Origin of the sequence: Moraxella catarrhalis (assembly GCF_001656295.1) — a bacterium.
GTDB classification, from domain to species: Bacteria; Pseudomonadota; Gammaproteobacteria; order Pseudomonadales; family Moraxellaceae; genus Moraxella; species Moraxella veridica.
The window spans coordinates 110,332-168,002 of sequence record NZ_LXHE01000014.1 but is presented as its reverse complement, the minus strand read 5'-3'; the positions used below and the strand labels follow the sequence as shown (position 1 = coordinate 168,002).

The window sequence follows — 57,671 nt, the reverse complement described above, 5'->3', positions numbered from 1 at the left end:
TCAAACAGGCTATGTACCCTATGGTTGGCAACACAAGGATGAAAACATCAGCATTTCTGTGCAACGGGGTAAAGATATTAACTGTTTTGGTCTACTCTCAAGAACCATGCAGTTTCATTACCAACTAAGCGAAACGAATATGACGGCTAATGATATACTTACCTTTATTGATGAGATATCATTAAAAATTAACAAATACACGGTACTTGTATTAGATAATGCCAGAGTCCATACTGCCAAAGTGATTCAAAAGCGGTTAAAGATTTGGCAACAGCGTGGTTTGTTTATCTTTTATTTACCGCCTTACAGTCCACAGCTTAATATTATTGAGCGTTTATGGAAAGAGGTAAAACAAGGCTGGCTTAGACCGTGTGATTATGTCGATTTCGATTCACTGCGTTACGGTGTAAATCGTGTTTTTGCTAATATCGGTTCAACGTTAAACTTGAACTTTAAACAGTTTATTAATGTAATTATTTAATTTTGTCGGATTACTTATTATCAATTATCCTAAAAATTTGGGCATCTATTCATCAAGATAAAAGCGAAAATCTTGATTCAGACCAAGTGGATGCCAGCAATATACTTAAATTTATTGAACACCATCTTACAGAACAAACCAACACACAAAAAAAGACTGCTGTTATTCATGAAGAGTTGTTACAAGCATTGACCACGCATCATGAATATGTCAAACAAAATAACCAGCAATTTGCTTCTACTTTGTGGGATAAACTTGAAGAAACTGCCCAAATTCTGACCAAATCTGCCACCGAAGAGGTGATTTTGGCACTCAATCAGCTTATCAAAGACTTTAATCATCAGCTAACCGAACAGTTTGGTGAAAACTTTAAGCAGCTTAATCATGCCGTCTTTGAGTTGATTCAATGGCAAGAAAATTATAAACAACAGCTTGAACAAATGCAGATTCAGTATCAAAATCATACAAATGCTGTTGCAGCAACACAACAAGCCATTGAAAATATTCATGATAATTTATCACATATTGCACATCACACCCAGAGCATTCCAGATTCTATGGAAAGGCTCACCGATGCTATTGAGTTGAACCATACGCAAATTGATACTTTGTATGATCACTTGGCTACTTTTGCTGATATGAAAGATAAGGCAGTTGCTGCTCTACCAGCTTTAAGCAAGCAAATCGATGTCATGCTTCAGGGCATGGATGATGCCAGCCAAAAGCTGACCGAACAGTTTCATCAGATTCGTCAATCTATCGAAGCACAGCCTAGCATCATGCAAAGCACCACTCAAGAGCTAAAAAACACACTGGAGCGGCTGGTTGGTCAACTTGAGATTGATATCAAAAATATCACAGAAAAGCACGCCAGTAATATCCAAGAACAGATGAATCAGTTATCAAATATTGCTGCTCAAACCTTAGAAGATGTTAGTGGCAGTATAGAGGGTCAAATTAATAATTTTAATACCGCTGAAGCCAAAAAAATTGAGTCAGATTTGCAGCAAATGGGCAGTGCCTTGATTAGTATGACAAGCCAATTTACCAAAGATTATAAAGAATTGGTCAATCATATGAATAATACCATTCGTCACGGAAGACCAATGCGATGACAATAATAAACAAGATGAGATTAAGTGTGCTATCTTCAAGACAATCATCAGAAGAGAGTACTCAGTGGTTGCCCATATCAGATTTGATGAGTGGATTAATGGTGTTGTTTTTGTTCATTGCCATCAGCTTAATTTTACAAGTACGGCAAATCGCTGAAGAATATCAGGATACCCAAGAGCAAATTTATAAAGCATTGTTACACGAATTTGCAGATGATTTGCCCAAATGGGGAGCAAAGATAGATAAAGATACATTAACCATCTCATTTTTATCTCCTGATATTTTATTTAAAACAGGGCAATCTGATTTGCAGGATAATTATAAAGAAATTTTATCTGATTTTTCCCCACGCTATATCAAAGTCATCGACCGCTATAAAGATAGCATTAGCGAAATCCGTATCGAGGGTCATACCAGCAGCGAATGGGCGGTGGGCGTGGATGCTGATACTGCTTACTTTGAGAACATGCGGTTATCACAAGACCGTACCCGTACTGTTTTACAATTTGCTTATGCCATACCTGAAGTCAGTCAGTATCGTCCATGGATAAAGACACATTTGGCAGCAGTGGGCTTATCTTCTGCCAAAACCATCAAAAATGAGTCTGGGCTAGAGAATGCTGGTGCATCAAAAAGAGTGACTTTTCGTATTTTGACCAATGCCGATGAACAAATGCAAAAAATAGGCAAGAGTTCTTATGAAGAAAATTAATGTATTTGATGAGCTGATAAATAATACCAAAAGGATGGTTGATCATCTTGTTGAATTTCAGCTTCAGCCAAGAGTTTCCCTTGATTTACAGTTAGATACGAAGCTTGCCACACCAGAGGGCGTGCAGATTGATAGCTTGTCTGAGCTGACAACTGATGAAACAGGCGTGTTTGCCTATCTTGGCAGAAAAGTCGTGTTATTTATTCCTGACCATGGCTATGGAAATAGTTTTGATCAAGTTAAAAATGGTGATTTGAATGCAGGTAAAAAAGTACATTTTACCCAATGTAAGACACTTGATGATATGGCTAGCAACAGTCGGTTGAATCGCTATCACATTAATAAAAATCAAAATGGCTTATTTGAGATTGTTAATAATGTTGGCGATACACATACAACTAAGCTGATGCCATGTCATCATTGTTTAAAACTTCTTAATTATAATGGTTATTTATCAATCGAAACACAAGCAATTTTTAGGCAAAACTTTGATTTTTTGGCATTTTTTAATGGTGATTATCAGACCAAATTTACCAAATTGCCTGAATATGTGGGACAAAATAAGGGTGGTTATGCAGAAGATTGGTCGATAATAAGTCGTAACTTTAAAAAAAGCAAAGGCTATCTTTGTCAAGTCTGTGGCGTTAACTTATCTGGGTATCAGCATTTGACCGATGTGCATCATATTGATGGTGTAAAGCAGAATAATAGCCAGCATAATTTAATGTGCCTGTGTAAATTATGCCATGCTAATCAGCCAAATCATGCCCATATGAGTATCAATGATGAGATCAAAAAACAGATACAACAACTAAGATGGCAGCAGCGACTGCTGTGAGTATGACTGCGGTGGTGGCTGATGATTGATAGTATTAGTGAGGATAGTTATTAATGAAAAAACAATAAAAAGTGGCCAATTAAGCTAAGGCCACTTTTTGTATGATAAACGATATTGTCAGGCTTGGTTATTTTAATAGTTTACTTAATAATGGAACTCGGCTGATGATGAGCCAATCTAAAATGACGATAACCAAGATGGCAAACAACCCCATGGGAAAGAGTGCTGAAATTAATAATAACACCCCACCAAAACCCCACCAAATGGGAATGTCTTTTTGACTGGCTGGGGGGGGATTAAGCCCATCGGTAAAGCGGATTTGTTATTCTTATGAATATTGGTGGCGGGCCTGCGTTGCCACCACATCACAAGACCACTGATACAAATGGCAATGACGCTTAAGCAAAATAAGAGATTTGCCAAAATACTAAAAATCCCCGCTGTCCCCATATGTAGTGCAATACCAACCGCCATAAACTTACCAAATGCTGAATAGTCATGGTAGCGAATGTCTGCCAATATCTCACCAGAATAACGGTCAATATGTACTGTGCGGTCAGCGGTTGGATTGGGGCTGTCATAGCTCATCGAATCTTGGCTAATGCTCCAAACGCCTGTTGGAGTTTTGGGGTAGTTGATTTGATATCGTCCCACAAAGCCCATGTTTTTAGCCATGTTATCAATAAAATCAATGTCTGGTTGCGTCATTTGCCATGCGTTTGATGTGGGCGTGGAGCTTGGCATGGGGGTTTTTTCAAGTACCCAAGGCACTTGTTTTGTGCCGTCATTAAGAGCGTCGCCGTGTGTGGGTGCTGAGATATCTGTGGCATGATGGGGTGTATCTGCTGTATTTTGTTGCTGGTATGATGCGTCATCATGGGCAGTATCAACGGGTAAACTGGAGGTAGGCACAGGTTCTACGCCCCATTTGCCAGCAGGAAATTGATTCCATGCTTGCACGATTTTTTCTCCCCAAATCCCAGCCCAAGCCAAGCCTGTGATACAAAAAAATAACAACACAATGGCAGTCCAGCTGCCTAAAACTGCGTGTATTTCACGCCATAAGTTGCGTTTTGTTTTGGTGTCTTGTACGGTCAACATTTTTATGACACTTTTGCGTTTTTGCCACCAAAGATAGATGCCAGTGATGATTAATAAAATGGTTAAAGAAGCCGCTGTTTCAAGCAATAAATCTCCTGTTTTACCCATCAATAAATCACCATGAATGCTGTCTAATGTGTGATATAAGCCAGATTTTTGCGGTTGTGTGCCAACGATTTGAGCGGTGTAGGGGTCTATGGCGACCCAGTTGGCAACTTGCGTATCGTGATTTTTAACCAAAAAAGCGGCAGCATGGTGATCATCTTTTGGAGCGATGTATTGTGTCACTTGTCCGCCAGCGATGTTTGATGTGGCGATGTGAGCTTGATGAGACACTGCCATACTGGTGTTTTGTGGCGATACGCTGATAAGCTCACCTTGTTTGCCAACCGTATTGGATAATATAATCATGCCAAGCCCTGTGCCGGCCAAAATCACCAAAAATGGTATGACAAATAACCCTGCATAAAAATGCCACCGCCAAATGCGTAAATAATGCTACGGTGTTGTTGATTGACTGTGTTTTGATGAAAGATTGGATTTGATGCTTTTGCTCATAACTATTCTCAATAAAATCGTGTCTCAATAAAATCGTGTGAATTGGTTTTATAGGCCAAAATAAATCTGCTTTTGTCAATGTCATGATTGACAAATTTTGATGAATTTTGATGAATTTTGGAGTGATTTGATTAAGAATAATAAGGAGAAGCACGGCTTGGCGGGCGTAAGAAAAATAAAAACTGCAAACGCAACTGACGATAAAAAGCGCCTAATTGTCTGTTGAATTGTAAAATATGACCAGACAAACTCAAAGCACCCGCTGGCAATGCAAAAGACATGGCACTTAGACAAATATCACAGTCATGTTTATGGGGAGTTTGGTTATCTTTTTTTGAAAAATGCGTGTGTGTTTGGTGCGTGTGTGCTTGGTGAAAGTGAGCATGGGTTTGGTGCGACTGATTGATATGATTGATAATGGGGGCAAGCTTAATACAAATATTATAACCAATCTTTGGTTTTTCCACCCATAGTGAAGATGTCATGGGCATCAGTAGCATCAACCAAGCCAAAACCGCCAATACCCAGCCAAACCACAATCGGTGAAGCTTAGACAATTGATGAAGCTTGGCGTTTGGATAAAACTTAGTGTTTAAAAGGTGATAAGAACGATGCCACATAATCAGCCTTATAATACCATCAGACAATCACTTAACACACACCAATTCAGTTAATGTACGGTTGGTATGATGCTGATATGCTATTATACAGCAGTTGGTATGATGATGAAATCAGTCATTGATATGACATTATACCATCAATTAACAGCACTGATAACTAAAAATCAACGATCATTAAAATCAAAGTGCGACACTTGAGACTGTTTAAGTCATCAGACCGACGATGTTGATTAATAAAGCCACAAAATCAGCGGTATTTTGGGTTGATCAGTTTTATTTTGTGTGCTGCTTATTGATGTAATGTGCCACAAAACTACAACTTGGTATGATGGTTTTGTTATTTTGATTGGCATATTGAACAGCGTATTTCACCAATGCCGTACCAACACCACGACCGCCTAACTGTGGCGGAACAAAAGTATGATGATAATTTAGCGTATTATCATCAATAATGGCATAGCTTAGATACGCAGTATGCCCATCAATGGTAGTTTCAAAACGCTGTATGTCGGGGCTGTGGGTGATAGTTGGGTTTGTCATGATGATTACTCCTTGGACTTGTTTTATCTGTGTTAATCTGATTGTATCAGATCATACTAGCATAAAATCAATATGATTAAAATAATCTGTTAATTTTTATACAAAAATGCCATGTTAATCAAATGAAGTGCGATGTAAATATCTTGCCCCACTTTCTAAAGCATGCGATAATAAAGCATTGACTTGTTTTACTTTTTATCTTAACTATTTTTAGTAATCATTGAACTCAATCCAATCAAAATAAACTAACTAAGGCTTATTATGGCTCAATACATCTACACCATGAACAAAGTGTCAAAACTTGTTCCGCCAAAGCGTGAAATTTTAAAAGACATTTCATTGTCCTTTTTCCCAGGTGCCAAAATTGGCGTGCTGGGTCTAAATGGTGCTGGCAAATCCACGCTGCTGCGTATCATGGCGGGTGTGGATACAGAATTTAGCGGTGAAGCACGAGCAGCAACAGGCATTAAAATTGGCTATCTGCCCCAAGAACCACAGCTTGACCCTGCCAAAGATGTGCGTGGCAATGTGGAAGATGGTGTGCGTGAGGCTTTAGATGCCCTAGAACGCCTAAACCAAATCTATGCTGAATATGCCGAGCCTGATGCTGATTTTGACAAATTGGCAGCCGAACAAGGCAAAATGGAAGACATCATTCAAGCGTGGGACGCTCATAACCTAAACACTCAGCTAGAAAAAGCCGCCGATGCCCTTCGCCTGCCGCCGTGGGATGCTGATGTGTCTAAGCTGTCAGGCGGTGAAAAACGCCGTGTTGCTTTGTGTCGTTTGCTGTTGTCCAAGCCTGACATGCTACTTTTGGATGAACCGACCAACCATTTGGATGCAGAGTCTGTGGCATGGCTTGAACGCTTCTTAAAAGATTATTCTGGCACGATTGTGGCGATTACGCACGACCGCTATTTTCTTGACAATGTCGCTGAGTGGATTTTGGAGCTAGACCGTGGTTATGGCTATCCTTACCAAGGCAACTACACCGAGTGGCTAGAACAAAAAAATAAACGCCTAGAACAAGAACAAAAACAAGAAGAGGCCTTTGCCAAGGCACTAAAACAAGAGCTAGAATGGGTGCGTAAAAACCAAAAAGGTCAGCAAGCCAAATCCAAATCTCGCCTAGAACGCTTTGAGGAGATGAACTCACGAGAGTTTCAGCAGCGTAACGAAACGGCGGAGATTTATATTCCGCCAGGACCACGCCTTGGCAATAAAGTCATTGAGGTGAATAACATCTCAAAATCTTTTGATGGACGCTTGTTGTACGAAAACTTATCATTTACTGTGCCACCCATGGCAATTGTCGGCATTGTGGGCCCAAATGGTGCTGGCAAAACCACACTTTTTAACATGATTACAGGTAAAGACACGCCAGATACAGGCACAGTAGAGGTTGGCGAGAGCGTGAAAGTTGCCTATGTGGGGCAGGTCAGAGATGAGCTGGATGATAAAAAAACCGTGTGGGAGGAGGTCTCAGATGGGCTTGACATGATTACTGTGGGTGAGTATACCACACCAAGCCGTGCCTATATCGGACGCTTTAACTTTAAAGGGCAAGACCAACAAAAACTCGTTGGTAACTTATCAGGCGGTGAGCGTAACCGCTTGCAACTTGCCAAGACCCTAAAACAAGGGGCAAATGTCATCTTACTGGATGAACCATCCAACGACCTTGATGTGGAGACCTTGCGTGCCTTAGAAGATGCGGTGCAGGTATTCCCTGGTACGGTCATGGTGGTGTCGCATGACCGTTGGTTCTTGGACCGTATTTGTACGCACATTTTGTCATTTGAGAACGAAGTGCCAGAGTTTTTTGATGGTAATTATAGCGAATATGAAAAATGGCGTAAAGAGCGACTTGGGGCAGATGCCACGCCTAAGCGGATGAAGTATAAGAAGATTGGTGGGTAGGGCTTGATGACTATATAGGTGATTTAAAGTTACTTTGTCGTAGCCCTAACAAAAAACCTGTCTAAAGTCTTAGGCAGGTTTTTTGTTACTATGATGACTGTCTTAATACCCAAAAGCAATACTGTCATTAAAAATTTGCACAGATGGATAAATTGGGCAAGATAGGAAAAAATCTTTTTTTGAAATGATACCGCTTAGCCCAAGAGATTAAATGGTTGTGGGCGTGTTTTATCAGAAGCCATAAGTAAGAATATTCACAAGAACGATACAAGATTTTTATCAAATCTGCTTCAAAAACCTTACTTAAGGCATGGTAAACGATGGTAATTTTTGGTATGATTAGCCAACTTTATTCATACCACACTTTTTTATATTACATCACTTTTTATATTACATAGAAATCATACAGAGACCATTTATGAAAAAACATGCATTGGTTGCCACCATGGCAGCAACATTGATTTTGGTAGGCTGTCAAAAAGACACTTCAGCTTCGCTGCCTAAAGCAGGCGAAAAGTCAACCGTCGTTAGCGATAAAAGCACAGAGATTGAACAAGTCAGCTATGTGTTTGGCTATGACGCAGGCGAGTCTATGAAAAAAATTGAAGAAAATTTAGACATTGATATTTATATCAAAGCGTTTAAAGATGGCTATGCGGGTGTTGAGAGTGCGTTAACCAAAAAGCAGATTCAAACATTGGGTCAAGCATATGAAAAGCGTAAAACCGAAGAAGCTATTCAAAAACAACAACAAGCTGCCGTTACCAATAAGGCTGACGGTGAAAAGTTTTTGGCTGAAAACGCTAAAAAAGATGGCGTAAAGACAACACCATCAGGTCTTCAATATAAAGTCATTACTGAGGGTACGGGTAAATCTCCCACGGCCAAAGATGGTGTTTATGCAGCTTATGAAGGCAGATTGATTGATGGTACGGTGTTTGATTCATCTGAAGGTGAGGCCGTACCATTCATGCTAAGTCAGGTCATTGAAGGCTGGTCTGAAGGCTTGCAACTGATGAAAGAAGGTGGCAAATATGAGCTGTATGTTCCAAGCCAAATGGCATACGGTGAACACGGTATGCACAATGCTGGCATTGGTCCAAACAGCGTTTTGGTCTTTGTGATTGACCTAAAAAAAGTTTCTGATGAAAAAGCCATAGCTGCCGAACAGCAGGCAATCATTGATGCTCAAATGCAAGCCATTCAAGAATCGCAAGGTCAACGATAGCCTTTAGTCGTATTGGCATTGACTCAAAAATTGCAAAAAATTGCAATCGCCCCAAAAGTTAGATAATTTTTGGGGTATTTTTATGACTAAAATTTACGAAATAATTGCAAGTAAAAAATAAATTCGCTATAGTGGGCAAATTTTGATAAGCTGTTAATACGGATGAGTAATGTTCGGTACAATCAATTTATTGACTTATTTTTTGGCGGTGGTTGTGGTCATCATTTTGCCGGGTCCGAACAGTTTGTATTGCCTATCAGTGTCGGCATCGCATGGCCATACAGCAGGTTTGCGAGCAATCGCAGGCGTTTTACTTGGCGATCTCATACTGATTATGGCAACAGTTTTTGGTGTGGGTGCCATGCTGAAGCAATATCCACAAGTTTTTGATGTCATCAAACTGATTGGTGGTACTTATTTGGCTTATATCGGTACTCGCTTGATTATCGGAGCTTACCATACCTTTAAAAATCGCCAAGCTATCATGAGGTCAAAGTTATCAATCAAGCCACCAAAAAAACAAAATTATTTTTATCGTTCGCTCAGTCTTAGCGTAACCAACCCTAAAGCGATTTTATTTTTTCTGTCGTTTTTTGTACAATTTGTTGACCCAAATTATGATAAACCATGGCTAAGCTTTTTGGTGTTGGCGGTGATTTTACAGATGGTAAGTGTTAGCTATTTGACTTTATTGGTGTATGCTGGCAAGGCGTTGGCTGAAAAATTTTCAAAACGCCCCGTCTTGAGTAGCCTTGCGATGTTTAGTGCTGCGATGTTATTTATTGGGTTTGGGGTGAATATGTGGACAAGTCAGTTGTAACTTTGCCAATCAATTGGCGGCTGATGGATGAGAATGTAGGGGTTTTGATGCGATTTAAATATGTTATGATTTACGCGCTGATGATGAGCGCGGCGCCGATCGCCTTGGCAAATGAGTCAAATACTCAAGCCAATGACACTCCGCTGCAGACCGAAACGGAGGATCAGACTCCTGATCAAGACCAGGCAGGGTGGGTTGATGAAAATCATCAGAACTTCAAAGACTGGCTTCAAGACAGTGCGGATAATATTGATGGTTGGTTTGGTGAAAAAAGATCAAAACAATCTGCCAGAGCCAGTTTACGCGTGATGGTAGATACGACCTGGAATGAGTATGATGGCACCAAAATCAAGCCGCGCGTGCGAGGTCGAATCAAGCTGCCAACCCTTGAAAATCGCCTTAGTTTGGTTTTTGGTGATGATTCATTGGATTATGAAACCCGTGATGGTGCATTGAGTGATGATCGTACAGTTATGCCAAATGCTAATGATCGCCGATACGATCGCCGTGAAACACGAGAGAATAACTCTTCTTTGGCACTCAGATGGTCTAAATTTCGTCGTAATAAAGATATTGATATAGATTTGGGCGTCAGGTCAAATGATGTCTATATCCGTGCCAAAGCCGAAAAAAAATGGGAAATGTCGCATGATATTACGATGCGTTTTGAGCAAATGTATCGTTATGGCTCACATACAGAACATACCGCTGTTTCAACGCTTGAGTTCACTCAGCCACAATCTGAGCATAGTGATTTGGTCAGTCGTAGCCAGCTGCATTATACCCACAAAGGAGAGGAAAATCTTTATTGGCACAGCAGTTTATTTCAGCGTCATGTTATGCCTGTCAAACATGGCCAATCAGAGCTAAATTATGGTTTATATGTGGGCGGTAATATCCAAGATAAAAAAGTATACCTAAATACTTACGGACCTTATGCAGGCTATCGCCAACCTGTATGGCGACCATGGCTATTCTTACAAACTGATGTGAGTTACTACAACAGTAAACACGACGCTCGCAGTCATCACGCATCCATCTTTGGGCGTGCCGAAGTTATTTTTTAAAGTTGTTTTTTAATACATTAGATTTTAAAATCACTATCACCAAAAAATAACTGGCACGCTAATTTTATAAGCTTATGGCTGCTCTTACCGTCTTATTGGCATCTGCCAACCATCAACGATAACCTTTCTCATACAAGTCTTGATAACCGCCATGGTTAACCACATTGGTATAGCCCATTTCTAAGAGTGTCTTGCGAGCCACCTCAGCACGGCGACCAGAACGACAGTACAAATTGATGGGGGCGTTTTTATTCGGCTCAATGGCTTCAATACGGCTTGCGATTTGGTCGGGCGTGATGTTTAATGCCCCTTGTAAATGCCCATTGGCATACTCTTCAGCACTACGAACATCAATCCACACACCCAAGGCTTTGGCAGGGGGCTGGCTGATGGCGGTTGTTGTGGTTGGATTTTGAGCGGTGGCATTGAATGAGCAGGCACTTAAGCCAAAAGTTGCCACGGATAATGCCAATAAAACGGCGTGTTTCATCATCGTCTCCTGATGGAATGGATTGATTGTGAAGTTATTAAAATTAAAAGCTATTAAAACTAAAAGTTATTAAAACTAAAAGTTATTAAAATATCACTATTGGGTTACGGTTTTTTCAATCAATTTTTCAGCATTGGCAAGCGTGTCTTTGACATCATCAAAGTCAATCTGACTGCCTGCTATCAGTGCGTGCGTGTCTTCAAAGCTGACCCAAACCTGACCATCTGTTTCGGTAACCAGCACTTTAAGGGGTAATTTTAACGCAAAATGAGGGTCTTTTTTCATCAATGGCGTGCCTGCTTTTGGTGTGCCAAAAACGATGACTTTGGCAGGCTGCATGTCCAAATCCACTTGTTGGGCAGCGTGCTGGTGGTCAATGGTGGCAAAGATGGTCATGTTTTTATCTTTAAAAGCAGACTGCAAGCGACTGACGGTGTCATTAAAATCATAACGGCTGGCGATGGTTTTGGTGGTGTGTGTTGTGTTCATGGCGTGATGCTCCATGGTTTGGGTGGGCATGGTTTTAGCAGAGCTGGGTTGCGATGCCAGATGGCTGCCACAAGCGGTCAATGCCATCATGGCAGTCAACGACATCACCATGGGCAAAGCAAACCGCTTGGTTTTTTTAACTGAGTGTTTCACTGAGTGTACTGTCATAAATCATGTCTCCATTTTTAATCATATACGACCTATTGTCTGCCCAAAATAAAACGAATACAGCATCATACTAACTCAAAGTATTATTGATACAAATTCACTCGCCTGCCTTATCTTAACTTTATTTTGGATTTACGATATATTAACGCTTATCAAGCGAATAAAGCGTCTAATTTTAGGAAAAATTTTCTTTTAGGGCGTTAGCAACAAAGTCAATGCAACTTTGTGGGTCATCAAATACTTTGTTATCTAAATCCACAGAGTGAGAGTGGGTATCTAATATATAAAAACTTTCGTCAGGCTTACTATCAACAAAAGAACATTGTAAAGAAAAAGTGTCTAATCTAAATAACTGACCTTTAAAACCATGACCAGATTTAAGCACCTCAAGCCGATAAACCAAGCCATCATCATCGGTATCAATGACATCAAATACAACGACTCTAACCACTTCTGCATAACCTATTGGCATCTAAAACACCTTAAATTTTTTATGATACCAAACCATTCAAAATCAACATATCATGGTAAGTCTATGATTTATGGGCAATTTTAGTTAATAAAACAACCTTTGAATGATTCACAAAAAGTATTATCCACAAAAAGCATTGGGCAACTCTCCCAATGCTTTTTTTTTAATGTTGCTTTCAATGTCGCCAATGTTATTATGTCAGTCATCACATTGTCAATTATCTAAACACCATTATCTAAATACCATTATCTAAACACCATGCCACCATCGGTCAGTATGGTTTGACCTGTGATGTAATCGGCATCTTTGGACGCTAAAAATGACACCAAGTTGGCAACATCTTCTGGCTGTTGTGGGCGACCAACCAAGATGCCTTGGGTAAACTCTTTCCATGCTTGTTTTGGTTCATAGCCTTTATGCTCAACAAAAGCAGCATCAATACGCTCCCACATCGGCGTGTCAGCAACCCCTGGGCAATAAGCATTGACACGGATATTATGCTCGGCAAGCTCTTTGGCGGTAGAATGGGTGAACGAACGCACCGCATGCTTGGTGGCACTGTATAAGCTTAGCATCTCATAAGATTCATGTCCTGCAATGCTGCACGCATTGATGATTTTGCCGATGCCGTCTTGTTTTTTCATCTGCTCAGCCGCCGCTTGTGTGCCAAAAATCACGCCTTTAATGTTCACCCCAAGCACACGGTCAATCTCTTTTTCTTCAATTGCCAAAAATGGCTCAACCGACTCAACCCCTGCGTTATTGACAAACACATCTATCTGTCCAAATGCCTTAACCGCTTCATCGACCAAGCGGATTTGGTCGTCTTTTTTAGAGGCATCACCAACAACGCTGATGCTCTCATAGCCTGCTTTGTCAAATTCATCTTTGGCTGTTTTTAAATTGTCTTCGCTGATGTCATGCAACACCACTTTAAAACCATCTTTTGCCAAACGAGTGGCAATGGCATTGCCCAAACCTGCGGCAGACCCTGTTACGATGGCAACTTTGCCGTTATTTTGTTGATTGTTTTGTGTGGTCATCATGTTATCCTCATATTAATGTGTGATAAACAAATAAGTAAATTTTTATTGAAGCTCTTAACTTAAATTCTTAACTTAAATTTAAAATTTAACCAAATCTAAGCCAAATGATTGATTTAAGTGGGCAGTATTTTTAAGCAGGCAACTACTTTTAAGCAGGCAACATTGCTAAACTAAGCTATGTCATTTAAAAAAGCCACTTAAAAACAACAAAAAATTCACTTACGCCTTGATTATAACAACCAATCATTTTTAAAACAGGCATGATGCGTTATTGGCTTGTGTTGTTTATGTAACAGTGCTTGAAACAACCTTAATAATTGGTTGATAAAAGGTGATTGGATTATTATTTGGCTGGATAACCATGCTCAATTTGGGTAAAATCTAAAGTCTTGGCTTAGGTTTGGTTTTAACTTAAGTTCGGTTTTTTAGGTTGTTTAATTTCAGCTCGCCTGTTTAACTTGTTCGTTTATTTAACTGAGTTAGTTTGGTTTAACAGCCATTTTGGTTTATTTTCATTTTTTTAGGGCTTTTTTAAGGGTAAGTTATGACAAATTCTCACAATATCCGCCACACTGAGCATCTCATCATCGGTTTTGGTAAAGCAGGGAAAACTTTGGCTCAAACCCTTGCTAAAGCAGGTAAAGAGGTCATCTTGGTAGAAAAATCTGCCGATATGTATGGGGGTACTTGCATTAATATTGGGTGTATTCCATCAAAAAAATTGGCATTTTTATCACATGAGCGTGATGTGTCATTAAGCGATGCCATTGCCCGTAAAAATCAACTGATTGCTAAGCTCAATCAAGCCAATTTTGATAAAGTCAATGAATTAGATAACGCCACGGTCATCACAGGTGAAGCCAGTTTTATTGATGATAAGACCGTGCAGGTGACGACAGCTGATGACACTCTAAAAATCACCGCTGACCACATTCATATCAATACAGGGGCATATAATTGGCAACCACCCATTGATGGGCTAAAAGACAGCAAATTTGCCCATGACAGCACCAGCATCATGCAGTTAACCCAATTGCCAAAACAGTTGGTCATCATCGGTGGGGGATATATTGGGTTGGAATTTGCCTTTATCTTTGCTGGGTTTGGCAGTGTGGTCACGATTTTAGAAACTGCCGATACTTTTTTACCAAAAGAAGATGCTGACATTCGCCAAAATTTGTTGGGCATCATGGCAAACAAACAAATCACTGTCAAAACCAAGCAACAAATTAAGCAGGTTAAGGATGCCAACAATCATGCGATGGTTGTAACTGAAGATGGGGAATTGATGGCAGATGCGATTTTGGTGGCAACAGGTCGTCGGGCAAATACGCAAGGGTTAGACCTTGATAAAGCAGGCGTCATATTGACGGATAAAGGCAACATTGCCGTTAATGATAGGCTACAAACCAGCGTGCCACATATCTATGCGATGGGTGATGTGGCAGGCAGTCCACAGTTTACTTATATTTCCTTGGACGATTATCGGGTGGTCAAAAGTCAAGTGTTGGGTGATGGCACATATACCACAAAAGGACGCACTTTTGCCTATGCGGTGTTTACCAATCCACCGCTTGCCAATGTTGGCATGACCGAGCAAGTTGCCAAGGAGCAAGGGCATGCCGTTAAGACGGCTGTTTTAGAGGCGGTCAACATTCCCAAAGCCAAAATCTTAGAGCAAACCGATGGACTATTAAAGGCGGTGATTGATGCCAAAACCGATAAAATACTGGGCGTGCAGTTGTTATGTGATAATGCCCATGAGTTGATTAACTTTATGGATTTGGCAATTCGTCAGGGTCTGACTTATCAAGAGGTTAGGGATTATATTTTCACTCACCCAACGATGAGCGAAGCGTTAAATGAGTTGTTTGCCCAGTTTGGGTAAGTATTTTCGTTGCAAGTGTATGATTGCACGGTTTATTGGTATTTTTAATATCAGTTTAAGATGTGGCAAAAAGCCACATCTTAAACTTTGCATGTTATCGCAGTCAAATTTTAAGTAACTGACAGATGATACCATAATGGTCTTCAAACATCTGTACCGCATTTAGTTTGGATAAAGGTAGCCAAAAGGCACGATTTGCGTCATCACCAGCTTGGATATCAGGTAGGGTTTGCCGCTTTGGTAGCTCAAAATAATACACCATCGTCACCGTACGAGCTCTTTGGCTGCGTTTGGGCTCATCAAACAAAGTCGCTGTTATCAGGCTGTTTTTGAGTAAGCTGATATCTAGATTTGTTTCTTCTTGAACTTCTCTCAAACATGCTTGATAAAAATCTTCATTAGTATCCACAAAACCGCCAGGTAAAGCGTACAGTCCTTGCCCATATTCACCGCCACGCTCAATAAGCAAAATATGCCCCGATTGCACAATCAGTGCATCGCTGGTGATGAAGTTGGGTGGATAAGGTGCTGTCTGCCAAGCTGCTTGATAGGCTTGAATGTGCTGATACTCTTGCTTAAGATAATGATAGCTATCCGTGCGCTCAAACACATCTAAAAACTCGCCACTGGCAGCAGTCAGCCTCTCAAATGCGGTGGACTTTTTATCCAAATCATCACCAAAATACGCTTTTCTGATCGGCGTGGCGGACAGCCCTTGAAAATTATCTACCTCAAAGCTGTCATACTGGGGAAAAAGATGCAGATAATATGAGCTTTCGTCTTTGGTGTGCCCGATGATGCCGATGCGTTTTTGGGCGCTGTCGCCTGTCATGCTCGTTATGGCGCGCTGCACACCGATCAGCCATTTATTATCATTATAAGTGGCGTCGTTAATGGGGACGCAGTGTATACGCTCACGCTCAATTTCGCCAAAACTATTTAAAATCATGGTGCGCCGCTCATCGGCAGTGAACGGATTTTTTGGGGTGCGTGGTGCGTTCGCCGAGCCAATCAAAACAATCACCCGATCTGCGTGCGCCAGTGCCTGCATCACGACATGATGATGACCTTGGTGAAATGGCTGAAACCGCCCAATAAAAACCAAATAATCAAACTGCCGTGCTGAGTGCATATTTTTATCCAAAATTAAAAAAAGTTGGGTTGATAAAGTTAGGCTATGTTACCATATAGGATAAAGATTTGCATGATTTGTTGCTTAGGGTTCAATAGTGCCATCGCTTGATGGGCTTGATTTGGGCTTAAGCCATGTTATTTTGACAGGATAATTAAAAAGAGAGTTGCCATGAGTGAAGCGTTAACCAGTAATATCAAAATTACCGAATCCGCCCAAGAGTATTTAGCCGATTTGCTTGCCAAGCAAGAAGAAGAGGGGATTGGTGTGCGTATTTTTGTGGAACATGCAGGCACGCCCCGTGCCGAGTGCTGCATGAGCTACTGTCAGCCTGATGAAGTTGATGAGGAAGATTTGCACATTGATTATGCCAAATTTACCGCCCATATTGATGCTGATAGCATTCCTTATCTGCATGATGCGGTGATTGATTATAATAAAGATCGCTTTGGTGGTCAGCTGACTTTCCGCGCGCCCAACTCAAAAGTGCCACAAGTCGGCGAAAATGCCAGCATCGAAGAGCGTATTAATTATGTGCTGCAATCAGAAATTAACCCCAATCTTGCCAGTCATGGCGGTTCGGTAGATTTGTTGGAGGTGATTGAAGATGAAGCAGGATTAACAGCTGTTTTGAAATTTGGCGGCGGTTGCCAAGGGTGCTCGGCGGTTGATGTGACTTTACGCCAAGGGGTGGAAGTGCAGTTAAAACAACAAATCCCAGAACTTACCCAAGTGGTAGACGATACCGACCACAGCGTCTCGGACAACGCATATTATAAATAATTTGAATAAAGCCCCCTTTGATGATCGTCAAAGGGGGTTTGTCTTATATGGCAGAATCTTTAATGGCTTGATAGTCTTTAACGAGCAGGCGTGGACCAAACTGACTGACAACCGCAGAGGCCACCGCAGCAGCTAAGCGGCCGCAGCTTGGCAAGTCCAAACCTTGGGATAAACCGTATAAAAAAGCACCGGCATAGTTATCACCTGCACCATTGGAGTCAATGACTTGGCTGACAGCGACACTCTCAATGCTGTGCTCGATGATGCCATTATCGCCGCGGCAGGCTATGGTCGTAGGCTTGTCGGAATTGGTGATGACCACCAAGTCGCTGTATTTAAGCAGTGCATTGACAGAGTCGGCATCGCCATCCGCCTCGGCAAACAGTGCTGCTTCATCAGCATTACAGAACACGGCATCCACACCTCGGCTTAGCATGGCAGTCAGCCCATCTTTGGCAAATTTAACGACGGCAGGATCAGCAAAGCTCACTGCAATCTTAGCGCCAGCAGCGCGCGCCTGTTTGTGCATCTCGCCAAGTGCTTCGCTGATAGAAGGCGACATGGCTAGATAGCCTTCTAAATACAGCCACTTTGCACCCATCAGCGTCTGAAAATTAATATTGGTAGCGTCAATCTCGCTGCTTGCCCCCAAGTGGGTCTGCATCGTGCGCTCTCCGTCTGGTGTCACCAGTACGGCGCAGGAGCCCGTCGTGCCATTGACTTGTACGGCATAATCAGCATCTGTATCGACGCCAGAGTCTGCCAAATCTCCCAAATAAAAATCACCCATATCATCACCCCCGACTCGGCAGTGATAATAAGCACGACCACCCAAAGCTGCAAATGCCACGGCTGCCGAGCCGCCGCCAGCTTGTTTGGCAGGTTTTAGATTTTGTTCATCCAGCTTAGCAAACAGCGCGTTTTGGGTTTCGGTATCTGCCAGTGTCATATTACCGCGGGTTAAACCTGTGGCATCTAAAGCATCATCAGATAGGGTAAACTCAGTATCAACCAAGGCATTGCCGATGGCAACTACATCATACATGGAGTATTCTCTTTGAATTGTGGGTGGATGGTTGATTGATGCCATTAGATTAGCATTAATCAGTGATTTAATACAAATTAAAATAAGCCATCTGATCGTCACAATCAAACGACTTAATTTATGAGATGTCAGGATCAGTCGGCGGCTAATTGAACGACCAATAGATCGCTTTCAACATCAGGCAAGATGCTATCAGCAGTCGCGCCAGCAATCCACGCTGACAGACCTGTTCGCTTATGGCGACCAATCACCACTAAGTCCACCGCATGCGCTCGGCAATAATCAACAATGCCTTTACGCCCTGAGATGGCGGTCTTGATATTGACATGGTGCGCCTGTAAGTGGTTACGCGCAAGCACTTCTGCTAGGCGTACACGAGCTTTTTGGCAGCGTTCATCGTCGATTTGTTCGTGCAAGGCTGACGCAGGGATCAGCTCATACCCAAAGCCAAGCATGGTCTCTTCGACGATGTGTAAAACCGAAAGCTGAGCTTGTGGTTCTGACTCCAAAATCCATTTGGCTTTTTGAGCGACCAAGTCGGTGTCGTCTTTTAGGTCGGTCACGAGTAATACATGCTGATACATCACTTTCTCCTTAGTTTGCCAAGCCGTTGGGTTGGTTTTAGTATATCAAAAGCTTGGTGATAAATCATCTTGGATTTGCTAAATTTTACCTTACATGATCATGCTTTTGTCATTGTCATCGCTATGGAGCTTGCCAATCTGTTCGCCATTATTTGAGATGGTCAGCAGATACACATCGCAGTTATTTGGGCGGACAGCCAGCTCATACGCAGCAAAGGCGCGCTTATCATGGACTTTTTGACCATCGGCATGAAGCAGCTGCCAAATGAGCATCCCAATCCACATGCCATGGGTAAAGACCACATAATCGCCATCATCCATCTGGGCAAAAGCTTGTCTGGCGGTCTTGACGCGCGTTACGAATCCATCAAAAGAGTCCGTCTGATCGCTGTCACGATGGGCGTTATCGGTTGCCCAAAATTCATCTGCCATCACACGAATTTCGGCTAAGCACTTTCGCTCAATCCTTTGAAAATCGAGCATATTAAACTCTTGGAGCGCATCAATGAGCTGACTTTCACGCCCAAGCTTAGTCAAATAAGGCTTGGCGGTCTGTGCGGTACGAATATATGGCGACACAAACACCGCTTGTGGATTGGGCAGCATTTTTATGAGCTTTGTGCTGAGTGATTCGGCTTGCTTGATGCCCAGTTCGGTCAGATTGATGAGATGATTTTGGTTGATGATAATGCCTGCGTTGGATTCACTTTGGGCATGACGGATAAGAAAAAATCGTTTCATAGAAAGCTAATATGAGCGCTAAAATTGGCTGTATAAAAATCGCTTAAACAGATGTCTTTGATGGATCAAAGCGCATAAGAGAGCATAATTATGTTAAAATAACACACTTTTTTAGATAAATATATGACTTAATAAACAGTTTAACCAAAATTTTGGACAATTTCATGACGATACTTCATTCAAGTTTTGAGCTGATCGACAAGCGCAGCATTGAGGCACTTGACATCACCGTTTTGACTTCGCGCCACCTTGCCACTGGTGCCATCCATTATCATTTGGCGTGCGATCATAGCGAAAATGCCCTGATGATTGGCTTTGCGACGCAGCCGATGACATCGCGCGGCGAGGCACACATCCTAGAGCATGTGGTGCTGTGCGGCTCCGAAAAATACCCCGTGCGCGACCCATTTTTTAGTATGATTAAGCGGTCTTTGAATACTTTTATGAATGCGATGACAGCGAGTGATTGGACGGTTTATCCCTTTGCCAGTCAAAATAAAAAAGACTTTTTTAATTTATTGTCGGTGTATTTGGATGCGGTGTTTTTTCCCAATATTCATCCGCTTGACTTTGCTCAAGAGGGTATTCGCGTTGAGATCAATCAAGACAATCAGCCTGAATACCACGGTATTGTATTTAATGAAATGAAAGGGGCGATGAGTGGCGAGATCGATCAGCTGTATTATGCCTTAGCACCGCATCTGTTTCCGACGACGACTTACCACTATAATTCGGGCGGCGATCCTGCCAAGATCCCTGATCTGACACATGAAGATTTGGTGGCGTTTCATCAGGCGCATTATCACCCAAGCAATGCCACTATCATGAGCTTTGGCGATATCGCAGTCGATGACATCCAAGCTAGGATTCATGATGAGGCTTTGTCACGCTTTGATGACATCCAACGACCAGCAAAAGGTAGAAAATTTTCATCTGTGCTTGAAAAGTCTTTGGATGCGCCAATCCAAGTGAATGACACTTACAGTTCAGACAGCGCCGATCAGCAGATGACCCATCATGTACTGGCATGGCTTTTGCCAACGATCACCGATCCACGCCTGCGCCTGTCGCTGCGCTTAGTGGAGGGGGTGCTGTCTGAACACAGCGGCTCGCCTTTGCGTGCGTATTTAGAAAGTCATCCACTTGCGACCGCGCCAAGTCCGCTGCTTGGGCTTGATGACAGTCATTATCAGATGACGTTTTATGCTGGTGTGCGTGGTTCGGAGCCTGAACATGCCGAAGAATTAGAACAGGGGATTTTGGCGTTATTAAACCAAATTGCCGACAATCCAATTTCCCAAGAAGTCATTGAAACCATTTTACATCAAATCGAAATTGATCAGCGTCATATCGGCGGCGATAGCATGCCGTATGGGCTTACCTTGATGCTTGAGGCGTTTAGTACCGCGATTCATGGCGGAGATCCATTGGATGTGTGGCAGATTGATGAGCACTTAGCATGGCTCAAACAAAAAGCCCAAGAGCCAAATTGGGTACAAAATTTGATTCGTGAATATTTGATTGATAATCCGCACCGCATCCGCTTGACGCTGTCGCCCGATACCCAAAAAGCGGCGCGCCTGATTGCTGATGAGCACGCTGCTTTGGCAGCCTTGGATGCGACGCTCAGCGATGATGATAAACAAGTGCTGATCAAGCAGGCTTTGGCATTGAAAGCTCGCCAAGCGGTACCTGATGATATCAGCGTATTGCCAAAAGTGGGGCTTGAAGATGTGCCAAGCCAAGTGGCATTCACTCAAGGCATTAAGACCACGCTGACGGCAGACGATCAAGAATACCCTGTGCATCTGTATCATGCAGGCACCAATGGACTGTATTATTATCAAGTGATCACACCGCTAACCGATGAGATGATAGATCAGGTGATGAATAATCCACTGTTGCCACTGTACTTGACGCTTTTGTCGGAAGTAGGTACCAAAAAATATGACGCGCGGACTTTTCAAGCGGTGCAAGCGTCGCATTCCTCTGGCGTGACAGCGCGCATCAGTCAGCGCACAGATTTGGCAGATCCTCAGAGGCTAAGCAGTTATTTTGTGGTTGCCACGCGCGCATTGAATCGTAAACTTGAAGCCATTGAGCTGGTCAGTGAGGTGGTCAATGACTCAATTTTTAGTGAAACAGACCGCATTCGTGAGATTTTACAGCAAAAGCAAAGCAGCTGGCAGGCTCGGCTGGCTGGAGCGGGGCACGCCTATGCCATGCAGACAGCCTCTCGTCAGATGAGTCGTCAGGCGCGTACCGAATATGCCTACTCTGGCTTGCCTGCATTAGCAGCGCTCAAATCATTTTTGGCATCCGCGCAGTCGGATGAGGCGCTGTGGGACAGTCTATGCCATCGACTCAGTGAGCTGCACCAAGCCTTGATAGGCTTACCAAAGCAGGTGCTGCTTGTGTGTGAAGAGCAGGCAAGTCAAGAGTTATTAAATGAAATCTCAAAGCACATCAATGCACCAAAAGCCGATACATCAGATGAGTGGTCGCATGAGCCGCTTGTATTTGATACATTAAATGGTGTGCGTGAAGATGATGCACCAAAAACCGCTTGGCTGATCTCAACTAATGTCTATCATAATGCCGCAGCTTATCAGGCGACTACTTCAGGGCATGCAGATACGCCAGCTTTGATGGTACTTGCGCCATTTTTGCGTCATGGGTATTTGCATAGTGCCATCAGAGAAAAGGGTGGTGCATATGGCGGCGGCGCCAGTTTTGATAGCAATGCTGCGGCGTTTCGTTTTTATAGCTACCGCGATCCACACTGTGCCGAGACTTTTGCACATTTTGACAAAAGCATTGATTGGCTTTTGGAAAATGAGCACGAGACCGAACAGCTGCACGAAGCGATTTTGGGGATTGTCTCAGGTATGGATAAGCCAGGCTCGCCTGCAGGCGAAGCGGTTAAGTCATGCTTTAGCGAGCTGCATCACCGTGATCAAGCGTGGCAGCAGCAGCTACGTGCCAATATCTTGTCGGTCACTATCGACGATCTAAAGCGTGTGGCAAGAAAATATCTCAAAGATCAGCCGTGCTATAAAGCATCGCTTGCGCCGATGGAATCTGAGTCTGTACTCACTCAGATGGGTTTTGAGATCAAAAAATTGGGCTAGTATTGAGCTAAGTCCGCCAATGCCTACATACACCAAGCCCAAGTTTGGATTTGATAAACTTAGGCTTGGTGTATTCTTAGTGTGATTACCACCGCATGCCAATACTTTCGGCGCACGCATAAGCGCTCGCCCATGCCCAAGCAAAATTGTAACCACCTAGCCAGCCTGTCACATCAAGCACCTCGCCAATGAAATACAAATTTGGCTGCAAGCGTGATTCCATCGTCTTGCCTGACACCTCACGCGTATCAACGCCGCCCAAAGTCACTTCTGCCACACGATAGCCCTCGGTACCGCTTGGTTTGAGTGTCCAAGCATTCAGCTGTGCGCCAATGTGACGGATGATGTCATCTTTTAGATTGGCAAGCTCAATGTCTTGATATGCCTGCCACAAAAGCACCTCAAGTGCCGTGATGAGCTTTTTAGGCAGTAGGGGTATCAGCGCAGTGCGTATCAGCTGCTTAGGGTGGGCGCGCTTGGCATCCAAAAGATACTGGATCATATCTTGGTGTGGTAAAAGATCGATGGTGATGTGCTCACCTAATTGCCAATAGTTTGACAGCTGTAGCATGGCAGGACCTGACAAACCGCGATGCGTAAATAACATCGGCAGTGCAAATGATGCCTTGTCATTATAAGCAACCACATCTAGGCTTAGTCCTGCCAATGACTTGATCATCTCACCTGTTTTATCGGTAAAAGTAAAAGGCACCAATCCTGCACGAGTTGGGATGATTTGATGCCCAAATTGGGTCGCCACTTGATAACCAAAGCCACTGGCTCCAAGTGTCGGAATAGATAAGCCGCCAGTGGCGATCACCAATGAGCTTGCTTGTATGGTGATCGCCAAATCATCGCGCTTGTGATTGGCGCTGACCATAAACCCTGCGTCGTTGGCGCAAATACGCTCAACTGCCGTATCCAGCCGAATCTGAACGCCAGCAGTGCGGCATTCATTGAGCAGCATCGCCAAGATATCTTTGGCGCTGTGCTCACAAAACAGCTGACCATACTCGCGCTCTTGATAAGCCACCTGATGACGATCGACCAATGCGATGAAATCTTCTGGCTGATATTTTGATAAGGCAGATTTGACAAAATGCGGATTTTGGCTGATGAAATGACGCGGCTCAACTTGGCGATTGATAAAATTACATCGCCCGCCGCCAGACATGAGAATTTTTTTGCCAGCTTTATTGGCATGATCAATCACGAGCACCGATTTGCCATACGCGGCTGCATTGAAGGCGCAAAACAGCCCCGAAGCCCCCGCGCCGACGATAAGGGTATCTACACTTATGCTCACAAAAACTCACCGAGGATAAATAAAATAAAAGGCGACTTATGGTAGCATTTTTGGCAGCCAAAAGCACGATTTGAAATCACTGAAATTCAGTAAAATCCATAGCAAATCGCCCAAAAATTCGGTATCATAATACAAATTTATCAAAAACCAAGCTGCATGAGTTCAAATCCACAATCTGAGCAAGTCAAAAAACTCTCAGTATTTAATTTACCTAATAATCTGACCATTGCGCGCATTGTGATGATTCCTTTGTTTGTGGCGATCGCCTATTGGCCGCCAGCGCTTGGCATTGGTATGCCTGCGATTCCTGATAATGCCATCGCGCGCTTAGGGATGATGGATTATAGTGATAGTATGCTTAGGCATTTGATCTTGACGCTGCTGTTCGTTTTGGCGGCGGTGACAGACTGGCTGGATGGTTATTTGGCTCGTCGTATGAATATCACATCGGCGTTTGGGCGGTTCTTGGACCCTGTGGCAGACAAGCTGATGGTCGCCGCTGCGCTGATCGTCCTTGTGCAGTGGCATCCAAATATCGTGATGGCAACGAGCGCGATTGTGATTATTTCGCGTGAGATTGCGGTATCGGCGCTGCGTGAGTGGATGGCCGAGCTTGGTGCGCGCACGAGTGTCGCAGTATCCTATGTCGGCAAACTCAAAACCACATTTCAGATGATTGCCATCACTGTATTTTTGCTCAATTGGCAATCGCTTGAGATGATCGGCTATGTGCTGATGGTCATCGCGGTGATTTTGACGCTTTGGTCAATGATCATTTATCTAAGAGCCGCTTGGCCCTACCTTAAGCAGCCATAAAAAAGCCATCCTAAAAACGGCTTTTTTATGTACCAGCTGAATTATGAGCGGCCCAATGTACTGGTGCGGCGCCAAAGATCATGCATTACCCATGCAGGTCCAATCAACAAAAACTGCAAATCTTCAAAGAATGATGGCTTGGCGCCTTCAATTTTATGACCAATGAATTGACCAATCCAGGCTACCACAAACACGCCCACCCAAAACCAAAACCCCAATCCCAAGCCAAGCAGCGCCATCGTCACACCAACACAAATCGCCATAAATCCTGCCATTAGGATAAATAAACCTGCCGATAAGCGCCAATAAAACCACAACACACCCAAGGCAACCAAAGCAAATAAATAAGGGTGGATCAGAAAAATGAGCGCGACAATGCACAGAAAAATGATCGGCACGCACAGCCAATGAATGCGTTTATTGGTGGGATTTTGGTGACTGATGGCATATTCATCGAGCCAGACATTGAGCGGTTTTTGGCTTGAAAATAGCGACATAACAACTCCTTTTGTTAGCCTATTTGTTTTGATCACTATAGCCAAATTTTAAGGGGATTGCAAGTGGGATAACTGCTCAGAACGGTGCCAGCCATACAGCCCTACAAAGGCATTGATTTGATAGATCACCGTTTGAATGGCAAAAATGGTATTACCAGTCATCAAATTGACAATGAGCCAAACGGCATTCACCAAAATCCACAGCCACCAATTAAATGAGTAGCGTAAAATCATTGCAGCTTGTGCGGTAATGGACAGCACAAACGCCACCACATTAATCCAAAAAAAATCGATCATGCCAAGAAAACGGCTGCCATCATTCTCAATGACGCCGTAGCCAAGTTCGCTAAGCTTGGTATTAATGAGCGGAAATAGCATGAGACCTAGGGCAATAAATCCCAGCGTAATAAGCCAAACATATTTGCTGGCTGATTTTGGGATCATATCGCCATCGGCATCGGTATGACTTGACCAATATTTGACGCCATAGACATGCGTAAAAAAATTAAATAACGGTGCAAGCATCAAACCAACTGCGCCAGACGTCCCTTGAACCACCACCTCGCCTGCCGTTGCGACCATGCCAAGCCCATTGCCAGCGATGTTTTTACGAAAGCTTAGGCTCACCACACAAACTAAGCCGACCACTGAAATGGCAAAATAAAACCAGTCTAAGCGCGTTTGATCAGTGGTTGTCCAAAAGCCGATAAACAGTGCAACCAGTCCGCTGACAAACCAAAGTAGCACCCAGCCTGTCGTCCAATCTTTTTCACCAAAACCTGTGATGTTGTCAAGTATTTCAATTTTCATCAGTTGCCTCCCCTGAAATGCGCCCATTATCTGATAAACTATCTGATAAACTATCTGATAAACTACCCAAAATATGGCGGTCTATCCATGCGATCGCCTGAAGATATCGCGTATGATAATCAGCATCATCAATCGTATGATGACTGATGCCATGACGCGCCAAAATACTCAAAAGCTGCTCAGCAAAGGCACTGCGCTTGGTATCATCTCCCAGTCGGCGCATGCCATCAGCGATCCAAGCGACATTATTATCCAAATAAATCGTAAAATCCATGCGCTGACTTTCGATCAGCGACGCCACCAGTGGATGCGTCCGACCTTCATAGGTCTCACAAAACGCCTGCGTCGTCGCAAAATCGGTATCTATCAAGGTGATGGGTGCAGTCGCAGCATGGATGGCGGTATCAATGGCTTTGGCATGGTTGATGGCAATGGGCACATAGTCGCTGTATTGTAGCGCAAGCTCGCTGCCACCAAGGTGACTGTGAGTGTATAACCGCCCCATTTCAAGCGCCACGCTTGCGCCATAGTGATTGGCAAGCTTATGCACCAAAGTGGTTTTGCCTGAGCTTTCGCCGCCGCCGATGCACACAGTTTGGGTATAAAAATATCGGCAAGCAGGCGCTAAGCGATGAAAGTAAGCCAAAGGCTGTTCAAATATGGCTATGGCATCATCACAAGTTTTGGGCAGGCGGTGTAAAAATGGCGGTGCTTGATCAGGATGGTTTTTGATGCCAATCTTGGCTGACTTATAAGGGATATCAAGTGCTTGACAGATGTCCAAAAATGCTTGCTCATCCAAATGATCGTCATACCGATAATCAAAAGAAATTTTGGGTAACTCTTTGGGTAACTCAAGGCTATCAAAAGTATGAACTTTAACAAATCCAAACGGCTGGCACGCCACTTGAACCCATCGCACCACATCGGCAAGCGTTGGTGTGCGTCCACTGGGGAGCGGCGAGTGGTTGGGTGGGCGCACGATGATGTGCAGTGTGTCAGACAGCCCTGCCGCATGATTGATATCAGCCAGCATCCCAAGGGTGAGCGGTGCAAAATCCCCAATTAAAACGGTATGACTTGGCTGCATTGTCTGACATCCTTGTGAATAATTTTTATAAATTGACAAATTTAAAGATTAAAGTTAAAAAATATTTCAAATAAAATACTTGAGCGCTCTCAGTGTTATCATATCAATGTCATCTGCTGATTACGATAACGCTGTGTAAAGTTTTTATGGTACTTCGTAACCAAACCCAAAAATCGCTTGAAATTACTGGTAAAAATGACCATTAACTCACTAAGCCAAGGCTATGGTAATCATACCGCAGCCATCAGACGATTAGGAGAATGTATGTCAAAATTAGTCAAATTGCACCGCTCAAACAATCACCGTATGATCGCAGGGGTGATGGGCGGTATCGCTGAATATCTGGGATGGTCGCCTAATATGGTGCGCATCGCCTTTGTGATCATCTCAAGCTTATCGGCTGCCGTGCCAGGGATTTTGATTTATTTAGTGCTCTGGCTGATCATGCCAAATGCAACGCCAGCATCGTATGCACATCATACTGACTATTTAGGGCAGTAGGGCACCAAGTGGCTGCGAGCTGATTTGATAATAAAAGCGATAAAATAAAAATCAAATGCCCATAAAAACCGAGATAATAAATTAAGACAACACATCAATAATAACAAAAATCAAATAACAAAAATCAGCTGTGCCCACCACTAGCAGTGCCGATCCTTGGGTTGGCCCTGCCTTCAAACTGAGCCAAATGCAAAAATCAATAGAAAAAAAGCCCAGTGTCTAGTAAAATGGTTGTATTTTTATGATGACTTTGGGCAAAATTATGACTTTTCAGCAAATCATTTTAACACTTCAAAATTATTGGGCATCTCGTGGATGCGTTGTTTTGCAGCCTTATGATATGGAAATGGGTGCAGGCACCTTCCATACCGCAACTTTTTTGCGTGCTTTAACACCTGAAAAATGGAACGCCGCTTATGTGCAGCCAAGCCGCCGTCCTACCGATGGGCGCTATGGCGATAACCCAAACCGCCTTCAGCACTATTATCAATTTCAAGTCGTCTTAAAGCCAAACCCTGCCAACATCCAAGAGCTGTATCTTGGATCGCTTGAGGTGCTTGGTATCGATACGCTGACGCATGATGTGCGTTTTGTGGAAGATAATTGGGAGTCGCCAACTTTGGGCGCGTGGGGGCTTGGTTGGGAAGTGTGGTTAAATGGCATGGAAGTGACCCAGTTTACCTATTTTCAGCAAGTGGGCGGCATCGAGTGTTTCCCAGTGACAGGCGAGATCACTTATGGGCTTGAGCGCTTGGCGATGTATATCCAAGGCGTCGATAGTGTCTATGATTTGGTGTGGGCGGATGGTGAGTTTGGGCGCGTCACTTATGGCGATGTCTTCCACCAAAACGAAGTGGAGCAGTCCACCTATAACTTTGAATATGCCAATGTCGATAAGCTGTTCGAGCTGTTTGATTTTTATGAAAGTGAAGCTGACCGTTTGGTGCTCGTCAATTTGCCTTTACCTGCCTATGAAATGGTGCTAAAAGCCAGTCATACCTTTAACTTGCTCGATGCGCGCGGCGCCATTTCGGTTACCGAGCGTCAGCGCTACATTTTGCGTGTACGGACTTTGGCACGCAAAGTGGCGGTCAGCTACACCCAGGCGCGTGCCAAACTGGGCTTTCCTTTGGCGGATGACGCGCACAAGGCAGAAGCCTTACAAAAATGGCTGCCAAAAGATGAGTAGCGATGTAAGATCGTATGATAAAAAGTGAACTTTCGTTCACTTTTTTTATTTTGATTAGATAATTTTTCATTAGTTATTTTAAAGAAACATTTGTTTACTAAAATACTGCATATCCAGTTCTGGAATGTCTTTATTTTGTTATATAGATTGCTTATACTAAAAGAGCAACCTAAGTCGATGAGAGAATCATTATGGGAAAATTAATCCAAGATATCCTAATCGTGATGGGCTCATCTGCTCGGAAGCATTAACAAATATATTTATTAAGGAAGGTAAACAATGACTGTATCTCAATTTTTCATGCCAAGTACCAATTTGATCGGGCCGGGCGCCTTAGATGAAGGGGTGGATCAAATCGTTCGACTTGGATTTAAAAATGCCTTGATTGTTACCGATGCTGATCTGGCAAAAATGGGCATGGCGCAGACATTGGTGGATAAATTAAAACATCAAGGCATCGAAGCGGCTGTCTTTGATAGCGCGCAGCCAAACCCAACCGTTTCAAATGTCAATGATGGTCTTGAGATGCTAAAACAGCATTCAAGCGATTTTGTGATTTCTTTGGGCGGTGGTTCGTCGCATGACTGCGCTAAAGCGATTGCCTTGGTCGCGACCAATGGCGGCAAAATTGAAGATTATGAAGGGCTTGACCAGTCTGCCAAACCGACGCTGCCTTTGGTGTCGATCAATACAACGGCAGGCACTGCCTCTGAGATGACCCGCTTTACGATCATTACAGATGAAACTCGCCATGTGAAGATGGCGATTGTGGATAAGCATGTAACGCCAATGCTTTCTATCAACGATTCTGAACTAATGGAAGGCATGCCTGCATCACTGACTGCAGCCACTGGTATGGATGCTCTGACGCATGCAGTGGAAGCGTATGTATCGACAGCAGCCACACCTTTGACAGATGCCTGCGCCAAGCAAGCCATTGAGCTGATCGCTGAATATCTGCCACAAGCCGTCAAAGAGCCAACCAACAAAAACGCACGCGAAAAGATGGCTTATGCTCAGTTCTTGGCAGGGATGGCATTTAATAATGCATCGCTTGGTTATGTGCACGCGATGGCGCATCAGCTTGGCGGTTTTTATGACTTGCCACACGGCGTTTGTAATGCGCTACTGCTGCCACATGTCGAAGAATTTAACTTAAAAGCTGCCAAAGATCGCCTAGAGCATGTTGGCAAATTACTTGGCGATAATAACTCTGACCTGCAAGGCAAAGATGTCATCTCGGCGATCAAGATATTGGCGGATATCGTTGGTATTCCTAAGTCGCTTGAAGAGCTTGGCGTCAAACGTGAAGATTTTGGTGTCCTAGCTGACAATGCGCTTAAAGATGTGTGTGGTCTGACCAACCCTGTGCAAGCCAATAAAGATGAAATCATCGGCATTTTTGAAGCAGCTTACACCAAGCGCTGATATGTGCTGAGTGATTTTTGATAACATCTTAAGGTTTATTCAAGCTCAAGCCGTCCAGATTTTTTGGGCGGCTTGATTTTTTAGTCTTAAAAATGTGTTAAAATGAGTGTAAACTTTTGACTAATTTGGTAATTGATTATTGTAAACTTTGCCACCTTATGGGGCAAAAAAGGCTGATTTATGACCACGATTTTATTTGAACTTGGCACCGAAGAGCTGCCACCAAAAAACCTAAAAACACTGCGCGACGCCCTAAAACATAGCGTCCAAACTTTGCTGAATGATCAAAACATCGGCTTTGATGATATTCGTGCCTTTGCTGCACCGCGCCGTCTGGCACTGATCATCACAGGTGTGGGCGAATTTCAGCCTGACCGCATCGAAACCAAAAAAGGTCCAAGCGTCAAGGCGGCGTTTGATGAATCGGGTCAGTTGACGCGTGCAGGTCAAGGTTTTTTGCAGGGTTTGAATGCCGCTGGGCGAAATCTTAGCGCCGAAGATCTAGGGCGTATCGCTGATAAAAAAGGCGAATACATTGCCTATGATTTGACCATCAAAGGCGAAAAAATCACCGATTTAATGCCAACCATCTTACAAAAATCGCTTGATGATTTGCCGATTGCTAAGCGTATGCGCTCAGGTAATGATCGCCATGAGTTCGTTCGCCCAGTGCAGTGGGTGGTGCTGATGTCTGATGATGCCGTGATTGAGGCCACTATTCAAGGGCATAAGACGGGCAACCAAAGCCGTGGTCATCGCTATCACTCACCTGATTTTTTTGTCATTGATCATGCCGATCATTATGAAAATTTACTAAAAAACCATCAAGTGATTGCTGATTTTGATCAGCGTCAAGCCGATATTTTGGCGCAAGTCAAAACATTGGCTGATGAGGTCAATGGTGCAGCGATCATCCCTCAAGAGCTGTTGGATGAAGTCACAGCTTTGGTGGACTTGCCAGTTGCGTTAAGAGCAAGCTTTGAGGAGCGTTTTTTGTCTGTGCCTCAGGAGGCGCTCATCAGCACCATGCAGGCGGATCAGAAATATTTTTGCTTGACTGATCAAGCAGGCAAGCTGATGCCGCATTTTATTTTTATCAGCAATATCAACTCTAAAGACCCTGCCGAGGTTATCGCAGGTAATGAAAAAGTCGTGCGTCCACGCCTTTCGGATGCTGAGTTCTTTTTCTTACAAGATCAAAAGCAGCCGCTGTTTGAGCTGAGCAATCACCTAAAAACTCAAGTGTTCCAAGATAAGCTTGGTACCTTGTGGGAAAAGTCTGAGCGTGTGGCAAATTTGGCTGCTTTCATCGCGAATCAAATGGATGCTGATACCGATGCAGCGCACCGAGCTGGGCTGTTATCCAAATGCGATTTGGCGAGTACGTTGGTGGGTGAATTCCCAGAGCTACAAGGTGTTGCGGGCACTTATTATGCACGCCTAAATCAGGAGCCTGACGCGGTGGCAGATGCCATCGAAGAGCAGTATCTGCCAAAATTCAGCGGTGATCAGCTACCCGCAACTGATGTGGGCACAGCGCTTGCGTTGGCGGATCGTTTGGACACCTTGGTGGGGATTTTTGGGATTGGTGAAATTCCAAGCGGTTCAAAAGATCCCTTCAGCTTGCGCCGTGCGTCCATTGGTATTTTGCGTATTTTAATTGAAAAGCGCTTGCATCTAAGCTTGCCTGATTTGGTTAAAAAGGCCTTAATGGGCTATGGTGATAAGCTTGAAAATGTCGATGAGACCTTGACAGAAGTCATGGCATTTATCAATGCGCGCTATCGGGCGATGTACAGCGAGCAAGGCGTCGCAGTGGATACGATTCAGGCGGTACAAGCAGTACAGACGGATGTGCCGATGGACTTTGATGAGCGTATCCAAGCGGTGACGGCGTTTCGAGCACTGCCACAAGCAGGCATCTTAGCAGAAAATAATAAACGTGTGGCAAACATCCTTGCCAAAGCTGACACAGTGCAAGGCGCTGTAGATCCCCAAAATCTGATCGAACCAGCCGAGCAGGCACTGTATGAAGCGATCGAATCCGCCAAAGCCAGTGTTCAGCCTTTGAATGATGATGGTGATTATCAAGGGGTTTTGACGACGCTTGTGAGCTTATCGGAGCCTTTGACGCAGTTCTTTGATCATGTCATGGTCAACGCTGATGACGAAACCCTAAAACGTAATCGTTTGGTGCTACTAAATCAAGTGCGTGGACTGTTTCTGAGCGTGGCGGATATTGGGCTACTTCAACAATAAAAAACCAATGACAAATGCTGAATTATTGAGTATAATAATCAGCCTGGGTGACGTGGCTGAGTGGTCGAAAGCGCACGCCTGGAAAGTGTGTATACGTTAATAGCGTATCGAGGGTTCGAATCCCTCCGTCACCGCCAAATTCTTAAAACTCCCATATCGGTCGTTGCTGATATGGGAGTTTTTTATGAATTCTTGATCATCTTCACCAGATCTATTAACATTTATCTTAAAATATTTAGATTATTTGGGTGAATTAGTCAAATCAATACAAGGTATTTGCATCGAAGCGCCCGAAATCCCCAAGCATGGCGTCATCACCAAATCTTGAAGCGATTCTAAAAACTCATCTCTTGGCATCAAATTTGCCCCAAGGCGCATCAAATGCGGATTTTCAAGTTGGCAATCTATGAGCTGTATGCCGCATTCATGCGCCCAATGCATCAACGCCCAAAAGGCAATTTTCGAAGCATCGGTACGCCTGTGAAACATACTTTCTCCACAAAAGATTGACCCAAAGCTTACCCCGTATAAGCCCCCAATCAGCTCGCTGTCATGTGGCATACCTGCCCAAACTTCTATACTTGCTGCCGCACCTATTTTAAATAACTGTCGATACGCCGAAACCATATTATCATGGATCCAAGTCTTAGAAGTGTCGCGGCGCGGCGCACGACAAGCATTCATAACAGCATCAAAATCGGCATTGGTGGTGGTGATCCAAGGCTGCTTCTTGGCGGTGCGTATCAGTGATTTACTGGGATAAAAATCACTCGGCACAATCACGCAGCGCACCTCTGGCGACCACCAGCAGATAGGATCTTCTTCATCAAACCAAGGAAAGGCGCCAGAACGATAAGCATGTAATAGCGTCGGTACCGTCAGATCGCCCCCTGCACCCAAAAACCCATCGGTATATGCCCCGCCCGCAGGCGGACTAAAATCATATGGGCAGGTATCAGCCAGTTTGTGGAGGCTGTTTAGTGTGCTTGAGCTACTGATAGGGTTCATGATGAAAGGATGTAAATTTGATAGTAAATTATAAGTTTAAAAAAGTCGCCCAAGATTGAGCGACTTTCACAAATAGGGTCAGCAATATTACTTCACATTACGCTCATAAACAGGCAGTTTTTTGCAAATTTGGGCGACTTTTTCACGCGTTGCTGCCAAGACTGCTTCATCGCCGCGAGCATCTAAGACATCACAAATCCAGCCTGCCAATTCGCGAGACTCCACCTCACCAAAGCCACGTGTAGTAATCGCAGGTGTACCGATGCGGATGCCTGAGGTAACAAATGGTGATTTTGGATCGTTTGGTACGGCGTTTTTATTGACGGTAATGTGTGCATCACCCAGCCATTTATCCGCTTCCTTTCCTGTGATCTCTTGCTTGATTAGGCTGATGAGCATCAGATGGTTTTCGGTACCGCCAGAGACGATCTCGTAGCCGCGATCTTGAATGACTGCAGCCATCGCTTTGGCATTGGCGACCACTTGTTTTTGATAGGCTTTGTAGTCATCACTCATCGCTTCTTTGAAGCACACAGCTTTTGCGGCGATGGCGTGCATGAGCGGACCACCTTGGTTGCCTGGGAAGACAGCGGATGCCAATTTTTTCTCAATTTCTTCATTGGCTTTTGCCAAGATCAAGCCAGAGCGTGGACCGCGTAATGTTTTATGAGTTGTGGTGGTGGTGACATCAGCGATTTGTACTGGATTTGGATAAATGCCAGCTGCCACAAGACCTGCAACGTGTGCCATATCCACCATCAGATATGCGCCCACTTCATCAGCGATATCGCGAAATTTCTGCCAATCGATGACTTGGCTATACGCCGAAAAGCCTGCAATGATCATTTTGGGCTTATGCTCGCGTGCTAGGCGGGCAACTTCTTCATAATCAATCAAACCTGTTTCGGTGTCTAGTCCATATTGAACCGCGTTGTAGTTGCGTCCAGAAAAGTTCACCGAAGCGCCATGAGTGAGGTGACCACCGTGAGCCAGACTCATGCCAAGTACGGTATCATTCGGCTGAAGCAGTGCCAAGAATACGGCGCTGTTAGCATTTGATCCTGAATGCGGCTGCACGTTGGCGTAATCTGCACCAAACAGCTCTTTGGCACGATCGATAGCGATTTGTTCAATCACGTCAACATGCTCACAGCCGCCATAATAGCGCTTGCCTGGATAGCCTTCAGCATATTTATTGGTCAATGATGAGCCTTGAGCTTCCATCACCGCAGGCGAGCAGTAGTTTTCAGAGGCGATCAGTTCAATGTGATCTTCTTGGCGCTGAGTCTCTGCGTCAATCTGTGCTGCCAAATCTGGATCGTATTGATGTAGTGAAATTTCTTTAAACATAAATTTTCCTTGTTTGATAGGAGAACAAAAAGCCAAGATTAGTGTAGCATATTTACCCAATCTTCACTAGGGCAAAGCTTGCTTTTTCGCCGAGAAAACCAAAGTCAAACTGTTTAATTTTAATCACACCAGCCACGCCATCATTGATCCAAATAGGCTTCAAATGCTGCTAAAAACAGCTCATCAATCAAAATTTTGCGCCCATCGATGTCATAAACCGTTTGGCGACCAATTTGATTATCACATCGATAAAAATGACGCTTAATTGGCAGCTGCCGCCGCTTTTTGAACAACACATAGCCAATGGGTGTCGTGCCCAGTGCTTTTAGGCGCGCCAATGAACCTGTCAATGATGCCAAAGGAAAAATACTCTTGGCAAGCACCCAAGCATCTGACCCATCGCCGTATAGCTTGACGCTGCGCACCCAAGCCATTTGGGGGCGATTTGGGGGCAGTCCAAGCTGTGATTTTTGGGCAAAGGTGAGTGGCTGATAGCCTTGATGGAGAATTTCAACTTTCAAAGGCTTACCTGACTGTGCTTCTAATAACGCAGTCAAAGACCCTTGCGCGAGTACAAAACTGGCAAGTCTTTGGGAGTGGTGGTCAAATATCTCATCCATTGGCACGAAGTCATCATCTATTGGCGGTACAGGTGTATAATTTTAGCATAAAAACCGCTGATAAAGATAAATTTGGCAACGATGATTGGCTTTATTATAAAAAATATCTTATCATATTGATTAAACAAATTATGATAGACAACTTAAAAAATCTGAGACAAATCAACCCTCAGTGACAATATGATATTATTTATTTGAAAATTTAATGACAATTTCATAGCCATTTATTTTAAAAATGATGAACATTGGGCAAGGCTATTGGATTAATCGTGTAAATTTGGGTATTCTGTATGTAACGGTTGGGATGATCGGTAACTTTAGTAGACCCTAAAATCACCCACTCAGCCATTAGGCACTAAGGTGCAATCTTGTTATAAGATATTTATTGAGTTGTCAAATCAAAAGGAGTTAGCAATGACTTATCAATCAGCGCTAGAACATGTTCGTAATGTAAAAGAAAAATTGGGCGGTACTTGGGATGCGATTCGCGCAGAAGATGCGGCTCGTATGATTGTACAAAATCGTTTTAAAACTGGTCTAGACATCGCCAAATATACTGCTGCGATCATGCGTAAAGATATGGCAGAGTACGATGCTGACAACAGCAAATACACTCAGTCGCTAGGCTGCTGGCATGGTTTCATTGCTCAACAAAAAATGATCGCCAACAAAAAATATTTTGGCACCACCAACAAGCGCTATATCTACCTATCAGGCTGGATGGTTGCAGCACTTCGTTCAGAATTTGGTCCACTACCTGACCAATCTATGCACGAAAAAACCGCTGTGCCTAAGCTGATCGAAGAGATCTACACTTTCCTTCGTCAAGCAGATGCAAAAGAGCTAAACGATCTGTTCCGTGCGATGCAAAAAGCAGAAGCAGCAGGCGACGATGCCAAAGTCAAAGAAATCGAAGCACAAATCGACAACTTTGAAACCCACGTTGTGCCTATCATCGCTGACATTGACGCAGGTTTTGGTAACGAAGAAGCGACTTACTTGCTAACTAAGCAAATGATCGAAGCAGGCGCGTGTGCCATCCAAATCGAAAACCAAGTATCAGACGCTAAGCAGTGTGGTCACCAAGCTGGTAAAGTGACTGTACCACACGAAGATTTCTTAGCCAAAATCAACGCTATTCGCTATGCATTCTTAGAGCTAGGTGTAGATGATGGTGTGATTGTAGCGCGAACCGACTCTGAAGGTGCTGACCTAACTCAAAAAATCCCAGTATCTCGCGAGCCAGGCGATCTAGCATCTAAGTACATCAGCTACCTAGAAACTACTGAAATTGATATCTCTGAAGCGCAAGAAGACGAAATCTTGATCAAGCGTGATGGTAAGCTACACCGCCCAACTCGTCTGCCATCAGGTTTATATCAGTTCCGCGAAGGTACTCAACATGACCGCGTTGTTCTTGACTGCGTAACTTCACTACAAAATGGCGCAGACATGATCTGGATCGAAACCCCAACGCCAGACGTTCAAGGTATCGCAAGCTTTGTCAATGACATCAAAAAGCAAGTACCAGACGCTAAATTAGTTTACAACAACTCGCCATCATTTAACTGGACAATCAACTTCCGTCAACAAGCGTACGATCGCTGGGCTGATGAAGGTCGTGATTTGTCAGGCTATGACCGCGCCAAATTGATGGATGCACAGTATGATGATTCTGAATTGGCTCGTGATGCTGACGAAAAAATCCGTACTTTCCAAGCGGACGCTGCGCGCGAAGCAGGTGTTTTCCACCACCTAATCACGCTACCAACTTACCACACAGCAGCACTATCAACGCATGAGCTTGCTAAAGGCTACTTCGGTGATGAAGGTATGCTTGCGTATGTGGCTGGCGTACAGCGTAAAGAAATCCGCGGCGGTATTGCTTGCGTTAAGCACCAAGCGATGGCAGGTTCGGATATCGGTGACGACCACAAAGAAATCTTCTCTGGTGAGAATGCACTAAAAGCAGGCGACGCAAGCAAAAACACCATGAACCAATTCGGTGGCTAATTCCACGATGGTTTATTCATGATGTTTTGACATCTGCAAAGGCGGTGTTTTGATTGGAGAACCCAGTTAAAGCATCGCCTTTTTGATTTTAATTTAGAATATTTTAAGGACAAAAATATGGCTACCACTCGTATTCAAAAGGGCAGTTTGGCAGTTGATGAAATTCTTTTCAACTTTATTGAAAAAGAAGCTCTGCCTTTATCAGGTCTTTCAAGTGATGAATTTTGGTCAGGATTTGAATCTATCATCAAAGATTTGACCCCAAAAAACAAAGCGCTGCTTGAGCGCCGTGACGAGCTGCAAGCTAAGATCGATGATTGGCACGCGAACAATACTTATGAGCTTGAAAGCTATAAACAATTCTTAACCGAAATCGGTTATCTTGAGCCTGAAGTGGCAGATTTCACCATCACCACCGAAAATGTCGATGATGAGATCGCAACGATCGCAGGTGCACAGCTGGTGGTGCCTGTGCGTAACGCGCGCTACTGCCTAAACGCTGCCAATGCGCGCTGGGGCTCATTGTATGATGCCTTATATGGCTTTGATGTGATTGCTGAAACAGATGGGGCTGAAAAGGGCAAAGGATACAATCCAGTGCGCGGCGAGAAAGTCATCGCATTTGCCAAGCAGTTTTTGGACGATACTTTCCCATTGGCAGGAGGATCTCATGCTGACGCGACAGCTTATGCGGTTGGCGATGGTAAATTGATCGTCAAATTGGGCGATGGCGAGACGACTTTGGCTAAGGCTGAGCAGCTGGCAGGCTTTAATGGCGAGTCGTCAGCACCAAATCAAATTGTCCTAAAAAACAACGGCTTACATGTTATTATTGAAGTCGATGCAGCAAGCTCTATCGGTCAAACCGACAAAGCTGGCGTCAAAGATGTGATCTTGGAAGCAGCGGTAACCACCATTCAAGACCTTGAAGATTCTGTTGCTGCTGTCGATGCGGCAGAAAAAGTTGAGGGCTATCGCAACTGGCTGGGTCTGATGAAAGGCGATTTGACCGAAGTCATGGAAAAAAATGGCAAAACCATCACTCGCCGTCTGAATGAAGACCGCACTTATACTGATCTTGATGGCAATACCCAAACCCTACATGGTCGCTCGGTGATGCTGCTTCGTAATGTGGGACATTTGATGACCAACCCTACCATTTTGGTTGATGGCGAAGAAGTGTTCGAAGGCATCATGGATGGCGTTATCACGCCGCTGCTGACGATTGTAGATCTAAAGGGCAAAAATACACTCAGAAACTCTCGCACAGGCTCAATGTATATCGTAAAACCAAAAATGCACGGCTCTGAAGAAGTGGCATTTGCTGTTGAGTTATTTGAGCGCAGTGAGCAGCTGCTTGGCTTGCCTGCCAAGAGCTTGAAAGTGGGTATTATGGATGAAGAGCGCCGTACTTCTGCCAACCTAAAAAACTGCATCGAAAAAGCCAAAGATCGCACCATTTTTATCAATACTGGATTTATGGACCGTACGGGTGATGAGATTCACACTGCCATGAAAGCAGGTCCATTTGTCCGTAAGGGTGAGATCAAAGGTCAGACTTGGTTTAATGCGTATGAAGAGCGTAACGTTGCCATCGGTCTTCAATCAGGTCTTAAGGGCCGTGCTCAAATCGGTAAAGGCATGTGGCCAAAGCCTGACGAGTTGGCTGATATGTATAAGTCTAAGATTGAGCATCCAAAAGCTGGCGCAAGCTGTGCTTGGGTACCATCGCCATCAGGCGCGACCATCCATGCGATCCACTATCATCAGTGCAGTGTGGCTGAGCGTCAAGAAGCCTTAGCACAGCAAGCTGCCCCAAGCTTGGATGATTTGCTGACCATTCCTTTGGCAACCGATACCAATTGGAGTGACGAAGAAAAGACTCGCGAACTTGAAAATAACTGCCAAGGCATCTTGGGCTATGTGGTTCGCTGGGTTGATTTGGGTGTGGGCTGCTCAAAAGTGCCTGACATCAATGACGTGGGTCTGATGGAAGACCGTGCGACCTTGCGTATTTCAAGCCAGCATGTTGCTAACTGGCTTGAGCATGGCGTGGTGACCGAAGAGCAAGTCTGGGAGGTGTTAAAGCGCATGGCGAAAGTTGTTGATGAACAAAATGCCGACGATCCCGCCTATCGTCCAATGGCTGCCGACTTTGATAACAGCATCGCATTCCAAGCGGCTGCCGACTTGATTTTCAAGGGCGCACAGCAGCCTTCAGGCTACACCGAGCCGCTACTTCATGCCGCTCGCCTAAAGCTCAAAGGCTATACTGGTGATTGATGGCTAATCCATTAATCTGATCAAAAACCGCTTTTTACGACTGGTTAAAAAGCGGTTTTGTATTTGTACGGCGTTAAATAGTTACACTCTTAATACAACTTAAGATCATCTGTAAATCGCTAAACAAATGGTAACTTGAAATTATGGATGTCCTTTCCTACAATGAATTAAGCGAATTAATTGACAAGTACACTAGGGGAAGAGATGAATTTTAATCAAAAATTGTTTAAAACCGAAGCATACATTGATGGTCAATGGCTGCCAGCAGATAATAAAAGCACCATTGAGGTGACGAATCCAGCAACGGGTGAAGTCATCGGCACTGTCCCAAATATGGGTGCCAAAGAAGCGACAAAGGCGATAGAAGCTGCTGAGCGAGCACTGACGACTTGGCAAGCCAAAAGCGCACAGGAGCGTGCTGACATCATGCGTCGCTGGTTTGATTTGATGATGGAGCATCAAGATGAGCTTGCGCTGATTATGACGGCTGAGCAAGGCAAGCCCTTGAAGGAGTCAAGTGGTGAAGTTGCTTATGGCGCGTCTTATATTGAGTGGTTTGCTGAAGAAGGTAAGCGCATTTATGGTGATACCATTCCTGCCAAATCAGGTTCTGAGCGTGTGCTTGTCATCAAGCAGCCAGTTGGAGTGTGTGCTGCCATTACGCCATGGAATTTTCCAAATGCCATGATTGCCAGAAAAGTGGCACCCGCTTTGGCGGCAGGGTGTACTTTTGTGATTCGTCCTGCTTCTTTGACGCCATTTTCGGCGTTGGCGATGGCAGCGCTCGCTGAGGAGGCAGGCATTCCTGCGGGCGTTTTTAATGTGATTACAGGCAAGGCTTCGGATATTGGTGAAGTGCTCACACAGCACGACAGCGTGCGTAAATTTAGTTTCACAGGCTCAACGCCAGTGGGTCGTCAGCTGCTCTCACAGTGTGCCGACACCATCAAAAAAGTGTCTATGGAGCTTGGAGGCAATGCACCTTTCATCGTCTTTGATGATGCTGATCTTGATGCTGCCGTCGAAGGCGCGATCGCGGCTAAGTATCGTAATGCAGGGCAAACTTGTGTCTGTGCCAATCGCATCTATGTTCAAGCGGGGATTTATGAGGCATTTGTAGAGAAATTGATTGAAAAGACTGCTGAGCTAAAAGTTGGCGATGGCACCAAATCAGGGGTGGATATCGGACCTTTGATCAATCAAGATGCCGTCGATAAAAGCCTAGAGCTGCTTGAAGATGCCAAAGACAAAGGCGGCGAGATCGTCGGCGGCGGTAAGCTTGAAGATCAAGGTGAGCTGTTCTTCAAACCTGCAGTGATCAAATATGCCAATGATCAGATGCGCGTCGCTCAAGAAGAGATTTTTGCGCCGATTGCGCCAGTGTTTCGTTTTGAGGATGAAGAAGAAGTCATCCGCCGTGCCAACGATACCGAATTTGGCTTAGCGTCTTATTTTTATAGTCAAAATCTTAACCGAGTCATCCGCGTCTCTGAACGCCTGGCGTTCGGTATGGTGGGCGTGAACACTGGACTGGTATCTAATGCAGCCGCTCCTTTTGGCGGTGTTAAGCAGTCAGGGCTTGGGCGTGAAGGCTCAAAATACGGCATTGAAGATTATTTAGAAATCAAATACGTCGCCATCGGTGGTGTTCAGTGATCGCTCAATGCGTTTACCCATCTTAGTTTGACACTCGGTTTATACAGATGGGATGTTATCCGATTAACAACAATTGATCTTTGGGTCAATTGTTGTTAATTTTTCACATTTGTTTGCTAAAATTCTATGTTATCTTAGATTACGATCAGTATCAAATGACGATGATAAAAAAAGCTTTGCTAACGGCGCTTAGTGCTACCATGTTATTGACAGGGTGTGTGACAACTCGCTTCCCTATCGAAACTGCTCACCAAGCACAAGGTCAATCTGAGCGTATTGAGTACATCGTGCTCCACTATACCGCTGAAGATGATCAAAATTCTTTGGAGGTGCTGACCACTGGGCGAGTCAGCAGCCACTATCTGATTCCGTCTGGGACGGATCCACGTATTTATCAATTGGTCGAAGATCACAAAAAAGCTTGGCACGCAGGGATGAGCCGCTTTCAAGGTAAGTCTGCGCTCAATGACATCTCCATCGGCATCGAGATCGTCAATGAAGGCGTCTATCAGCAATATTTGGGCTCAAAAAACTATCTGCCGCCTGAGGCTTATGTGCCTTATAAACCACTTCAGATTCAAAAAGTGGCTGAGCTTTTGTCGCACCTCATCAAAAAATACGACATCAAGCCTACCCATATCGTGGGTCATTCAGACATTGCGCCTTCTCGAAAAATTGATCCAGGTGCGCAATTTCCTTGGGAGTATCTATATCGTGAGCATGGGATCGGCGCATGGTATGATGAAGATGATAAAGATCAGTTTTTGATGGAGCTGAATCAAGCAGGAATGGATGCCATACCCATTAGCCGAATCAAACAGGAGCTGGCGCGCTATGGCTATCATATAAATTCAAGCGATGAATGGGATCGGGCAAGCCGAAATGTGATTTATGCGTTTCAGCTGCATTTTCGTCCTGAGCGCTTAACCGGTGAGATGGATGCTGAAAGTTTGGCAATTTTACGCGCGCTCAATAAAAAATATCACCCTGATGCCCTTAAGTTTTAGTCATTTTAGCCTAAAATAATAAAAGCGCCATGAATACACATGGCGCTTTTTGATGCACATACTCTGTGCGTCAGTTGTTGGCTGAATCATCTGCCGATTCAGCAGATGGCAACTCCGAGGGCTCCACAGGTTTAGATAGCTTGCGCACTTCTACCTTAGTTGGTTTTTTGCTTGGCTTTCTAGGCGCTCTCGTTTTGGTTGGCTTGGGCGCTTTGGCAGGCTTGGCTGCCATCAGATTTAAGATGCCAACCTGAGGTTGTAGCTGACCTGCGACATTTTCAATCATGTCTTTGTAGCTATTTGCTTTGGTCTTGCGCTCTGTTTTTTGGTTAGCGGTGATCTCTTTGATTTGGCTGCCTTTTTTGGCTTTGCCATTTTCAGGTTCGTCCTGCTCATGACCATCTTCCTCCGCTTCTGTAGCGGCGTCATCAGCCATATCAGGCAGAAGAAGATCTGCAGTCGCTGAGACGACGGTTGAGATATTAGCCATCGTCTCGCTGACGGTGTCACCAATGCTGTCAGAGATTTGTTCTGCAGCAAGCGCAGTGGCATCGATGGCATCATCGATCAGATGTTCAACTGCTTCAACCGCTTCGCTAAGCTGGCTGTCATCCGAGTCAGGTGCAGACGCGGTAGCCGGTTTGGATGCCTCATCCGACGCTTTAGTGTCGATGATCACCTGCGCGCTTTGGTTATCTGCACTGCGGTCATCAGCAATATCCTCTAGTCGAGATTCGGCAGTTTCCGTCACTTGGGCGACTGCTTGGGCTGGGGCGATATCGCTGTCCGAGACAGTACAGGCGGCTTGATCGGCATCCTGTAAAACAGTTTCGATCGCCGGCTCATTGCCAGTGCTGGTCTCTTCGACATACTCAGGATGCTGACCGCGAGGGTCGTTGGCAGCGCGTCGCGTAATTGGGCGCGGCTCGGTCTTAGTTTTACCCTGTGGAGCCGAGGCTTGAGCGGTGGCTTGGGTCAATTTGCCAAACTCATCTTTTGCAGCGGCATCCAGTGGTGAGTAACCAAAGTTAGCAAAATCAAATTGTGAAGGTGCTGACATCTTTGCCACTGCATTCATAAAATCAGTCACAAAATTGCCTGTGGCAGACTCACCTAAGATGCGCAAGATAAGCGCTCCTGCTGTCATCCCATTAAGATTGACAGCCTGGGTTTGCCGAAGGGCGATTTGTACCACTCGAGGGTCATTGGCAGCCTTATTCATCGATTTGGCAAGCGCCTGAATTTTTTCAGCCAGTTTCGGCTCAATGCCTTCAGTGGATGAGACTGTAGTTGGCGTGCCGATCTCGTCTGGCTGTGTAGCCGGCTCAACTTCATCTGGCTTGGGCTTGACAGGCATGGGCTCTTTTTGCGCTTTGATCGCTTTGTCTGCATAAGTTTGAGGTGTAGCTTTGACATCGTCTTTAACGTCGTCTTTGGTGTTCGACGGCTCGTCTTTGGATGGTTTTGCTGACTTGCTGCCATCTAGCGAAAGATGTATGACTTGCGCATTATTTTCAGCGGCTTTGATGCTGCTTACATGTAGCACCACATCTTCAGGATTGGCCGCTTTTTGACGTGGCGGCTTATCGGCTTTTTCAGATTTAGGCTTGTCAGCACGAACTGGCTTCTCAGCCTTCTCTGTTTTTTCTACTTTTTCTTCGGCTTTATGAAGCGTCTCACCGCGCACGATCTCTCCACGAGACTCACGGCGAGAACCTGCTTCACGCTTTGGATAGTGTTCTTTATCGCGTTCTTTTTTGGTTTTTTTGTCCGCTTTTTCAGGGGCTTGGGCAGTGGTTTCTTCGACCGATTCCTTCTTGGCATTTCGAGGCTTTTTATGGCGCTTGTCTTCTGCTTGAGGGCGTGCATTTGATTCCGCTGTCGGTGCTGGGATATCTGCCATGATGCCCGCTGCGCCTAGGCTTACTGCGCCGCCGTTTACCAATGCTTCGATAGCAGAAGCAGCATCTGCCGTCCCTAAGCTGCCAGCAACTTTGGCTTGTGGCTTTGGTGCGAACAGATTGGACAGCCATGCCACTGCTTGAGGTTCAGCTTTGGCTGCTGGTTTTGGCTCGGCAGCAGGGGCTTTTTGGGTAGGCTTTGGTTCGGATTTCTGCCAGCGGTTTGAGTCTTGTTTTTCGTACTCTGTTTGCCAGTTGACTTCATAGCCGCGATCAATATTTTCTTTTTCTTCGGTGTCCGCGATGCGCTCATAGCTTGATGGCGCAAAACCATCTGGATTAAAGTGCAAGCTAAAGTTAGGGCTTTCAAGATGCGCGTGCGGCAAAATGGTGATGCGTGCGCCGCTGTCTTGCTCAAGATATACCAAGCTTTCACGTTTTTCGTTTAATAAAAAAGCAGCGATGTCGGTTGGCACTTCGGCTTGGATTTCGCCCATGCGCTCTTTTAGGGCGATTTGTTCAATTTGACGCATGATGGACAGCGACAAAGAGCGCAAATCACGAATCATGCCATTACCATGACAGCGTGGGCAGATATAACCTGTGGCTTCTTCTAGTGATGGACGCAGGCGCTGGCGGCTCATCTCCATCAGACCAAATTTGCTGATCTCGGCAAATTGAACACGCGCACGGTCATGGCGCGTCGCTTCGATGAGTCGTTTTTCGACGTCTTTTTGGTGGCGCGGATCATTCATGTCAATAAAGTCAATGACAATCAAGCCGCCCATGTCTCTTAGGCGCAGCTGGCGAGCGATTTCATCGGCAGCTTCTAAATTGGTGTGGTAGGCGGTTTCGGCGACGTCTGAGCCTTTGGTAGATTTTGATGAGTTGATGTCAATGGATACCAAAGCTTCGGTCTGATCGATGACGATTGAGCCACCAGAAGGCAAGCGCACTTCGCGCTGATAAGCAGTTTCGATTTGACGCTCAATACCAAAACGCGCAAACATCGGCTCATAGTCGGTGTATTTACGCAGTTTGCTCATTTGAGCTGGCATCACGGCTTTGATAAAATTTGCCGCTTCATCATAAGCATTTTCGCTGTCAATCCATACTTCGCCAATGTCATCACGCAGATAATCGCGCACCGCACGTGTGACCACGCCGGCTTCTTGATGCACCAAGCAAGGACTTGGGCGGTTTTTGTTTTGGTCTTGGATGGATTTCCAAATGTCTAACAGATGATCAAGGTCATTTTGAAGGTCGACAGCACCTTTGCCCAAACCTGCGGTACGAACGATGACGCTCATGCCTTTTGGTAGGCTAAGACCTGCGATGATTTGCTTCATCTCTTCACGGACTTTGCCTGAGATTTGGCGGCTGATACCGCCTGCTTTGGCATTATTTGGCATCAAAACCAAATATCTACCCGCCAATGAGATAAATGTTGAGAGCGCCGCGCCTTTGTTGCCGCGCTCTTCTTTTTCGACTTGAACGATGACTTCATCGCCTTCTTTGATGAGCTGCTTAATGCTATCTTCGCGCGCATTGCCGTTTAGGTATTCAGGAGCAATTTCTCGAAGCGGTAAAAAGCCTTGGCGCGCTGAGCCATACTCAACAAACGCAGCTTCCAAAGAAGGCTCTACACGGGTAATGTGCCCTTTGTAGATGTTCGCTTTTTTTTGTTCACGAGTACGATTTTCAAGGTCGAAGTCGTATAGATGATTGTCTTTACAGAGCGCAACACGAATCTCTTCGTTATGCGTGGCGTTAATTAATATGCGTTTCATGATGTTCCTTAATGGGCAAAATCGCCCAAGTCAAGCAACATCGGTATTAAGTTTACGAAGATTTATCAATCACGCCCAAGCTGTCTTGGGCGTGATGGGTTAAGTTGTTACAAATCTATCCATCTTGGATAAACATTAAAACCGCTTGCACCGATTTTAAAAACTCACTGTTTCTTTGGGCTTTATTGGGGATTGCCTTGCAAAAGCAGAGTCTGTCTTGTGCTTTTGAACCAATAGTTCCCAAAATCATACCATGCGCATCAATGGGCGACTGGCAAAATCTTGTACGGTATCAATACCGAAGTTGCATTACAAAAGTTTTATTTAACACAGTCAAACTTTTGTTTAGTGAATGATATTTTGGTGGTTGCAGGTCAAATTTATCAAACAAACAGGCGCTATCATCGGATGTCATTAGGCATGATGAATCAAATGATCGATAAATAAATCTTATCAATTTGATGTATTATCTCATCTCATGACGATGATGGCGACACACACAATGGTGCGTTCGTTCTTACCGTGCTTGATGATAAGTGCCGATCAAAGGTTTTATAAATTTGCAGTGATGGGATAAAATTTTTCTATCAAGATAAAAATTATCCTGTCCTAAGTTGCAACATGATAAACTATACCAAAACTTTTGCCAAACGCCTACTAAAAAATGTCAAAACTATGAAAAATTTACAAAAAATGCCGAAAAAACAGTCATCAGCTCGTGATACAAGTCATCACTCTGCCAAAAATGCCAGACCCGGCACATCAGGCTCCCACAAGCGTACATCATCGCGCACAACCACCAAGCAAGGCATTACTGATAAAAAACCTGCCAAGCAATCCGCAGATGTCGCCATCACAAATTTTGATCAGGTGAATTTTTTGACCGTCACAGATAATCAAGATGGGCAGCGGGTGGATAATTTTTTGTTAGCCAGACTTAAGGGGTTACCGCGCTCACATCTGTATAAATTGATCCGTAGCGATGAAATTCGGATCAATGGCAAAAGATGCAAGGCGCATGATAAGCTGTATGCAGGCGATGTGGTGCGCATTGCCCCCGTCCGCTTGAGCGTACGCGAAGCGCCGATCATCAGCGAGCAACTCGCCAAAGGGTTGCTTGCACGCATCATCTTTGAAGATGATGGCTTGATGGTGCTCAATAAGCCGCACGGCATGGCGGTGCATGGCGGCTCGGGCGAGAGTTTTGGGGTGATTGAAGCGATGCGCATGGCAACGGGCAAAAAATATCTTGAGCTGATTCATCGGATTGATAAAGATACTTCAGGGCTGCTATTAATCGCCAAAAAACGCAGCACCCTAAAGGCGCTCCAAACGCAGTTTCGCAGCAAGACCATTCATAAACAGTATCTGTGCTTGGTATCAGGTTATGTCAATGCTGATCAGATGAATATTGACAAGCCTTTGCTTCGCTATACTTTGGCAAATGGTGAGCGCCGTGTAAAAGTCGCTCATCCAAATGAACAAAAAGGTGATGAGCGCGCCAAACCAAGTCTGACCAAAATAAAAACTTTGGCAAAATTTGAACTCAGCGGTCACCCTGTCAGCTTGGTGCTTGCGATGCCTGCCACTGGACGCACGCATCAGATTCGGGTGCATATGGCGCACATCGGGCATGCGCTGCTTGGAGATGATAAATATCAGCAAAACCCATCGGCGCTGGCGGTGGGGCGCCTTTGCTTGCATGCTTGGCAGCTTGAGCTTGAAAAAACCGACGATGCCGACGATCAGCGCCCAAGCCGATACATCGCACCTGTGCCCAGCGATATGACAGATATGATCCCTGAAGATGTCCTAAAACTGATCAAAAGTCAGTAATTTTGGTAGACAAGCTGGGCAAAATTGATGGATAAAAACGACCATCTGTCGTAAAATAACCCCATTTATTGAACATATTATCCAAGGATTTGCCATGAAACCAGCCGTCTTAGACAACACCCAACGCCACCAACAAATCGCCAGCGCCATCCATGATGCGGTCGCCATCGGTCGCGATGAGATGCTAGGCTCTATCGATTTGGGCTCAAACAGTTTTCATTTGGCAATCGGTCGTTTGGATCATGGTGAAGTGCGTAAAGTTGCCTCCATTTCAGAAAAAGTCCAGCTGGCAGCAGGCTTGGATGATGATAATATGCTGTCCGAAGAAGCGATGCAGCGTGGCTTGGAGTGCTTGAACCGCTTTGCGCAGCATGTGACGGAGATTCATCCCAGCCGTTTGCGCATCGTCGCCACTAACGCCCTTCGTAAAGCGGTGAATGCGGCTGAATTTATTCGCCGTGCCAATGCCATTTTGCCAAAGCCAATTGAGATCATCTCAGGTCGCGAAGAAGCGCGCTTGATTTATTTGGGTGTGTCGCATTCAAATGCCAGTACCGACACGCGCTTGGTCATTGATATTGGTGGTGGCTCGACGGAGTTTATTATCGGTCAGGGGTTTGAGCCGATTGAGATGGAATCTTTGCAAATGGGCTGTGTGTTTTATACCAAAAAGTTTTTTGCTGACGGTAAAATCACCGAAGAAGCCTTTGATCAAGCCGCAAAGTACACGCAAGCTGAACTGCTGGCGATCGCCAAACGCTATAAAAAAGTCGGCTGGGATAATGCCATCGGCTCATCAGGCACGATCAAGGCGGCGCGCTTGGTGCTTGCTGAGCTTGGGCTTAGCACTGAGAGTATCACCCTTGATGGTATGCAAAAACTCAAAAAACATCTGATTAAGCTTGGCAGTGTCGATAAGATTGAATTTGAAGGCGTCAAAGCCCATCGCCAAGCTGTTTTCCCAGCAGGCGTGGCGGAGCTGCTTGAGATCATGCAGACTTTGCAGATTGATGAGCTTGGCTATTCAGACGGTGCGCTCAGAGAAGGTGTGATGTACGATATGCTGGGTCGCCTAAACTCTGAGGATGTGCGTGACCGCTCGGTGGCAGCGATGGCGGAGCGATATTCAGTGGATGTCAAGCAAGCAGGACGTGTGATGACGCGCGCCGCCAGATTGTTTAATCACGCTAAAGATGCTTTGGATTTTAATGAAGAAGACGCGGATTTATTGCGCCGAACTGCCAATTTATATGAGATCGGTTTGGCGGTAGGGCATAGCAATTATCAGCGCCACAGTGCTTATTTGCTTGAGCACTCAGACATTGCAGGATTTTCTCAAATCGGGCAAGAGATGATGGCACAAATCGTGCTACACCATCGCCGCAAACTAAAATCGGATGCCCTAGAGACAGTCGAGGAGCTTGGCGGTCGCAAATTGGTGTATCTGTGCTTGATTTTAAGATTGGCTGTACAATCCAGCCAAAGCCGTACCACCAAGGCAGCAGCGATTGATTTGCATGTGATCACGCCAGATCATTGGCAGGTGACCGTCGGCTTTGGCTTACATGAAGATTTGATCTTAGATCAGCTTGAACAAGATGCGCGCCAATTTGCCAAATGGGGCGTACTTCTAGAAGTGGTCGGCTGTTGTCATTAATCCGCTAAAATGTTACCAAAAGCATCAAAATTTAGATAAAACAGATGACGAGACCCAAAAAAAGTGCTAAACTTAATATCAGTTTACATTTGTACAATTTATTGAGTGTTCTATGAATCAAGTTTGGGAAAGCGTGCAATTGGCGCGTCATGCAAAGCGTCCATTATTTTTGGATTATGTTGATTCGCTGTTTGATGAATTTGATGAGCTGCATGGAGATCGCGCTTTTGCGGATGATCGTGCTATTCTGGGCGGTCTGGCTCGGTTCAATGGTGCGCCGGTGCTCGTGGTCGGTCAGCATCGTGGGCGCAGCACACGCGAGCGGATCGCACATAATTTTGGCATGGCAAATCCTGAAGGCTACCGCAAAATCATCCGTTTGGTGCAGTTGGCGGAGCGTTTCGGTCTGCCGGTGTTTACTTTTATTGATACCCAAGGTGCCTATCCTGGTGTCGGTGCCGAGGAGCGTGGTCAAGCCGAAGCGATCGCTAAAAGCATTGCGGTGTTTTCAAGCCTAAAAACACCCATCATCGCCACGGTGATCGGTGAGGGCGGCTCGGGCGGCGCGCTTGCCATTGGTGTGGCGGATAAAGTGAACATGCTTGAAAATAGCATCTACTCGGTCATCTCCCCAGAAGGGTGCGCGTCTATCTTGTGGAAAACTGCTGAAAAGGCGCCTGATGCTTCAGAAGCACTCAAGCTCAATGCCGTGAATCTGCATCAGCTTGGCTTGATTGACGAAGTCATTGACGAGGGCGCCGCCGGTGCTCACGAAGCGTCCGAGCCTGTGATGGCAGCGCTCAAAAGCCTGCTGACTGTACAATTGGCAGAATTACAAGCGCTGCCGATTGATGAGCTGCTTGAAAAGCGGTATCAGCGGCTCATGCAGTTTAATTCAAAAGTATCGCTATAAATTGACAGCAACTATAATAAAGTTGTTATAATCAATATATCAAGAACAAGGGGTAAAAGTTGCTCCTTGTTTTTTATTGGAGTTGGTAAAGTTTATGCCTGACGATCTTTTGACACCCTTATCGACAGCTTTTGAAGGGCTGGCATTGCCCGCTCGCGCTAAGTTATATCTGGCTTGCAGCGGCGGTAGGGACTCATTGGCTTTGGCTTATGCCTGCTTGATGTTATATCGGCAAGGTGTGATAAAAACTTTGCCCACACTATTGCATGTGCATCATGGGTGGCAGGCGGCAAATGATACTTGGGCGCAGCTGGTAGAAAGATGGTCGGACGAGCATGGGTTTGAGTGTCAAGTTTTAAAAGTTAATTTACCAAAAAATAGCGAAACACACGCTCGCGAAGCACGCTATCACGCCTTTGGCAAAGTCATGAACCAAGGCGATGTGCTGATGCTTGCACACCATGCACATGATCAAGCTGAAACTGTGCTGATGCGGCTGATTTCGGGCGCAGGACTCCAAGGGCTATCGGGCATGAAAGCTTGGCAAGCCAAAACTGTGCGCATAGACGAGATGACCAAAACCATCACACTGTGGCGACCATGGCTTGCGATATCTAGAGACAGGATCAGTCAATTTGCCAAAGCCCATGCGCTGCCTTATGTCAATGATGTGACCAACACTGATCCTGCCTATGCCCGAGGACGCATTCGTCAAGATATCTTGCCGCATCTTTTGGCGCTCAATCCTAAGGCGATTGAGAATATCAGTCGGTCGGCTGATCTACTATCGACGGCATCTGCCCTGGTGGATCAGCAGATGGAGATTTTACTGGCATCTTTGGCGCATCCTGCCAACCAAACACCTTATCAGCGAGTGCTTGCCATTCAGGATTTTTTCAATTTATCAGAGCCTGAGCAGACACTGGTGCTACACCGCTGGCTTCAAGGTGATGAACCGCTGCCGCCAAGTCATCAGCTGAGTCGTCAGGTTATTGAGATGATTTACCGACAGGATAATGATCATAGCAGTCAGCTATTGTGGCAAGCTGCGCGTTCGGCTTATGTCCTGTGTCGCTATGATGACTGCCTATATCGTTACCGCGCTGATGTGTGGCAGCTATTTGGCACACACATGACAGAGGCACTGGCGGATGACCATGGGTGGGTGCTGGCGGATGATGGTAGATGTCAGCTAAGGCTGATGGCAGATATTAGCCACATTCAAAAAATCACCAAAAACGAGTCGCTCATCATCGGAAAGCACCACTACAAAGGTAAAAAACTGGCTCAAAAACTCAGGCTTCCACCTTGGCTAAGAGCGCATCTGTGGCGAATCACGGTGCATGATCGCCAATATTTGATAGCGCCGATGATGGCATGGGACTTGAGTAGCGGTCAGCGTTTGGATAATTTTGCACCAATAGGGCGAATGGTGTACAATGCGTTTGATTCCCATTAATCCATCAGATATCCATGCTTGTATGCTAAGGATATCAGTCAAAGACGGCGGAGAAAACAGATGACAGATTTTAGTGCGCTCAATGAAAAAACCATCAGCTTCATTGGCGGTGGTAATATGGCAAGAGCCATCATCGATGGGCTTTTAAAAGCAAAACACGAGCATCATTTAACCCTAAATTTGGGGGTCTCTGACAGCGATCCTTCCAAGCTTGATGAGTTTATTGCCAAAGGATTGAGTGCGGTCAGTCCTGATGACGCTAAGCAAATCATCGAGGGCGCCGATGTCGTGGTATTGGCGGTCAAGCCCCAAGTCATGCGTGATGTGGCTGGTAGTATCGCACCGTATCTTAATGAGCAAATCGTCCTATCCATCGCAGCAGGAATGTCTGTGGATACTTTGTCAGATATGCTTGGCGGCTATCGTAATATTGTGCGCTGTATGCCTAATTTACCTGCCAGCCAAGGCTTTGGAGCCTCTGGGCTATACGCCTCAAACCCAAGCGAAGAAGTGCGCTTGATGACTCAAAACATCATGCAGGCTTCAGGCATGGTTTCTTGGGTGGAAGATGAGTCACTGCTGCACGCTGTGACCGCAGTGGCAGGCTCAGCGCCAGCTTACTTTTTTTATGTGCTTGAAAATATGATTGCCAAAGCGGTGGAAATGGGACTGTCGCCAGAGGATGCACACGCTTTGGCAGTACAAAGTATGCGCGGCGCAGCAGCTTTGGCAGAAGACCAAGACCCTGCGACGCTGCGAGAGCAGGTCACCTCCAAAGGCGGCACCACCGCTGCAGCGCTTGATTGCTTATATCGAGACGATGTAGGCGGTGCTTTTGCTCGCGCCATGCAGGCGTGTAGCGATCGCAGCTTTGAGCTGGGTCAGACGCTCAGTCAGAGCTAATTTTTATCCATTATAGATATCATTTATGAATTCATTGTCTTTTGTTTTGACAAACATGCTCATCAACTTTGCTTTGATGCTCTTATTTGTACGATTTATGATTCAGCTGGCACAGATTGATGGCAGCGAGCCTTTGGCGCGTGCAACCTATCGCTTAACTGGCGTGGTTGATATTTTTACTCGTATTTTCCCAAACATGGGTGGTGGGCGCATCAGTTTGGCGGCGGTGGTTTTGATGCTGCTGCTATATCTGATTAATATCGCCGCTAATAATGCCATTTTAGGCGTATCAATGACTGGCATTGAGCTGTTTTTTGTCGGTTCTTTGAGCGCCATTATGAAGTTTTTACAATTGGTGCGTTATACGATGATCGCATCGGCGGTCTGTAGTTTATTGGTGGTTTTTTTAAATATCAATAACAGCATAATGTTCGTGCTGATGCAGCTGTCTGAGCCAATCGTGGCGCCATTTCGTCGCTTCGTACCAAATCTTGGTATGATTGATTTGTCATTTTTGGCGGCGCTATTTGGTTTGCTTTTATTAGAAAATTTTATTGGCATCATTGGCAGGCACATTTGGGGCGGCTAAGCCATGATCAATCGGGACAAAATATATGTCCCGATTTTTTATCCATTGAATTTTTGATCACTTAAATAAAGCGATTTGGAATCATCTGTGCCTCTGGGTCTGAGTGCGGTCTGTTAGCATGAATCAGTGCCTGATGAATCCACGCGTCGCTGGCTATGATGGCGCTGATAAGATCGTCACCCATTGCCAAGCGTCCAGCGATATGGCTTGCCAGCGAGCAGCCAGAGCCATGAAACTCACCTACCAATCTTGGCACAACACTGGTATGGGCGATCTGCTCATCAATATATAAAAACTGCTCAATATCGCCTGATTGAAAGTCATGAGAAGTTTTGACAAGCACAGCCTTTGCTCCGCGGCGATTGAGCGATTTGGCGGCGTCGTGTAGATCTTGGCATCCACTTAGGGCACGAATCTCGTGCGTATTTGGCGTGGTCAAAGCGGCGTATGGTAAAAGTTTATCAAACGCTTTTACCAAAGTCTTGGGATCTCCCAAAGCGCCTCCGGTATTTGCCACCAAAACTGGATCCAGCACATAAGGGGTCCCAGTCGCGATTGCGCCACTTTCAAACAAATGTGCCAATGCGTGAATATTATCCACCGTGCCCATCATGCCAGACTTGATGGCGCGTACCGGCAAATCCTCCAAGACTGCCTTGGCCTGAGCGGCAAGCAGCGCGCTATCCACAGCCTCAAACCCAAAAACCTTTTGGGAGCTTTGAACAGTTAAAGCAGTGCAAGCCACAGCGGCATGTGCGCCTGAGGCGCCGATTGACTCAATGTCAGCTTGAATGCCCGCACCGCCCGAAGGATCTAACCCTGAAAAACATAATACCGTCGGTCTCATTGAATGGATTTGCATGGCTTATCTCCCAGTATCACAATCACTCATTGAGTATGGTAGCAAATTTTTGATAAATCGGGCGAATTTTCTAAGGTTTTGGCAAAAATCGCAAAATTTTTTCATATTTTTATCAAAATCGCTTGCAATCGTTGGTAATTTTGATATAATTATCGCCCACAACGACAGGCGAAATCATCACAGATGACCAAGTAAATTAGCAATTTACCTAGCCTAAGTTCGGTGAAGTGGGTGAGTGGCTGAAACCAGTTCCCTGCTAAGGAACCATACCTAATTACGGGTATCGAGGGTTCGAATCCCTCCTTCACCGCCATTTATTTTTCTTAGTAGACTGTAAGTTCAATAAGTTCAATGCTTAGAAAATAAATTAAAAAAGTGCTTGACATATAAAATAATCACTGTATAATAGCCGCCACAACGAACGATGTTACACAATATCTAAGTTGATCCGCACCCGTAGCTCAGTTGGATAGAGCACTTGGCTACGAACTAAGGGGTCGGGAGTTCGAATCTCTCCGGGTGCGCCATATTATGAAAATCACCGAATTTATGATTCGGTGATTTTTTATTTGTGGGCTATTCGAGTATCTTGGTATGGCATGCAATTTATGCATCCAAATTCAAATCATGATACAATAGCCCAACTTTTCTTTTTGACACACCAGCCATGCCAAACACTTCTCATTCAGCGTCTGCTTCTTCATCACAGATGCCCACCGTCGCCAAGCCTGCGGTGCGCTTGGCTGCGATCGTTTATGATGGCATGTTGATTCTGGCGATGCTGTTTTTGGTGGGTGCGGCACTCGCTGTGTTGGGTACGGTGCTGTTTTTGGATGTGGGCACCACTTCCCAAGAAGCCAAAACGTTGCCGATTTGGTATCAAAACGCGGTGATGACGCCTGCTTTTGTGCTGACCTTGGTGGGGTTTTATGGGATTTTTTGGCGCAAATCAGGTCAAACCCTGGGTATGCAGACATGGCGCCTAAAAACAGTCAATGATCAAGGCGGGCTGCTAACATGGCGCCAAAGCTTTGTGCGCATCATCAGCGCCTGTCTTTTGCCAGCGCTATGTGCGGTGATCGGAGCGCTATTACATGGCTCAAAACTTGCCATTTTGGTGGCGGCAGTGCTTGGATTTTTATTTAATTTTTTATTTTGTCTGTTTAATCGCCGTGGACTTGCGGTGCATGATATGCTGTCAAACACCATCACCTTAAAGGTGCCAAAAATTGCCCATGAGTCGCTTTGGCAAACGCTTAAGCGCCGTAAAAATAAGGCGTGATACAGTTATACCACGCCTTACTTGAGCTGATTATTTTGGTTAAATCACTTTAGAAAAACGGTTGGCGTGTTTTTTGCCCAAATATTCATCAAATACCATCGCAATACTGCGCCCCAAAATTCGACCCTTGGGCAAGATGGTTATACCATCATCGTCAATCTGAACCAAGCCATCTTTTGCCATATCCTGTAAGCTCATGATCTCATTAGCAAAATATTCTTTTGGGTCAATGCCAAATTTTTGGTGCAAATCTTGAAAACTCATATAATCATGGCACAATAAATTCATGATCACATGGCGGCGTAGTGCGTCTTTGGCATCGCTTTGGATGTGCTTGACGGCAGGCAGTGCGCTCGACTTGATCGCATCTTGATAGTGGGCGAGCGCGGTGGGATTTTGTAAAATATGCTCGCCAATCTGACTGATGGCGCTCACCCCAAACCCTAACAAATCACACTCGCCCAAAATGGCATAACCTTGAAAATTACGGTGCAGCTCACCTCGGCGCTGCGCCATCGCCATCGCATCGTCTGGCTTGGCAAAGTGATCGATGCCGATGTATTGATAGCCTGCCTGACCAAGTGCCGTAATGATATTGCCAAACATAGCTAACTTATCAGCAGGGCTTGGCAAGTCTGCTTCACGGATCCGCTTTTGGGCTAAAAACCGATCGGGCAAATGCGCATAATTGAACACTGACAAGCGATCAGGCGACAATTTGATAATCTCTTGGATGGTCAAATCCATACTCTTAGGTGTCTGATGGGGCAGTCCATAAATCAAATCAATGTTGGTGGACACAAAGCCTAGCGCCTGTGCTTCTTGCATGACGCTTTGGATCAGCTCAAGTGGCTGCACACGATTGACGGCGATTTGCACTTTTTGATCCAAATCCTGCACCCCAAAGCTGAGCCGATTAAATCCCAAATCTCTTAGCAGTTTTAGGGTCGTTGGTCGCAGCTCGCGCGGATCGATCTCAATAGAAAAATCACCGTCATCAGCAAATATAAATTCTTCCTGTAAAAACTGCCAAAGCGCTGATAGCTCATCGTCGCTCAAAAAGGTCGGCGTACCCCCACCAAGATGCAGCTGCTTGACCACAGACTGACCACGCAGTAAAGATTTTTTGTGGCGAATCTCAGCAAATAAATAGGTCAAATAATCGCCAGCGTCACTGTTTTTTTTGGTGATGATTTTATTGCAGCCGCAGTAGTAGCACAGATGATGACAAAAAGGAATGTGAATGTATAACGACAGCGGCACACTAGGATCGCGCTTTGCCAAAATACTGGCTTCAACGCCTGACTCAATCAGCGCAAATTCTAAAGCGGTGGGATAGGAGGTATAGCGCGGACCTTGGCGGTTGTATTTTTGGATCAAAGCTTCGTCATAGCGGATGCCGTCAAAATGCTTGGCGGTACGATGCGCATAAGGGTTTGGCGTGGTCATAATTATCCATTGGATGTTTATAAGAGTAACTTGTATTATAACAAAATTCCCAAAGTTTTTCGGAGATTTTGGTAGAGAGCGTCATGGATTGGCAGACTGATTTGTATGAGATAGATGGTGAGCCATTTTGCTTGATCAATAAGGTAGCTGATCAAAACAGATGTGCCGCCATCTTTGCCAATCATATTAAGCCATAACACTCATCGCAAGCCAAGCACTATAGC

The 57,671-nt window shown here is 44.9% G+C and carries 47 protein-coding genes, 3 tRNA genes and 2 pseudogenes (2 of these 52 only partly in view); 30 read left to right on the top strand and 22 right to left on the bottom strand.

The window, feature by feature from the left end:
* The 4 genes from AO382_RS06935 to AO382_RS06920 all read left to right on the top strand — a co-directional run.
* Positions 1 to 481 carry the 3' portion of an IS630 family transposase gene (locus AO382_RS06935; RefSeq protein WP_064618732.1) on the top strand. The gene continues 125 nt to the left of window position 1, outside the view, so only the last 481 of its 606 coding nucleotides appear in the window; the start codon falls outside the window, past its left edge; it ends in the stop codon at positions 479 to 481.
* A gap of 2 nt (positions 482 to 483) precedes the next feature.
* Entirely contained in the window at positions 484 to 1,596 is a 1,113-nt protein-coding gene (locus AO382_RS06930; protein ID WP_227513646.1) for a hypothetical protein, read from the top strand.
* 98 nt (positions 1,597 to 1,694) lie between these two features.
* Positions 1,695 to 2,309, top strand: coding sequence for an OmpA family protein (locus tag AO382_RS06925; protein ID WP_064619410.1), 615 nt, complete (start codon positions 1,695 to 1,697; stop codon positions 2,307 to 2,309).
* Positions 2,296 to 3,147, top strand: a complete 852-nt coding sequence (locus AO382_RS06920) for an HNH endonuclease (RefSeq protein ID WP_064619380.1) — start codon at positions 2,296 to 2,298, stop codon at positions 3,145 to 3,147. Before AO382_RS06925 ends, AO382_RS06920 begins: the two co-directional genes overlap by 14 nt.
* Before the next feature lie 127 nt (positions 3,148 to 3,274).
* On the opposite strand, the pseudogene AO382_RS06915 reads toward AO382_RS06920, so the two are convergent.
* The 3 genes and pseudogenes from AO382_RS06915 to AO382_RS06905 form a co-directional block, all read right to left on the bottom strand.
* Positions 3,275 to 4,734: pseudogene (locus AO382_RS06915) on the bottom strand (PepSY-associated TM helix domain-containing protein).
* Between the two features lie 203 nt (positions 4,735 to 4,937).
* Positions 4,938 to 5,426 (bottom strand): DUF2946 family protein, encoded by a 489-nt coding sequence (locus tag AO382_RS06910; RefSeq protein ID WP_064619377.1) that lies wholly within the window; start codon positions 5,424 to 5,426, stop codon positions 4,938 to 4,940.
* Positions 5,427 to 5,699: 273 nt separating this feature from the next.
* Positions 5,700 to 5,966 (bottom strand): GNAT family N-acetyltransferase, encoded by a 267-nt coding sequence (locus AO382_RS06905; protein WP_064619374.1) that lies wholly within the window; start codon positions 5,964 to 5,966, stop codon positions 5,700 to 5,702.
* 261 nt (positions 5,967 to 6,227) lie between these two features.
* On the opposite strand from AO382_RS06905, the gene ettA reads away from it, so the two are divergent.
* The 4 genes from ettA (at position 6,228) to AO382_RS06885 (ending at position 11,004) form a co-directional block, all read left to right on the top strand.
* Positions 6,228 to 7,889 carry an energy-dependent translational throttle protein EttA gene (ettA, locus tag AO382_RS06900; RefSeq protein WP_064619365.1) on the top strand — a complete coding sequence of 554 codons (1,662 nt, stop codon included), beginning with the start codon at positions 6,228 to 6,230 and terminating at the stop codon, positions 7,887 to 7,889.
* A gap of 418 nt (positions 7,890 to 8,307) precedes the next feature.
* Complete coding sequence (locus tag AO382_RS06895; protein ID WP_064619362.1) at positions 8,308 to 9,117, top strand: FKBP-type peptidyl-prolyl cis-trans isomerase; 810 nt, start codon at positions 8,308 to 8,310, stop codon at positions 9,115 to 9,117.
* A 169-nt stretch (positions 9,118 to 9,286) separates the two neighbouring features.
* On the top strand, positions 9,287 to 9,937 hold the full coding sequence (leuE, locus tag AO382_RS06890; protein WP_064619359.1) for a leucine efflux protein LeuE: 651 nt from the start codon (positions 9,287 to 9,289) through the stop codon (positions 9,935 to 9,937).
* A 47-nt stretch (positions 9,938 to 9,984) separates the two neighbouring features.
* Entirely contained in the window at positions 9,985 to 11,004 is a 1,020-nt protein-coding gene (locus AO382_RS06885; protein WP_227513645.1) for a hypothetical protein, read from the top strand.
* Positions 11,005 to 11,116: 112 nt separating this feature from the next.
* On the opposite strand, the gene AO382_RS06880 is transcribed toward AO382_RS06885, so the two are convergent.
* From AO382_RS06880 to AO382_RS06865, 4 genes are all read right to left on the bottom strand, one after another.
* On the bottom strand, positions 11,117 to 11,494 hold the full coding sequence (locus AO382_RS06880; RefSeq protein WP_064619356.1) for a rhodanese-like domain-containing protein: 378 nt from the start codon (positions 11,492 to 11,494) through the stop codon (positions 11,117 to 11,119).
* A 96-nt stretch (positions 11,495 to 11,590) separates the two neighbouring features.
* On the bottom strand, positions 11,591 to 12,151 hold the full coding sequence (locus AO382_RS06875; RefSeq protein ID WP_064619353.1) for a DUF302 domain-containing protein: 561 nt from the start codon (positions 12,149 to 12,151) through the stop codon (positions 11,591 to 11,593).
* Between the two features lie 175 nt (positions 12,152 to 12,326).
* Positions 12,327 to 12,623 carry a hypothetical protein gene (locus AO382_RS06870; protein ID WP_064619349.1) on the bottom strand — a complete coding sequence of 99 codons (297 nt, stop codon included), beginning with the start codon at positions 12,621 to 12,623 and terminating at the stop codon, positions 12,327 to 12,329.
* A gap of 245 nt (positions 12,624 to 12,868) precedes the next feature.
* A complete protein-coding gene (locus AO382_RS06865; RefSeq protein ID WP_064619405.1) occupies positions 12,869 to 13,666 on the bottom strand; it encodes an acetoin reductase in 798 nt (265 codons plus the stop codon).
* A 547-nt stretch (positions 13,667 to 14,213) separates the two neighbouring features.
* Here AO382_RS06865 and AO382_RS06860 point away from each other — a divergent pair.
* A complete protein-coding gene (locus AO382_RS06860; protein ID WP_064619346.1) occupies positions 14,214 to 15,557 on the top strand; it encodes an FAD-dependent oxidoreductase in 1,344 nt (447 codons plus the stop codon).
* A 103-nt stretch (positions 15,558 to 15,660) separates the two neighbouring features.
* Here AO382_RS06860 and AO382_RS06855 read toward each other — a convergent pair whose 3' ends face one another.
* On the bottom strand, positions 15,661 to 16,689 hold the full coding sequence (locus AO382_RS06855; RefSeq protein ID WP_064619343.1) for a bifunctional nicotinamide-nucleotide adenylyltransferase/Nudix hydroxylase: 1,029 nt from the start codon (positions 16,687 to 16,689) through the stop codon (positions 15,661 to 15,663).
* A gap of 171 nt (positions 16,690 to 16,860) precedes the next feature.
* Here AO382_RS06855 and nfuA point away from each other — a divergent pair, with 171 nt between their 5' ends.
* Positions 16,861 to 17,472 carry a Fe-S biogenesis protein NfuA gene (gene nfuA, locus AO382_RS06850; RefSeq protein ID WP_064611716.1) on the top strand — a complete coding sequence of 204 codons (612 nt, stop codon included), beginning with the start codon at positions 16,861 to 16,863 and terminating at the stop codon, positions 17,470 to 17,472.
* A 43-nt stretch (positions 17,473 to 17,515) separates the two neighbouring features.
* Here nfuA and AO382_RS06845 read toward each other — a convergent pair whose 3' ends face one another.
* The 3 genes from AO382_RS06845 to AO382_RS06835 form a co-directional block, all read right to left on the bottom strand.
* Entirely contained in the window at positions 17,516 to 18,517 is a 1,002-nt protein-coding gene (locus AO382_RS06845; RefSeq protein ID WP_064619340.1) for an adenosine kinase, read from the bottom strand.
* Between the two features lie 134 nt (positions 18,518 to 18,651).
* On the bottom strand, positions 18,652 to 19,101 hold the full coding sequence (locus AO382_RS06840) for a universal stress protein (protein ID WP_049237512.1): 450 nt from the start codon (positions 19,099 to 19,101) through the stop codon (positions 18,652 to 18,654).
* 90 nt (positions 19,102 to 19,191) lie between these two features.
* Positions 19,192 to 19,842, bottom strand: coding sequence for a histidine phosphatase family protein (locus AO382_RS06835; RefSeq protein WP_064619337.1), 651 nt, complete (start codon positions 19,840 to 19,842; stop codon positions 19,192 to 19,194).
* Positions 19,843 to 20,006: 164 nt separating this feature from the next.
* Here AO382_RS06835 and AO382_RS06830 point away from each other — a divergent pair, with 164 nt between their 5' ends.
* Positions 20,007 to 22,973 (top strand): insulinase family protein, encoded by a 2,967-nt coding sequence (locus AO382_RS06830; RefSeq protein ID WP_064619334.1) that lies wholly within the window; start codon positions 20,007 to 20,009, stop codon positions 22,971 to 22,973.
* A gap of 85 nt (positions 22,974 to 23,058) precedes the next feature.
* Here the strand turns inward: AO382_RS06830 and AO382_RS06825 are convergent, their stop codons facing one another.
* Entirely contained in the window at positions 23,059 to 24,279 is a 1,221-nt protein-coding gene (locus tag AO382_RS06825; protein WP_064619331.1) for an NAD(P)/FAD-dependent oxidoreductase, read from the bottom strand.
* 156 nt (positions 24,280 to 24,435) lie between these two features.
* On the opposite strand from AO382_RS06825, the gene pgsA reads away from it, so the two are divergent.
* Entirely contained in the window at positions 24,436 to 25,095 is a 660-nt protein-coding gene (gene pgsA, locus AO382_RS06820) for a CDP-diacylglycerol--glycerol-3-phosphate 3-phosphatidyltransferase (RefSeq protein WP_064611722.1), read from the top strand.
* 41 nt (positions 25,096 to 25,136) lie between these two features.
* On the opposite strand, the gene AO382_RS06815 is transcribed toward pgsA, so the two are convergent.
* From AO382_RS06815 to nadR, 3 genes are read right to left on the bottom strand one after another with little or no spacing between them, the layout of a single operon-like run.
* On the bottom strand, positions 25,137 to 25,592 hold the full coding sequence (locus AO382_RS06815) for a DUF962 domain-containing protein (protein WP_064619328.1): 456 nt from the start codon (positions 25,590 to 25,592) through the stop codon (positions 25,137 to 25,139).
* 48 nt (positions 25,593 to 25,640) lie between these two features.
* On the bottom strand, positions 25,641 to 26,402 hold the full coding sequence (gene pnuC / locus AO382_RS06810; RefSeq protein WP_064619325.1) for a nicotinamide riboside transporter PnuC: 762 nt from the start codon (positions 26,400 to 26,402) through the stop codon (positions 25,641 to 25,643).
* Positions 26,392 to 27,492 (bottom strand): multifunctional transcriptional regulator/nicotinamide-nucleotide adenylyltransferase/ribosylnicotinamide kinase NadR, encoded by a 1,101-nt coding sequence (nadR, locus tag AO382_RS06805; protein ID WP_064619322.1) that lies wholly within the window; start codon positions 27,490 to 27,492, stop codon positions 26,392 to 26,394. Before nadR ends, pnuC begins: the two co-directional genes overlap by 11 nt.
* Positions 27,493 to 27,756: 264 nt before the next feature.
* Here nadR and AO382_RS06800 point away from each other — a divergent pair, with 264 nt between their 5' ends.
* The 5 genes from AO382_RS06800 (at position 27,757) to AO382_RS06780 (ending at position 33,006) form a co-directional block, all read left to right on the top strand.
* A complete protein-coding gene (locus AO382_RS06800) occupies positions 27,757 to 27,993 on the top strand; it encodes a PspC domain-containing protein (protein WP_064611557.1) in 237 nt (78 codons plus the stop codon).
* A gap of 262 nt (positions 27,994 to 28,255) precedes the next feature.
* On the top strand, positions 28,256 to 29,182 hold the full coding sequence (gene glyQ / locus AO382_RS06795; RefSeq protein ID WP_400260270.1) for a glycine--tRNA ligase subunit alpha: 927 nt from the start codon (positions 28,256 to 28,258) through the stop codon (positions 29,180 to 29,182).
* A 279-nt stretch (positions 29,183 to 29,461) separates the two neighbouring features.
* Positions 29,462 to 30,610 carry an iron-containing alcohol dehydrogenase gene (locus AO382_RS06790; RefSeq protein WP_064611556.1) on the top strand — a complete coding sequence of 383 codons (1,149 nt, stop codon included), beginning with the start codon at positions 29,462 to 29,464 and terminating at the stop codon, positions 30,608 to 30,610.
* Positions 30,611 to 30,790: 180 nt separating this feature from the next.
* Positions 30,791 to 32,869, top strand: coding sequence for a glycine--tRNA ligase subunit beta (glyS, locus tag AO382_RS06785; RefSeq protein ID WP_064619318.1), 2,079 nt, complete (start codon positions 30,791 to 30,793; stop codon positions 32,867 to 32,869).
* A 46-nt stretch (positions 32,870 to 32,915) separates the two neighbouring features.
* Positions 32,916 to 33,006: transfer RNA gene (locus AO382_RS06780), tRNA-Ser, on the top strand.
* A 103-nt stretch (positions 33,007 to 33,109) separates the two neighbouring features.
* Here the strand turns inward: AO382_RS06780 and aat are convergent.
* From aat to AO382_RS06765, 3 genes are all read right to left on the bottom strand, one after another.
* A complete protein-coding gene (gene aat / locus AO382_RS06775; protein ID WP_064619314.1) occupies positions 33,110 to 33,877 on the bottom strand; it encodes a leucyl/phenylalanyl-tRNA--protein transferase in 768 nt (255 codons plus the stop codon).
* Between the two features lie 87 nt (positions 33,878 to 33,964).
* Positions 33,965 to 35,227, bottom strand: coding sequence for a serine hydroxymethyltransferase (gene glyA / locus AO382_RS06770; protein WP_064619311.1), 1,263 nt, complete (start codon positions 35,225 to 35,227; stop codon positions 33,965 to 33,967).
* Positions 35,228 to 35,367: 140 nt separating this feature from the next.
* Complete coding sequence (locus AO382_RS06765; protein ID WP_064619308.1) at positions 35,368 to 35,853, bottom strand: chorismate--pyruvate lyase family protein; 486 nt, start codon at positions 35,851 to 35,853, stop codon at positions 35,368 to 35,370.
* Positions 35,854 to 36,261: 408 nt separating this feature from the next.
* On the opposite strand from AO382_RS06765, the gene AO382_RS06760 reads away from it, so the two are divergent.
* The 4 genes from AO382_RS06760 (at position 36,262) to AO382_RS06745 (ending at position 42,806) form a co-directional block, all read left to right on the top strand.
* Positions 36,262 to 37,860: an isocitrate lyase gene (locus AO382_RS06760; RefSeq protein ID WP_064611551.1), complete on the top strand. Its 1,599-nt coding sequence runs from the start codon at positions 36,262 to 36,264 to the stop codon at positions 37,858 to 37,860.
* Between the two features lie 117 nt (positions 37,861 to 37,977).
* Positions 37,978 to 40,143, top strand: a complete 2,166-nt coding sequence (locus tag AO382_RS06755; protein WP_064619305.1) for a malate synthase G — start codon at positions 37,978 to 37,980, stop codon at positions 40,141 to 40,143.
* A gap of 204 nt (positions 40,144 to 40,347) precedes the next feature.
* A complete protein-coding gene (locus AO382_RS06750; protein WP_064619302.1) occupies positions 40,348 to 41,799 on the top strand; it encodes an NAD-dependent succinate-semialdehyde dehydrogenase in 1,452 nt (483 codons plus the stop codon).
* Between the two features lie 161 nt (positions 41,800 to 41,960).
* Positions 41,961 to 42,806, top strand: coding sequence for an N-acetylmuramoyl-L-alanine amidase (locus AO382_RS06745; RefSeq protein ID WP_064619299.1), 846 nt, complete (start codon positions 41,961 to 41,963; stop codon positions 42,804 to 42,806).
* Between the two features lie 70 nt (positions 42,807 to 42,876).
* On the opposite strand, the gene AO382_RS06740 is transcribed toward AO382_RS06745, so the two are convergent.
* On the bottom strand, positions 42,877 to 46,497 hold the full coding sequence (locus AO382_RS06740; RefSeq protein WP_064619296.1) for an Rne/Rng family ribonuclease: 3,621 nt from the start codon (positions 46,495 to 46,497) through the stop codon (positions 42,877 to 42,879).
* 621 nt (positions 46,498 to 47,118) lie between these two features.
* Here AO382_RS06740 and AO382_RS06735 point away from each other — a divergent pair.
* The 6 genes from AO382_RS06735 (at position 47,119) to AO382_RS06710 (ending at position 53,854) form a co-directional block, all read left to right on the top strand.
* The gene (locus AO382_RS06735; protein ID WP_064619292.1) at positions 47,119 to 48,333 is read left to right on the top strand and encodes an RluA family pseudouridine synthase; all 1,215 of its coding nucleotides are present in this window, start codon (positions 47,119 to 47,121) and stop codon (positions 48,331 to 48,333) included.
* A 94-nt stretch (positions 48,334 to 48,427) separates the two neighbouring features.
* Positions 48,428 to 49,990 (top strand): exopolyphosphatase, encoded by a 1,563-nt coding sequence (gene ppx, locus AO382_RS06730; protein ID WP_064619289.1) that lies wholly within the window; start codon positions 48,428 to 48,430, stop codon positions 49,988 to 49,990.
* 112 nt (positions 49,991 to 50,102) lie between these two features.
* Positions 50,103 to 50,903, top strand: coding sequence for an acetyl-CoA carboxylase carboxyltransferase subunit alpha (locus AO382_RS06725; protein ID WP_064619286.1), 801 nt, complete (start codon positions 50,103 to 50,105; stop codon positions 50,901 to 50,903).
* A gap of 94 nt (positions 50,904 to 50,997) precedes the next feature.
* Positions 50,998 to 52,362, top strand: coding sequence for a tRNA lysidine(34) synthetase TilS (gene tilS / locus AO382_RS06720; RefSeq protein WP_064619283.1), 1,365 nt, complete (start codon positions 50,998 to 51,000; stop codon positions 52,360 to 52,362).
* Between the two features lie 60 nt (positions 52,363 to 52,422).
* Positions 52,423 to 53,265 carry a pyrroline-5-carboxylate reductase gene (proC, locus tag AO382_RS06715; RefSeq protein WP_064619280.1) on the top strand — a complete coding sequence of 281 codons (843 nt, stop codon included), beginning with the start codon at positions 52,423 to 52,425 and terminating at the stop codon, positions 53,263 to 53,265.
* Positions 53,266 to 53,290: 25 nt separating this feature from the next.
* On the top strand, positions 53,291 to 53,854 hold the full coding sequence (locus AO382_RS06710; RefSeq protein ID WP_064611541.1) for a YggT family protein: 564 nt from the start codon (positions 53,291 to 53,293) through the stop codon (positions 53,852 to 53,854).
* 61 nt (positions 53,855 to 53,915) lie between these two features.
* On the opposite strand, the gene AO382_RS06705 is transcribed toward AO382_RS06710, so the two are convergent.
* Positions 53,916 to 54,701, bottom strand: coding sequence for a hydroxymethylpyrimidine/phosphomethylpyrimidine kinase (locus AO382_RS06705; RefSeq protein WP_064619399.1), 786 nt, complete (start codon positions 54,699 to 54,701; stop codon positions 53,916 to 53,918).
* A gap of 236 nt (positions 54,702 to 54,937) precedes the next feature.
* Here AO382_RS06705 and AO382_RS06695 point away from each other — a divergent pair.
* The 3 genes from AO382_RS06695 (at position 54,938) to AO382_RS06685 (ending at position 55,998) form a co-directional block, all read left to right on the top strand.
* Positions 54,938 to 55,029, top strand: a tRNA-Ser gene (locus AO382_RS06695).
* Between the two features lie 137 nt (positions 55,030 to 55,166).
* Positions 55,167 to 55,243: transfer RNA gene (locus tag AO382_RS06690), tRNA-Arg, on the top strand.
* A 182-nt stretch (positions 55,244 to 55,425) separates the two neighbouring features.
* Positions 55,426 to 55,998 (top strand): RDD family protein, encoded by a 573-nt coding sequence (locus AO382_RS06685; protein ID WP_049236774.1) that lies wholly within the window; start codon positions 55,426 to 55,428, stop codon positions 55,996 to 55,998.
* Between the two features lie 39 nt (positions 55,999 to 56,037).
* Here the strand turns inward: AO382_RS06685 and hemN are convergent, their stop codons facing one another.
* The gene (hemN, locus tag AO382_RS06680; protein ID WP_064619275.1) at positions 56,038 to 57,447 is read right to left on the bottom strand and encodes an oxygen-independent coproporphyrinogen III oxidase; all 1,410 of its coding nucleotides are present in this window, start codon (positions 57,445 to 57,447) and stop codon (positions 56,038 to 56,040) included.
* Between the two features lie 186 nt (positions 57,448 to 57,633).
* Positions 57,634 to 57,671 (bottom strand): annotated as a pseudogene (locus AO382_RS06675) (calcium/sodium antiporter); it runs 968 nt beyond the window's last position.

What these genes read in the sequence shown, in the direction of transcription:
- AO382_RS06925 (WP_064619410.1), top strand. Translation starts at nt 1,695, where the DNA reads ATGGTGTTGTTTTTGTTCATTGCCATCAGCTTAATTTTACAAGTACGG.
- AO382_RS06920 (WP_064619380.1), top strand. Translation starts at nt 2,296, where the DNA reads ATGAAGAAAATTAATGTATTTGATGAGCTGATAAATAATACCAAAAGG.
- AO382_RS06910 (WP_064619377.1), bottom strand. Translation starts at nt 5,426, where the DNA reads ATGTGGCATCGTTCTTATCACCTTTTAAACACTAAGTTTTATCCAAAC.
- AO382_RS06905 (WP_064619374.1), bottom strand. Translation starts at nt 5,966, where the DNA reads ATGACAAACCCAACTATCACCCACAGCCCCGACATACAGCGTTTTGAA.
- ettA (WP_064619365.1), top strand. Translation starts at nt 6,228, where the DNA reads ATGGCTCAATACATCTACACCATGAACAAAGTGTCAAAACTTGTTCCG.
- AO382_RS06895 (WP_064619362.1), top strand. Translation starts at nt 8,308, where the DNA reads ATGAAAAAACATGCATTGGTTGCCACCATGGCAGCAACATTGATTTTG.
- leuE (WP_064619359.1), top strand. Translation starts at nt 9,287, where the DNA reads ATGTTCGGTACAATCAATTTATTGACTTATTTTTTGGCGGTGGTTGTG.
- AO382_RS06885 (WP_227513645.1), top strand. Translation starts at nt 9,985, where the DNA reads ATGCGATTTAAATATGTTATGATTTACGCGCTGATGATGAGCGCGGCG.
- AO382_RS06880 (WP_064619356.1), bottom strand. Translation starts at nt 11,494, where the DNA reads ATGAAACACGCCGTTTTATTGGCATTATCCGTGGCAACTTTTGGCTTA.
- AO382_RS06875 (WP_064619353.1), bottom strand. Translation starts at nt 12,151, where the DNA reads ATGACAGTACACTCAGTGAAACACTCAGTTAAAAAAACCAAGCGGTTT.
- AO382_RS06870 (WP_064619349.1), bottom strand. Translation starts at nt 12,623, where the DNA reads ATGCCAATAGGTTATGCAGAAGTGGTTAGAGTCGTTGTATTTGATGTC.
- AO382_RS06865 (WP_064619405.1), bottom strand. Translation starts at nt 13,666, where the DNA reads ATGACCACACAAAACAATCAACAAAATAACGGCAAAGTTGCCATCGTA.
- AO382_RS06860 (WP_064619346.1), top strand. Translation starts at nt 14,214, where the DNA reads ATGACAAATTCTCACAATATCCGCCACACTGAGCATCTCATCATCGGT.
- AO382_RS06855 (WP_064619343.1), bottom strand. Translation starts at nt 16,689, where the DNA reads ATGCACTCAGCACGGCAGTTTGATTATTTGGTTTTTATTGGGCGGTTT.
- nfuA (WP_064611716.1), top strand. Translation starts at nt 16,861, where the DNA reads ATGAGTGAAGCGTTAACCAGTAATATCAAAATTACCGAATCCGCCCAA.
- AO382_RS06845 (WP_064619340.1), bottom strand. Translation starts at nt 18,517, where the DNA reads ATGTATGATGTAGTTGCCATCGGCAATGCCTTGGTTGATACTGAGTTT.
- AO382_RS06840 (WP_049237512.1), bottom strand. Translation starts at nt 19,101, where the DNA reads ATGTATCAGCATGTATTACTCGTGACCGACCTAAAAGACGACACCGAC.
- AO382_RS06835 (WP_064619337.1), bottom strand. Translation starts at nt 19,842, where the DNA reads ATGAAACGATTTTTTCTTATCCGTCATGCCCAAAGTGAATCCAACGCA.
- AO382_RS06830 (WP_064619334.1), top strand. Translation starts at nt 20,007, where the DNA reads ATGACGATACTTCATTCAAGTTTTGAGCTGATCGACAAGCGCAGCATT.
- pgsA (WP_064611722.1), top strand. Translation starts at nt 24,436, where the DNA reads ATGAGTTCAAATCCACAATCTGAGCAAGTCAAAAAACTCTCAGTATTT.
- AO382_RS06815 (WP_064619328.1), bottom strand. Translation starts at nt 25,592, where the DNA reads ATGTCGCTATTTTCAAGCCAAAAACCGCTCAATGTCTGGCTCGATGAA.
- pnuC (WP_064619325.1), bottom strand. Translation starts at nt 26,402, where the DNA reads ATGAAAATTGAAATACTTGACAACATCACAGGTTTTGGTGAAAAAGAT.
- nadR (WP_064619322.1), bottom strand. Translation starts at nt 27,492, where the DNA reads ATGCAGCCAAGTCATACCGTTTTAATTGGGGATTTTGCACCGCTCACC.
- AO382_RS06800 (WP_064611557.1), top strand. Translation starts at nt 27,757, where the DNA reads ATGTCAAAATTAGTCAAATTGCACCGCTCAAACAATCACCGTATGATC.
- glyQ (WP_400260270.1), top strand. Translation starts at nt 28,256, where the DNA reads ATGACTTTTCAGCAAATCATTTTAACACTTCAAAATTATTGGGCATCT.
- AO382_RS06790 (WP_064611556.1), top strand. Translation starts at nt 29,462, where the DNA reads ATGACTGTATCTCAATTTTTCATGCCAAGTACCAATTTGATCGGGCCG.
- glyS (WP_064619318.1), top strand. Translation starts at nt 30,791, where the DNA reads ATGACCACGATTTTATTTGAACTTGGCACCGAAGAGCTGCCACCAAAA.
- aat (WP_064619314.1), bottom strand. Translation starts at nt 33,877, where the DNA reads ATGAACCCTATCAGTAGCTCAAGCACACTAAACAGCCTCCACAAACTG.
- glyA (WP_064619311.1), bottom strand. Translation starts at nt 35,227, where the DNA reads ATGTTTAAAGAAATTTCACTACATCAATACGATCCAGATTTGGCAGCA.
- AO382_RS06760 (WP_064611551.1), top strand. Translation starts at nt 36,262, where the DNA reads ATGACTTATCAATCAGCGCTAGAACATGTTCGTAATGTAAAAGAAAAA.
- AO382_RS06755 (WP_064619305.1), top strand. Translation starts at nt 37,978, where the DNA reads ATGGCTACCACTCGTATTCAAAAGGGCAGTTTGGCAGTTGATGAAATT.
- AO382_RS06750 (WP_064619302.1), top strand. Translation starts at nt 40,348, where the DNA reads ATGAATTTTAATCAAAAATTGTTTAAAACCGAAGCATACATTGATGGT.
- AO382_RS06745 (WP_064619299.1), top strand. Translation starts at nt 41,961, where the DNA reads ATGATAAAAAAAGCTTTGCTAACGGCGCTTAGTGCTACCATGTTATTG.
- AO382_RS06740 (WP_064619296.1), bottom strand. Translation starts at nt 46,497, where the DNA reads ATGAAACGCATATTAATTAACGCCACGCATAACGAAGAGATTCGTGTT.
- AO382_RS06735 (WP_064619292.1), top strand. Translation starts at nt 47,119, where the DNA reads ATGATAAACTATACCAAAACTTTTGCCAAACGCCTACTAAAAAATGTC.
- ppx (WP_064619289.1), top strand. Translation starts at nt 48,428, where the DNA reads ATGAAACCAGCCGTCTTAGACAACACCCAACGCCACCAACAAATCGCC.
- AO382_RS06725 (WP_064619286.1), top strand. Translation starts at nt 50,103, where the DNA reads ATGAATCAAGTTTGGGAAAGCGTGCAATTGGCGCGTCATGCAAAGCGT.
- tilS (WP_064619283.1), top strand. Translation starts at nt 50,998, where the DNA reads ATGCCTGACGATCTTTTGACACCCTTATCGACAGCTTTTGAAGGGCTG.
- proC (WP_064619280.1), top strand. Translation starts at nt 52,423, where the DNA reads ATGACAGATTTTAGTGCGCTCAATGAAAAAACCATCAGCTTCATTGGC.
- AO382_RS06710 (WP_064611541.1), top strand. Translation starts at nt 53,291, where the DNA reads ATGAATTCATTGTCTTTTGTTTTGACAAACATGCTCATCAACTTTGCT.
- AO382_RS06705 (WP_064619399.1), bottom strand. Translation starts at nt 54,701, where the DNA reads ATGAGACCGACGGTATTATGTTTTTCAGGGTTAGATCCTTCGGGCGGT.
- AO382_RS06685 (WP_049236774.1), top strand. Translation starts at nt 55,426, where the DNA reads ATGCCCACCGTCGCCAAGCCTGCGGTGCGCTTGGCTGCGATCGTTTAT.
- hemN (WP_064619275.1), bottom strand. Translation starts at nt 57,447, where the DNA reads ATGACCACGCCAAACCCTTATGCGCATCGTACCGCCAAGCATTTTGAC.